General features: G+C 41.3%; 48 protein-coding genes and 2 tRNA genes. 30 read left to right on the top strand and 20 right to left on the bottom strand.

Annotation, left to right across the window (positions count from 1 at the left end):
• The first annotated feature begins 45 nt into the window (after positions 1–45).
• The 6 genes from rplI (at position 46) to alr (ending at position 5,246) form a co-directional block, all read left to right on the top strand.
• Positions 46–498: a 50S ribosomal protein L9 gene (gene rplI, locus B4F91_RS10965; RefSeq protein ID WP_004588457.1), complete on the top strand. Its 453-nt coding sequence runs from the start codon at positions 46–48 to the stop codon at positions 496–498.
• A 210-nt stretch (positions 499–708) separates the two neighbouring features.
• The gene (locus B4F91_RS10960; protein ID WP_004588458.1) at positions 709–1,257 is read left to right on the top strand and encodes an RNA polymerase sigma factor; all 549 of its coding nucleotides are present in this window, start codon (positions 709–711) and stop codon (positions 1,255–1,257) included.
• Positions 1,250–1,726, top strand: coding sequence for a hypothetical protein (locus B4F91_RS10955; RefSeq protein WP_286937052.1), 477 nt, complete (start codon positions 1,250–1,252; stop codon positions 1,724–1,726). The genes B4F91_RS10960 and B4F91_RS10955 overlap by 8 nt, the downstream gene beginning before the upstream one ends.
• Positions 1,727–1,735: 9 nt before the next feature.
• The gene (locus B4F91_RS10950) at positions 1,736–2,674 is read left to right on the top strand and encodes a DUF4097 family beta strand repeat-containing protein (RefSeq protein WP_288635745.1); all 939 of its coding nucleotides are present in this window, start codon (positions 1,736–1,738) and stop codon (positions 2,672–2,674) included.
• 113 nt (positions 2,675–2,787) lie between these two features.
• Positions 2,788–4,167, top strand: coding sequence for a replicative DNA helicase (gene dnaB / locus B4F91_RS10945; protein ID WP_004588461.1), 1,380 nt, complete (start codon positions 2,788–2,790; stop codon positions 4,165–4,167).
• Positions 4,167–5,246 (top strand): alanine racemase, encoded by a 1,080-nt coding sequence (alr, locus tag B4F91_RS10940; RefSeq protein WP_024031627.1) that lies wholly within the window; start codon positions 4,167–4,169, stop codon positions 5,244–5,246. Before dnaB ends, alr begins: the two co-directional genes overlap by 1 nt.
• Before the next feature lie 14 nt (positions 5,247–5,260).
• Here alr and B4F91_RS10935 read toward each other — a convergent pair whose 3' ends face one another.
• A complete protein-coding gene (locus B4F91_RS10935; RefSeq protein ID WP_004588463.1) occupies positions 5,261–5,500 on the bottom strand; it encodes a DUF2960 domain-containing protein in 240 nt (79 codons plus the stop codon).
• Positions 5,501–5,598: 98 nt separating this feature from the next.
• Between B4F91_RS10935 and B4F91_RS10930 the strand changes: the two genes are divergently transcribed.
• The 3 genes from B4F91_RS10930 to B4F91_RS10920 are packed head-to-tail and all read left to right on the top strand — an operon-like array spanning position 5,599 to position 7,319.
• The gene (locus B4F91_RS10930; protein ID WP_286937048.1) at positions 5,599–5,850 is read left to right on the top strand and encodes a hypothetical protein; all 252 of its coding nucleotides are present in this window, start codon (positions 5,599–5,601) and stop codon (positions 5,848–5,850) included.
• Positions 5,851–5,891: 41 nt separating this feature from the next.
• Complete coding sequence (gene pnuC, locus B4F91_RS10925; protein ID WP_004588465.1) at positions 5,892–6,509, top strand: nicotinamide riboside transporter PnuC; 618 nt, start codon at positions 5,892–5,894, stop codon at positions 6,507–6,509.
• A gap of 3 nt (positions 6,510–6,512) precedes the next feature.
• A complete protein-coding gene (locus tag B4F91_RS10920; protein WP_029772470.1) occupies positions 6,513–7,319 on the top strand; it encodes a phosphotransferase in 807 nt (268 codons plus the stop codon).
• On the opposite strand, the gene B4F91_RS10915 is transcribed toward B4F91_RS10920, so the two are convergent.
• Positions 7,316–7,498 carry a hypothetical protein gene (locus B4F91_RS10915; protein WP_024031630.1) on the bottom strand — a complete coding sequence of 61 codons (183 nt, stop codon included), beginning with the start codon at positions 7,496–7,498 and terminating at the stop codon, positions 7,316–7,318. The genes B4F91_RS10920 and B4F91_RS10915 overlap by 4 nt on opposite strands.
• A gap of 234 nt (positions 7,499–7,732) precedes the next feature.
• On the opposite strand from B4F91_RS10915, the gene B4F91_RS10910 reads away from it, so the two are divergent.
• Both B4F91_RS10910 and B4F91_RS10905 read left to right on the top strand, forming a co-directional pair.
• A tRNA-Arg gene (locus tag B4F91_RS10910) sits at positions 7,733–7,807 on the top strand.
• A 150-nt stretch (positions 7,808–7,957) separates the two neighbouring features.
• Positions 7,958–9,184 carry an HD-GYP domain-containing protein gene (locus B4F91_RS10905; RefSeq protein ID WP_286937045.1) on the top strand — a complete coding sequence of 409 codons (1,227 nt, stop codon included), beginning with the start codon at positions 7,958–7,960 and terminating at the stop codon, positions 9,182–9,184.
• Here the strand turns inward: B4F91_RS10905 and B4F91_RS10900 are convergent.
• Complete coding sequence (locus tag B4F91_RS10900) at positions 9,144–9,467, bottom strand: hypothetical protein (RefSeq protein ID WP_029772472.1); 324 nt, start codon at positions 9,465–9,467, stop codon at positions 9,144–9,146. The genes B4F91_RS10905 and B4F91_RS10900 overlap by 41 nt on opposite strands.
• Before the next feature lie 281 nt (positions 9,468–9,748).
• On the opposite strand from B4F91_RS10900, the gene B4F91_RS10895 reads away from it, so the two are divergent.
• The gene (locus tag B4F91_RS10895; RefSeq protein ID WP_273611735.1) at positions 9,749–11,050 is read left to right on the top strand and encodes an outer membrane protein transport protein; all 1,302 of its coding nucleotides are present in this window, start codon (positions 9,749–9,751) and stop codon (positions 11,048–11,050) included.
• Between the two features lie 105 nt (positions 11,051–11,155).
• On the opposite strand, the gene B4F91_RS10890 is transcribed toward B4F91_RS10895, so the two are convergent.
• The 3 genes from B4F91_RS10890 to pepA form a co-directional block, all read right to left on the bottom strand.
• Positions 11,156–14,008, bottom strand: coding sequence for a valine--tRNA ligase (locus tag B4F91_RS10890; RefSeq protein ID WP_286937042.1), 2,853 nt, complete (start codon positions 14,006–14,008; stop codon positions 11,156–11,158).
• Between the two features lie 55 nt (positions 14,009–14,063).
• A complete protein-coding gene (locus B4F91_RS10885) occupies positions 14,064–14,510 on the bottom strand; it encodes a DNA polymerase III subunit chi (protein ID WP_004588472.1) in 447 nt (148 codons plus the stop codon).
• A gap of 268 nt (positions 14,511–14,778) precedes the next feature.
• On the bottom strand, positions 14,779–16,290 hold the full coding sequence (gene pepA, locus B4F91_RS10880; protein WP_029772475.1) for a leucyl aminopeptidase: 1,512 nt from the start codon (positions 16,288–16,290) through the stop codon (positions 14,779–14,781).
• Between the two features lie 308 nt (positions 16,291–16,598).
• Here pepA and lptF point away from each other — a divergent pair, with 308 nt between their 5' ends.
• Both lptF and lptG read left to right on the top strand, forming a co-directional pair.
• The gene (gene lptF, locus B4F91_RS10875) at positions 16,599–17,711 is read left to right on the top strand and encodes an LPS export ABC transporter permease LptF (protein ID WP_024031637.1); all 1,113 of its coding nucleotides are present in this window, start codon (positions 16,599–16,601) and stop codon (positions 17,709–17,711) included.
• Positions 17,708–18,775 carry an LPS export ABC transporter permease LptG gene (lptG, locus tag B4F91_RS10870; protein ID WP_031289389.1) on the top strand — a complete coding sequence of 356 codons (1,068 nt, stop codon included), beginning with the start codon at positions 17,708–17,710 and terminating at the stop codon, positions 18,773–18,775. The genes lptF and lptG overlap by 4 nt, the downstream gene beginning before the upstream one ends.
• 297 nt (positions 18,776–19,072) lie before the next feature.
• Here the strand turns inward: lptG and B4F91_RS10865 are convergent, their stop codons facing one another.
• Positions 19,073–19,573, bottom strand: a complete 501-nt coding sequence (locus B4F91_RS10865; protein WP_029771767.1) for an RDD family protein — start codon at positions 19,571–19,573, stop codon at positions 19,073–19,075.
• A 306-nt stretch (positions 19,574–19,879) separates the two neighbouring features.
• On the opposite strand from B4F91_RS10865, the gene B4F91_RS10860 reads away from it, so the two are divergent.
• Positions 19,880–19,964, top strand: a tRNA-Leu gene (locus B4F91_RS10860).
• Positions 19,965–20,460: 496 nt separating this feature from the next.
• On the opposite strand, the gene B4F91_RS10855 is transcribed toward B4F91_RS10860, so the two are convergent.
• From B4F91_RS10855 to B4F91_RS10820, 8 genes are all read right to left on the bottom strand, one after another.
• Positions 20,461–21,234 carry a polysaccharide deacetylase family protein gene (locus B4F91_RS10855; RefSeq protein ID WP_096042218.1) on the bottom strand — a complete coding sequence of 258 codons (774 nt, stop codon included), beginning with the start codon at positions 21,232–21,234 and terminating at the stop codon, positions 20,461–20,463.
• A complete protein-coding gene (locus B4F91_RS10850; protein ID WP_096042217.1) occupies positions 21,234–21,950 on the bottom strand; it encodes a GDSL-type esterase/lipase family protein in 717 nt (238 codons plus the stop codon). Before B4F91_RS10850 ends, B4F91_RS10855 begins: the two co-directional genes overlap by 1 nt.
• Before the next feature lie 78 nt (positions 21,951–22,028).
• Positions 22,029–22,322, bottom strand: a complete 294-nt coding sequence (locus tag B4F91_RS10845; protein ID WP_096042216.1) for a hypothetical protein — start codon at positions 22,320–22,322, stop codon at positions 22,029–22,031.
• The gene (locus tag B4F91_RS10840; protein ID WP_096042215.1) at positions 22,322–22,789 is read right to left on the bottom strand and encodes a DUF4405 domain-containing protein; all 468 of its coding nucleotides are present in this window, start codon (positions 22,787–22,789) and stop codon (positions 22,322–22,324) included. The genes B4F91_RS10845 and B4F91_RS10840 overlap by 1 nt, the downstream gene beginning before the upstream one ends.
• Positions 22,790–22,978: 189 nt before the next feature.
• Positions 22,979–24,934 carry a TonB-dependent receptor domain-containing protein gene (locus tag B4F91_RS10835; protein WP_286937037.1) on the bottom strand — a complete coding sequence of 652 codons (1,956 nt, stop codon included), beginning with the start codon at positions 24,932–24,934 and terminating at the stop codon, positions 22,979–22,981.
• Positions 24,935–25,042: 108 nt separating this feature from the next.
• Positions 25,043–25,957: a LysR family transcriptional regulator gene (locus tag B4F91_RS10830; protein WP_096042213.1), complete on the bottom strand. Its 915-nt coding sequence runs from the start codon at positions 25,955–25,957 to the stop codon at positions 25,043–25,045.
• 162 nt (positions 25,958–26,119) lie between these two features.
• Positions 26,120–26,275, bottom strand: coding sequence for a hypothetical protein (locus tag B4F91_RS10825; protein WP_286937035.1), 156 nt, complete (start codon positions 26,273–26,275; stop codon positions 26,120–26,122).
• Positions 26,272–28,191: a bifunctional 2',3'-cyclic-nucleotide 2'-phosphodiesterase/3'-nucleotidase gene (locus B4F91_RS10820; RefSeq protein WP_286937034.1), complete on the bottom strand. Its 1,920-nt coding sequence runs from the start codon at positions 28,189–28,191 to the stop codon at positions 26,272–26,274. Before B4F91_RS10820 ends, B4F91_RS10825 begins: the two co-directional genes overlap by 4 nt.
• A 135-nt stretch (positions 28,192–28,326) precedes the next feature.
• On the opposite strand from B4F91_RS10820, the gene B4F91_RS10815 reads away from it, so the two are divergent.
• The 11 genes from B4F91_RS10815 to B4F91_RS10765 all read left to right on the top strand — a co-directional run bounded on the left by B4F91_RS10815 (position 28,327) and on the right by B4F91_RS10765 (position 37,688).
• Positions 28,327–29,760, top strand: coding sequence for an amidohydrolase family protein (locus B4F91_RS10815; protein WP_286937033.1), 1,434 nt, complete (start codon positions 28,327–28,329; stop codon positions 29,758–29,760).
• 19 nt (positions 29,761–29,779) lie between these two features.
• On the top strand, positions 29,780–31,069 hold the full coding sequence (locus tag B4F91_RS10810) for a M20 family metallopeptidase (protein ID WP_286937032.1): 1,290 nt from the start codon (positions 29,780–29,782) through the stop codon (positions 31,067–31,069).
• Between the two features lie 102 nt (positions 31,070–31,171).
• Positions 31,172–31,783, top strand: a complete 612-nt coding sequence (locus tag B4F91_RS10805; RefSeq protein WP_029771731.1) for a TetR/AcrR family transcriptional regulator — start codon at positions 31,172–31,174, stop codon at positions 31,781–31,783.
• Positions 31,784–31,813: 30 nt separating this feature from the next.
• A complete protein-coding gene (locus B4F91_RS10800) occupies positions 31,814–32,227 on the top strand; it encodes a GFA family protein (RefSeq protein ID WP_004588484.1) in 414 nt (137 codons plus the stop codon).
• 371 nt (positions 32,228–32,598) lie between these two features.
• Complete coding sequence (locus B4F91_RS10795; RefSeq protein WP_024031649.1) at positions 32,599–32,751, top strand: hypothetical protein; 153 nt, start codon at positions 32,599–32,601, stop codon at positions 32,749–32,751.
• 85 nt (positions 32,752–32,836) lie between these two features.
• Positions 32,837–33,421, top strand: a complete 585-nt coding sequence (locus tag B4F91_RS10790) for a glycosyltransferase (protein ID WP_096042209.1) — start codon at positions 32,837–32,839, stop codon at positions 33,419–33,421.
• Positions 33,418–34,437 carry a glycosyltransferase gene (locus tag B4F91_RS10785; protein ID WP_096042208.1) on the top strand — a complete coding sequence of 340 codons (1,020 nt, stop codon included), beginning with the start codon at positions 33,418–33,420 and terminating at the stop codon, positions 34,435–34,437. Before B4F91_RS10790 ends, B4F91_RS10785 begins: the two co-directional genes overlap by 4 nt.
• The gene (locus tag B4F91_RS10780; protein ID WP_096042207.1) at positions 34,434–35,468 is read left to right on the top strand and encodes a glycosyltransferase; all 1,035 of its coding nucleotides are present in this window, start codon (positions 34,434–34,436) and stop codon (positions 35,466–35,468) included. Before B4F91_RS10785 ends, B4F91_RS10780 begins: the two co-directional genes overlap by 4 nt.
• The gene (locus tag B4F91_RS10775; protein ID WP_157743006.1) at positions 35,452–36,522 is read left to right on the top strand and encodes a glycosyltransferase; all 1,071 of its coding nucleotides are present in this window, start codon (positions 35,452–35,454) and stop codon (positions 36,520–36,522) included. The genes B4F91_RS10780 and B4F91_RS10775 overlap by 17 nt, the downstream gene beginning before the upstream one ends.
• Positions 36,512–37,354, top strand: coding sequence for a glycosyltransferase family 2 protein (locus B4F91_RS10770; RefSeq protein WP_157743005.1), 843 nt, complete (start codon positions 36,512–36,514; stop codon positions 37,352–37,354). Before B4F91_RS10775 ends, B4F91_RS10770 begins: the two co-directional genes overlap by 11 nt.
• A 109-nt stretch (positions 37,355–37,463) precedes the next feature.
• Positions 37,464–37,688, top strand: a complete 225-nt coding sequence (locus tag B4F91_RS10765; RefSeq protein WP_004588490.1) for a hypothetical protein — start codon at positions 37,464–37,466, stop codon at positions 37,686–37,688.
• On the opposite strand, the gene B4F91_RS10760 is transcribed toward B4F91_RS10765, so the two are convergent.
• Positions 37,685–38,887, bottom strand: coding sequence for an MFS transporter (locus tag B4F91_RS10760; protein WP_257125118.1), 1,203 nt, complete (start codon positions 38,885–38,887; stop codon positions 37,685–37,687). The genes B4F91_RS10765 and B4F91_RS10760 overlap by 4 nt on opposite strands.
• A 101-nt stretch (positions 38,888–38,988) precedes the next feature.
• Between B4F91_RS10760 and B4F91_RS10755 the strand changes: the two genes are divergently transcribed.
• Positions 38,989–39,771 (top strand): AraC family transcriptional regulator, encoded by a 783-nt coding sequence (locus tag B4F91_RS10755; RefSeq protein ID WP_096042204.1) that lies wholly within the window; start codon positions 38,989–38,991, stop codon positions 39,769–39,771.
• 15 nt (positions 39,772–39,786) lie between these two features.
• Here B4F91_RS10755 and B4F91_RS10750 read toward each other — a convergent pair whose 3' ends face one another.
• The 3 genes from B4F91_RS10750 to B4F91_RS10740 form a co-directional block, all read right to left on the bottom strand.
• Entirely contained in the window at positions 39,787–41,847 is a 2,061-nt protein-coding gene (locus tag B4F91_RS10750; protein WP_286937095.1) for a TonB-dependent receptor, read from the bottom strand.
• Positions 41,848–41,921: 74 nt separating this feature from the next.
• A complete protein-coding gene (locus tag B4F91_RS10745; RefSeq protein WP_096042202.1) occupies positions 41,922–42,578 on the bottom strand; it encodes a YoaK family protein in 657 nt (218 codons plus the stop codon).
• Positions 42,579–42,589: 11 nt separating this feature from the next.
• Positions 42,590–43,282 carry a substrate-binding periplasmic protein gene (locus B4F91_RS10740; RefSeq protein ID WP_096042201.1) on the bottom strand — a complete coding sequence of 231 codons (693 nt, stop codon included), beginning with the start codon at positions 43,280–43,282 and terminating at the stop codon, positions 42,590–42,592.
• A 117-nt stretch (positions 43,283–43,399) separates the two neighbouring features.
• Between B4F91_RS10740 and B4F91_RS10735 the strand changes: the two genes are divergently transcribed.
• From B4F91_RS10735 to B4F91_RS10725, 3 genes are all read left to right on the top strand, one after another.
• The gene (locus B4F91_RS10735; RefSeq protein ID WP_004588496.1) at positions 43,400–43,648 is read left to right on the top strand and encodes a TIGR03643 family protein; all 249 of its coding nucleotides are present in this window, start codon (positions 43,400–43,402) and stop codon (positions 43,646–43,648) included.
• Between the two features lie 76 nt (positions 43,649–43,724).
• Positions 43,725–44,087 carry a hypothetical protein gene (locus tag B4F91_RS10730; RefSeq protein WP_096042200.1) on the top strand — a complete coding sequence of 121 codons (363 nt, stop codon included), beginning with the start codon at positions 43,725–43,727 and terminating at the stop codon, positions 44,085–44,087.
• A gap of 23 nt (positions 44,088–44,110) precedes the next feature.
• Positions 44,111–45,190, top strand: coding sequence for an endonuclease/exonuclease/phosphatase family protein (locus tag B4F91_RS10725; protein ID WP_096042199.1), 1,080 nt, complete (start codon positions 44,111–44,113; stop codon positions 45,188–45,190).
• 92 nt (positions 45,191–45,282) lie between these two features.
• Here B4F91_RS10725 and B4F91_RS10720 read toward each other — a convergent pair.
• Positions 45,283–45,481 (bottom strand): hypothetical protein (locus tag B4F91_RS10720; protein ID WP_288635736.1); only part of this gene is annotated, 199 nt, incomplete at its 5' end.

Below are 45,481 nucleotides of genomic sequence, written 5' to 3'. Positions count from 1 at the left end.
ACATAAGTAAGCAGCGGATTAACAGTTTTTAAAAGGTGTAGAAACATGCAAGTTATTCTACTAGATAAGATCGCTAACCTAGGTGGCCTAGGTGACCAGGTTGTTGTTAAATCTGGCTTCGCACGTAACTTCCTTTTCCCGCAAGGTAAGGCAGTTCCTGCAACTAAAGCAAACATTGAAACGTTTGATGCTCGTCGCGCAGACTTAGAAGCGAAAATCGCTGAACAGTTAACTGCAGCACAAGCACGCGCTGATAAACTAGAAGCATTAGCAGAAGTTACTTTAGTATCTAAAGCTGGTGACGAAGGTAAGCTATTCGGTTCAATCGGTACTCGTGACATCGCTGACGCTATCTCAGCTGTTGGTGTTGAAGTTGCTAAATCAGAAGTTCGTTTACCTCACGGTACTATCCGTGAAACTGGCGAATTCGACGTTGCAATCGCAGTACACTCAGACGTAACAGCTACTATTAAAGTAATCGTTATTGCTGAAGCTTAATTTTTAATTAAGCCCAAAAAGCCGTGCTTTTAGCACGGCTTTTTTGTATCTAAAATTCCTCTTTAATACCCATCTAATACCTCTTTATAAAATTATTTAACTATTTTTATTATTAGTTTAAACCTTTCTTGTCTGTCTTTGCGTCTTAGTAATCAATACACTCATTAATACACGTTTTTAAATAAAAATAATTAAAAGGCGACATCACGGATGTTACACACAAAACCCGAGCACACGCCCCTATGCGACCTTGCACTCATTGAGCGTGTTAAAGCGGGGGATCAAAATGCTTATAAAGCATTATATGAGCTGCATATAAAGCGTGTTTACGGTTTATGTTTGCGCTTACTGGCCGATGAAGCGCACGCTGAAGATGCCGCCCAAGAGGTATTTGTGCAAGTTTGGCATAAAATAGCGCAGTTTGACGGGCGCTCACAATTTTCTACTTGGCTATATAGCGTAGCAAGCAACATTGCGATTAGTTATGTACGCAAGCACAAAAGCTGGTTAAACAAAGTTGTGAGCATAGAGCAAAGCGGTATGGATGAGCAAAGCGCGCAAAGTTGTAAGGGATTAAACGGGTTAGATAAATTAATTGTTCGCCTACCAGAGCGCGCCCGCATGGTGTTTGTTTTATATGCTATTGAAGGCTACCGCCACGAAGAAATAGCCCAGCAATTGGGAATGGCAGTGGGGTCGAGTAAGTCGCAATATCATCGTGCAAGGCAGTTATTACAAGAGTGGTACGAGTATGAGTAAACAAAATTTTGATGACTACTTAAACGAGTCTTTAAACAATTTAAATAAAGACATAGCGCCCAATAAAGTACTTTGGCAGGGCATTGAGCACGCCATAGTTACAGCTAAGCCGCCTGCTGTTAAAGCGCCATTATGGCCTAAATTGAGCGCTATTGCTGCGTGCAGTGCAGCGGCGTTATTAGCAATAAATATATTTATGAGCAATAACGAGCCAAGCCAAGTGGCTGCTATGAGCGATTATTTTAAAGCGCAAAAGCAAAGTTTATTAGTGCAGTACAAAAACCAGGATGCACTTACCAATAACTGGCAAGCACAGTTACAAGAACTAGAAGAAGCAGAGCAAGCAATTAAACAGGCACTTGAAAACGAGCCACAAAATCAGGCATTACTGACTATGTTGGCGCAAGTTTACCAGCAACAACTCGACTTAATTAACAAGGTGCATGCACCGCGTTGGCAGCAAATATAGGGGAATAACATGAAAGCAATTTTACTTGGGCTAAGCCTACTACCACTGAGCGTTTTAGCGGGCGAAAAAATAGATAAGCAAATAGAGGTGCCAAGCGGCGGCACTATTTTTATTGAAAACCAACGCGGCGATGTAAACATAACCGGCTGGGATAAAAACGAATTTAAAGTCTCCGGCGAGCTTGATGACAAGGCCGAAGGATTTGAGCTTAAAACGAGAGGTGATAAAACCGAATTTATAGTAAAAATGCCACGCAATTTGGGATGGGGTAACAATGGAGATGGCTCTAACTTAACAGTATTTATGCCAAAAAGCAGTCGCTTAGAATTTGCTGGCGTAAATGTGTCAGTGACTGCAAAAACACTCAAAAAAGGCGCTGAGGTTGATGTTGTTAATGGTGAAATTACGGTAGATGACATTAGCGGCACTGTTAAATTAAGCACCGTTAATGGCGATGTAAACGCACAGAACTTAAGCGGCAATATTCAATTTGAAACCGTAAACGGCGAAATAAACGATAAGCAATCAAGTGGCGAGCTGCGCTTTAGCGCCGTAAATGGCGATATCAAATCAAGCACAACCGCAAACGACGTACGATTAGAAAACGTAAATGGCGATATCGATTTTACATTATCGAGCATAAAAAGCTTACGTATTAATACTGTAAACGGCGAAGCTGAAATACACATCAGTGAGTTGCTAAAAGGGGCTGATGTTCGCTATGAGTCGGTAAGTGGCGATGCTGATTTTTACTTCCCGCAAAGTGTATCGGCTCAGTTTGAGATTAAAGCTCATGCTAATGGTAAAATTATTAATAAAGTTACCAGCGATAAAGTTACTAAAGCTAAATATGGCCCTTCTAGTGATTTAGAGTTTAGTGCCAATGGTGGCAGCGCAAGTGTTGAAATGGATACTATAAGCGGGCGCATTGAGCTTCGAACTAAATAACGCTAATTAGCGTTAATGATTACAAAAAGCAGGAAAAGATTTCCTGCTTTGCTATTTGCACAGCCCCGCCAAGTCGATAGAATAGAGCCATTCAATTTTAGTACTGTGAAGTTATGGCCAAACCAGATAAGCAAGTCGATACCCTTAAAGTTCCTCCCCATTCAATAGAAGCTGAACAATCTGTTTTAGGTGGCTTAATGCTTGATAACCAAGCTTTTGACCGCGTAGCAGAGCTGGTTGTTGCGCAGGACTTTTATACCCGCACCCATAAGCTTATTTTTGAAGCCATGACCGCGCTTGCTGAAGTGGGCGATCCGATAGATTTAATCACAATTTCAGAAAGTCTTGAAAAAAATAACCAACTAGCAGGCATTGGTGGTTTTGCTTACTTAGCTGAAATAGCTAAAAACACCCCAAGTGCTGCGAATATCGATGCATACGCCAATATTGTGCGTGAGCGCGCGGTAGTACGCGAAATGATTGGCGTAGCTAATGAAATAGCCGAAGCTGGTTTTAACCCAGAAGGGCGTACCAGCCACGACTTATTAGACTTTGCCGAGAGTAAAGTATTTAAAATTGCTGAGCAACGTACAAAAAGTACCGAAGGCCCGCAAAGCATTCATAACATTCTTGAAAAAACCGTCGATAAAATCGAAGAGCTATACCAGTCGCCGCAAGACGGTGTAACCGGTGTAAGCACTGGGTATGCTGATTTAGATAAAATGACAGCAGGTATGCAGCCTTCTGATTTAATTATTGTTGCAGCACGTCCTTCAATGGGTAAAACCACCTTTGCGATGAACCTTGCTGAGCACGCCGCAATGACGCAAGACAAGCCTGTGCTTATTTACTCATTAGAGATGCCCTCTGAACAAATTATGATGAGGATGTTGGCATCACTTGGTCGTATTAACCAAACTAAGGTACGTACTGGCCAGCTAGATGATGACGATTGGGCACGCCTTTCATCAACTATGGGGCTGTTGATGGAAAAAGGCAAAATGTATGTTGATGATGCATCGGGGCTTACACCTACCGATGTGCGTTCACGTGCAAGACGTATAGCGCGCGACCACGGTGGTATTAGTATGATCATGGTCGATTACCTTCAGTTAATGCGCGTACCTAGTTTATCAGATAATCGTACTTTAGAGATTGCCGAAATATCGCGTTCATTAAAAGCGCTCGCTAAAGAGTTACAGTGCCCGGTTATTGCGCTTTCGCAGCTAAACCGTACGCTAGAGCAACGTGCCGATAAACGCCCAATTAACTCAGATTTACGTGAGTCGGGTTCGATAGAGCAAGATGCCGATTTAATCATGTTTATATACCGTGATGAGGTATACAACGAAGACAGTACAGAAAAAGGCATCGCCGAAATTATCATAGGTAAACAGCGTAACGGCCCAATTGGTAAAGTGCGCTTAACCTTCCAAGGGCAATTTTCTCGCTTTGATAATTACGCGGGGCCAGCAGTTGATGATGAATACTAATGCGCCTAGCCACTGCCGAAATTAACCTAACCGCCCTTGCGCATAACTTATCGCAGGTAAAACGTTTTGCGCCAAATAGCAAAATAATGGCGGTATTAAAAGCCAATGCGTATGGGCATGGTTTAGTAAAAATTGCCCAGCACTTAAATAGTGCTGATGCTTTTGCTGTTGCCCGAATTGATGAAGCCCTCGCACTGCGCGCCGGTGGTTTAACAAAGCCAATAGTACTGCTTGAGGGATTTTTTAATAAAGCCGACTTACCTATTTTATTGGCTAATAATTTTCAAACTATTGTGCACGACGAAAACCAGCTTGCAGCAATAGAAAATGCCACCTTAGATGCGCCAATTACTTGCTGGCTAAAAATAAACACCGGCATGCACCGATTAGGCATAGCACCGGAGCAGTTTGACGCATTTTATAGTCGCTTGCAGCGCACACCCAATGCTAAAAGCACCATTAATTTGATGACCCATTTTTCGTGTGCCGATGATACGCACAATACTAAAACGGCGCAGCAAATTAGCTTATTTGATACGCTTGTAAAGGGCATAGACCAAGCGCATTGTTTATCAAACTCGGCCGGTATTATAGCTTGGCCAGCAGGACATGGTGATTGGATACGCCCAGGACTTATGCTTTATGGGGTGTCGCCAATGGCAAACTGCACAGGGCAAGAACACAATTTAAAACCGGTCATGCGTTTAACCACAAAGGTGATTGCAGTGCGTGATGTTGCCGCACACGAGCGTGTAGGGTACGGAGGCCGTTGGCAAAGTGATAAACCAACCCAATTAGCCGTAGTGGCTATGGGTTATGGCGATGGCTATCCGCGTCATGCCAAAGAAGGCACACCGGTTATGATTGCAGGGCAGCGTTACGGTATTGTAGGCAGTGTGTCTATGGATATGATAAGCATTGATATAGGCGAAAACGAGCACAATGTTAAAGTAGGCGACAGCGTTACAATGTGGGGGCCGGAGCTTCCGGTTGAAGAAATAGCCCACTGCGCCGATACTATCCCTTACGAATTACTGTGTAATATTACACCGCGCGTAAGTTACGAGTACCAGCGATAGTTAATAAGTGATATTTATTCTTTAATAAAGTAAATATCACTAAAGCCCATACGGGCAAATTCTTGGTCACGAAAGTTACGTACAGCCGAAGAGCCTTTTGAGGTCATTTCTATTTGGCGTACCATGTTTAAGTAGTTAGTTAAATCAATACCTTCGGCAGCGGCAATAGCTTGATACATGTCGTGGTATTTGTCTTTTGCGAAGTTAATTTCGCGCGGTTGGTTTTTAAATGTATAGGTTATTCTGCGTGCCATAATAAGCTCAGCTAATTGAGTGTGAGTGTAATTTTACACTGTATTGAACTGGCATTGAACGATTTGTTGAAATCAAATAATTAAAAGTAGAGTTTAAAATGAAATTATCAGTAGAGATCAGTAAATACCCACTTCATCAAGATTACATCCCGTTTATTAAGGGCTTTATTGACCGTTTGAACGAATACGACAACTTAAAAGTGATCACCAATACGCTTTCTACACAAGTTTTTGGCGATTACGATTTAGTAATGCAAGTGCTAAACACTGAAATTAAACGCTCGTACGAAGAGTTTGGTAAGGCTATTTTTGTTTGTAAGTTTTTATCTGGCGATTTATCTCCAGAGTAATCGCCTTTATTTAACGTGTATTAAAAACGGTAACCGCACACATGGATTTTTTAACACAAACCTTAAGTGGTTTTACAGCAATGTCGCATTGGGAATATATTGCGGTAGGGTTGTCTATTGCTTATTTATTACTGGCAATAAAAGAAAGCCTATGGTGCTGGCCTGCCGCTTTTTTTAGCACGCTTATTTACACCATAATGTACTGGAATGGCGCGCTGCTTATGGAGTCGCTACTCAATTTTTATTACATGTACATGGCTGTATTTGGCTGGATGGTATGGCGCAAAGGCAAAGCAGATAATATTAGTATTACCTCATGGTCTACACAACGCCACGCCATTCTTATAGGCGCTACGAGCTTAGCGGCCATTATTATTGGCTATGTAATGCAAAACTACACCCACGCCGATTTTGCCTACCTAGACAGCTTTACAACCTGTTTTGCGGTGGTAACCACGTATTTAGTTGCTAAAAAAGTACTCGAAAACTGGCTGTATTGGATTGTTATTGATGCGGCCTCTATGTATTTGTATTACGAAAAAGGCTATTACCCAACGCTCGCGCTATTTATTTTTTACACTATTATGGCCGCGTGGGGATTTAAAACCTGGTACGAAGAGTACGAGCAAAGCCAAGCTAAGCCATTAGCGCAATTATAACGCATGCACCGTAATCCAAATATTGCCGCGTTATGTAGTGAGTTTGTGGCACCTGAGCACGTGCTACAAACCACTAAATTAGTGAATGGTTTAAGTAACGACAATTACCTAATAAAAACTGCACAGCAAAACTACTTATTAAAATGCTACAAATCGCATTGGCCTAAAATAGGGCTACAAGCCCAAACTGCACTTAGCCAACATAACGTTTGCCCTAAACCCATTTGGCTCGATAAGGCTAACAGGCGAGCTGCATTTCGCTATATTTGTGGTGATATCGCTACTAATAATTACAGTATTGACCTAGTTGAAAAGTTGGCACGCGTTCATAGTTACCCTCTAGCTACACAGCCAATGGACATTGCAAAAGAGCTTGTGTATTACGCTAATAGCAACATATATCAACAGCACAGCCGCTTAATTGAAGATACGCTAAGCGCCATTAGTGATATGCCCTACAGCAGTGGCTTTTGTCATAACGATTTAGTTAAAGATAACCTAATAGTAAATTCAAGAGGCATGTATTTAATTGACTTTGAATATGCGCAAACAAACGACGTGTATTTTGATTTAGCGGCACTTGCGGTTAGCTTAGAGCTAAATGGGCACGCAGAGCACACTTTGCTTGAGCAATATAGCGCCCAGCAAGCAATACCCAGTGAGTTTTATTGCGCTTATGACAAGCTACGTTACTTTAAAGTGGTGTTTTTGGTGTTGTGTATAGGGTGGTATGAGCAGCGCGACATAAATAATAAGGCAAGCACATTACGCGCGCAGCTAAATAAGTTATTAAACGAGATAAAAGATTAAAGCCCGCCAAAACGCGCGGCAAGCTCTTTGTACTTTGCTACTTCGTCAGCATCAAATTGGGGCTCACCGTTTTCATCTTCAGACTTGGCAATAAGCAAGCTCTCACGAGCAAGGCGTTTTACCCGCTCGGCTTTTACACCTAAAAACTCAGCCACTTGCTCAGTCGACATTAAACTCATAATTACATCCTCTATATAATCCGTAAGCATTCAGAACATGTTGCCAAACGGTTACTATTTTTTTATCGAATACCAATAAATAGCTTGTTTTTGGCAAGTTGTGAAGTGTTTTATCAAAAACAGTTTGATTTATAGGCATATAACTCAATGATGCTGGTATTTATTTAAAGATCTCTTTATTATTGCCAATGCTAAAGCATTGATATCGCGAGTTAGTGTTTTAGCAACAAATGTGCTCTTGTGGTGAAATGGATATCACGTGGCCCTCCGGAGGCTAAGTTCTAGGTTCGATTCCTAGCAAGAGCGCCATTTGCTTTTTATTGTTTTCCTGTTTACGTCTACCTTCATTTTAGTAGTCCTTTATAGTTATATGGTATTGCCCTCAACTCAAAAAGTAGACTTTTAGGGTTAAACAATGCTATTTAGTAGGCATATTTAATTGTAGAAAACGCTTCTGCCATGCTCATCGCGTTACCCATTTCAGAGCTCACCCCAGGTATGTTTGTTGACAGTGTTACCAAACAGCATGAAGGGCTCAACAGTATAAAAATAAAAACCAGTGGCTTAGTGCGAAACCAGGCAATTATAAAACGCTTAGTAACCGAAGGCGTTTTAGAGCTGCTTATCGACTTTACCAAAGGCGATGCCGCCATACCCGATAAGTACAAACCTAAGAGTGCGCCCTCACAAAAGAGCACCACTTCAAGCAGTAAAACAAAACCACCCGTTGTAAAACCTGCGATTACCCTTGAGCAAGAATTTGCCAAAGCCAGCATCAACTTTGAGCAGCATAATCGCAAGCTGCAAGCTTTGTATGGCGATGTAACCACAGGGTTGTCGGTTAATTTAAAGGTGATTGATGAAATGGCTAACGATATAGTCAGCTCGGTATTTAGAAATACCAGCGCAATGACCATTTTAACCCGCATAAAAGACAAACATAGCTACAATTGGCGCCACATGATTAACTGCGCTATTTTTACCGCCGTATTTGCTAAATATTTAGGATATAAAGAAGAAGCCGTGCAGCAGCTTGCTATGGGCGCGTTACTTCACGATTTAGGCCAAGCTAAACTCCCCCAGGGGATTATTTCTAGGCCAAGTAAACTCACTAGCAGCGAAATGGATATTATTAAACGCCATGTGGCTCAAGGTTTAGGTCTGGTTAAAGGTGAAAAAGGCATTACCCCCCTTATACTCGACATGATAGTTAACCACCATGAGCGATTAGATGGCTCAGGCTATCCGCGTGGTATAACAGCTGAAAAGCTTAGTCGCCCAGCGCGCATAATGGCGATTGTTGATGTGTACGATGCGTTAACAGCCGATAGACCCCATCAAGAAGGGGATGAACCCATTAATGCGCTGCGTTATTTGTTGGCTAACAAAGAGCTATTTGATGCAGAGCTAGTACAGCACTTTATTAAATGTTTAGGTGTGCACCCAGTAGGCACTATTGTTAAATTAACCAATGAGCGATTAGCTCTCGTGCTCGAGGGCAATAAATCAAATCCCATCAAGCCTAAAGTTAAGCTATTTTATAATGCTAAACACGGGCACCACGTCACCCCTAAAGACTTAGACTTAAATGAGCCTGATCAAAGTATTAAAATAGTGTCGAGTATCAAGCCACTCGACTATCAAATTAATTTGGCTCGTTTGTTAAAAGAGCACTTGTTGAATTAGCTTTTTTACAGCGCTTAAGTTTTTCGCGTTTAGCAGAAATATAAGCGCCTAAAAAACAACTCGCCATTAACGTTAGCCATAATAATGTTCCTTGCTGTACATGCAGTGCAATACAGCAAAAAGCTAACGACACTAATGCATTTAGCATGGCCCCTAACCAGTAATGGTTTACGGGGTTATCGCATTGGCCGGCTTGTGTGCAGGCACAATAGTTTGCTTTATAAAAACAAAACACACTGGCGCCACAAAAAATGAGCCCTGCAATAATAAGTAAAATGATCACCTATTTGCTTCCTTTGTGATTTTGTAATGAGTTTAAAATGCAGGGAATTACAAGTCAATCTAAATGATAATTAATTACAATTAGAGTATAAGCTCTAATAACACATTTCTGCTCCGATGAGTTTTAAATAGTTGTTAAAATGTAGTTAAAAAACGTGTTTTTTGGTGTTTTTTGTCGCTTTGTTACAGTTTTTTATAAAAAATTAAGGTAGTGTAGCCAAGTTTAAAATCCTAATAACAACACATAGATACCCAAACGCTTGTTTGGTTAAGGACACAACAATGAAATTTTCTAAAACTCTTATTGCAGCTTCGCTTGCATTTGTTTCGGCTGATAGTTTTGCAGCCGCGTTTCAATTAGCAGAGCAAAACGCGTCAGGTTTAGGCCGTGCATACGCAGGTGAAGCATCTATCGCAGATGATGCGTCTGTTGTTGCTCGCAACCCTGCATTAATGACTTTATTTAAAGATAAGCAACTTAGTGTTGCTGCTATTGGTGTAATTCCAGATGTGAGCTTAGAAGGAACCGGTAACGGATATGGTTTCGATAATAGCGTATTAAATGATGACAGTATCGCTCCTAGTGCGATTATTCCGGCTGCTTATTTCACTATGCCTGTAAACGATAAAGTATCGGTTGGTTTTGGCGCGTTTTCTAACTTTGGCCTTGCGACCGAATTTGATGATGACTATGCTGCTGGTCAAATTGCTGGTGAAACAGAAATTGTCACAGTGAACATGAATGCAAGTGTTGCTTATAAAGTATCAGAGCAGTTTAGTTTTGGTATTGGTCTAAATGCAGTGTATGCAGAGGCTAAAATTATTCGTAAGTTCGGTGAAGTACCACCAGTAAACCCTGCGATTGCGTCTATTCCTGCAAGTGCCGATGCTGTTAACCTTGAAGGCGATGATATGGGTTATGGCTTAAACATTGGCTTAATGTATCAGTTAGATGAAAACAGCCGTTTTGGTTTTAACTACCGTAGCGAAACAGACATCACGTTTGAAGGTGAATACTCTAATGAGCTACCTACATTCATTGATGGTGGGTTGGACGGACAAATTGAGCTACCAGGCTCAGTTGAGATTACATTACCTGCAATTGCTGAATTTTCTGGTTCTCACCAGCTAGATGAAAAACTAGGCTTACACTACAGTGTACTATGGACCGGTTGGAGCAGCTTTGATTCGTTAGAGGCGCAAGTAACGAGTCCAACGGGTGATAAGTTTAGCGCATTTGAAAAAACGGAAGATTTTTCTGACGCACTTCGCTACTCGATAGGTGCTGATTACCAATATAGCGAAAACCTGTTATTGCGTGCTGGTTTTGCCTTTGATGAGTCGCCTGTATCACAGAAGCATCTATCAATTTCTATCCCTGATACAGACCGTTTTTGGTTCTCTTTTGGTGGTAATTACGCGATTGATAAAAACTCGAATGTTGATTTAGGTGTGAGCGTATTACGTGGTAAAACACAAACTTTCACTGAAACAGTAGAAAGTGACACTTTACCTCAGCAATGGTCTTTTGAATCTAAAGGCCACGCTGTACTTGTTGGCGCTCAGTACAACTACAAGTTCTAATGTAGCTGTGCCTTGTGGTTAATCGCAGGGCACAAAAAAGCCGCTCACTTTAACAGTGAGCGGCTTTTTTAATGCCTGCTAAATTGCTTTAGCAGGCAACTAAAATTATAAGCTTTCTATTTTAGTTTTTTGCTCAAGTAGCTTGGTTTTAGCATCAGTGAATTCAGCAAGCTTCGCGTTCTCTTTTGCAAGTACGGCTTCTGGTGCGTTATTTACAAACTTTTCGTTAGCCAGCTTGTTTTGCACTTGGGCTAGGCCTTTTTCTGCTTTTTCGAGTTGCTTGTTAATACGTGCAAGCTCTGCTTCAACGTCAATTAAGCCCGCCATAGGGATCATAATTTCAAGGTTGCCAACATAGGATGTTGCACACGCTGGTGCATCGTCTTTGTTTTCAAGCAGGGTGAACGATTCAAGTTTAGCAAGCGAGGCAATAAATGACTCGTTCTCGTTAATACGGCGCACATCATCGCTCGATGCGTTAGCTAGCAACACGTTAAGTGGCTTACTTGGGCTGATGTCCATCTCACCACGAATAACACGAATTGCTAAAATAAACTGTTTAACCCACTCTAAGTCGTCCATAGCTTGGGCATCAACGTTTGCTTCATTATAAACAGGGAAGCCCTGTATCATGATGCTGGTGCCTTTAGTTTCAAGCCCTGCCAGTGGTGCAACGCGCTGCCAAATAGTTTCGGTAATGTATGGCATCATTGGGTGCATTAAGCGCAGTAGGCTTTCTAGTACCGTAATGAGTGTATTACGTGTACCACGTTGCTGTGCTTCATTGCCTTTAAATAATACCGGCTTAGTCAGCTCTAAGTACCAATCACAGAACTGGTTCCAAGTGAATTCGTAAAGTGTATTAGCCGCTAAATCAAATCGGTAGTTATCAAGGTGCTCAGTGTAGGTTTTAACCGTTGCTTCAAATTGACCTAATATCCAACGATCTGCTAATGAGAACTCTTTTTGTGCATCGTTGAAGCCACAATCTTGCTCTTCTGTGTTCATTAATACGTAACGGCTTGCGTTCCATAGTTTATTACAGAAGTTACGGTAACCTTCTAGGCGGTTCATATCCCAGTTGATATCACGACCAGTTGATGCCATTGCTGCAAGGGTAAAGCGAAGCGCATCGGTACCGTGTGCTTCAATACCATTTGCAAATACTTTGCGCGTGTCTTTTTCAATTTTAGCGGCAAGTTTAGGCTGCATCATGTTGCCAGTACGCTTTTGTACTAAATCTTCAAGCTCGATGCCGTTAATCATATCTAGTGGGTCAAGTACGTTACCTTTTGACTTAGACATTTTATCGCCGTTGTCATCACGTATTAGGCCAGTAACATACACTGTTTTAAACGGCACTTGTGGCTTACCATTTTCATCTTTTATAAAGTGCAGCGTCATCATGATCATACGCGCAACCCAGAAGAAAATAATATCAAAACCCGTTACTAACACGTCAGACGGGTGGAAGGTTTTTAAATCATCCGTGTTCTCTGGCCAACCTTGCGTTGAGAACGTCCACAGCGCAGATGAGAACCAGGTATCAAGTACGTCTTCGTCTTGGCTTAGCGCAACATCATCGGCAATGTTGTTGTCGCGGCGTACTTCAGCTTCATCGCGGCCAACGTAAACGTTGCCTTCGCTGTCGTACCAAGCTGGAATACGGTGACCCCACCAAAGCTGGCGTGAAATACACCAATCTTGTACGTCGTTCATCCACGAGAAGTACATGTTCTCGTACTGTTTAGGCACAAACTGAATGTCGCCATTTTTAACGGCATCTTTTGCAGGTTCTGCAAGTGGCGCAACACGTACATACCATTGGTCGGTAAGGAGTGGCTCAATGACCACACCAGAGCGGTCGCCGTAAGGTACAGTTAACGCATGGTCTTCGATTTTTTCAAGTAAACCAAGTTCTTCAAATTCTGCGATAATCGCTTTACGTGCAGCAAAACGGTCTAGGCCGTGTAAGCGCTCAGGAATTGGCGCATCAAACTCAAGTTCTTTACCGTCAAAGGTGTATGTTTCACCTTGGCTTAGAATAGCAGCGTTTTTATCGAAAATATTGATCATTGGCATTTTATGACGCTTGCCAACTTCGTTATCGTTAAAGTCGTGTGCTGGGGTGATTTTTACACAACCCGTGCCTTTGTCTTTATCAGCGTGTTCATCTGCAACAATTGTGATACGACGATTTACGATAGGCAGTAAAATCTCTTTACCAATTAAATCTGTGTAGCGTTCGTCATCTGGGTTTACTGCAACACCTGAGTCACCTAGCATGGTTTCTGGACGTGTTGTTGCTACGACAATGTAGTCTTTGCCGTCTTGTGTTTTAACGCCATCAGCAAGTGGGTAGCGCAAATTCCACATGTGGCCTTGTTTGTCTTTGTTTTCAACTTCAAGGTCTGAAATAGCTGTGTGTAATTTTGGATCCCAGTTTACTAGGCGCTTACCGCGGTAAATTAGGTTTTCTTTGTGAAGACGTACAAAGACTTCTTTAACCGCTTCAGATAAGCCATCGTCCATCGTAAAGCGTTCACGGTCCCAATCAACCGATGCGCCAAGACGGCGAAGCTGTTTAGTGATAGTACCGCCAGATTCGTTTTTCCATTCCCAAATTTTATTAATAAAATCTTCGCGGCCTAAATCGTGACGTGTTTTACCTTCTTCAGCGTGTAGTTTACGTTCAACCAACATTTGCGTTGCAATACCCGCGTGGTCAGTACCTACTTGCCATAATGTGTTGTTACCTTGCATACGCTTAAAACGCGTAAGGGTATCCATTATTGTATCTTGGAAGGCGTGGCCCATGTGCAAGCTACCGGTGACATTTGGCGGCGGGATCATGATCGAATACGGTACGCCTTGGCCAGATGGCTTAAAGTAGCCTTTTTGTTCCCAGTCTTGGTATAGCGACTGTTCAATATCTTGCGGATTGTAGGTTTTATCCATTACACAGAACCTTAAATAAGTACTTAAATTAGTTGGTTAGCTTTATCCTAAACGGCTAGCTATTAATCTCTTGCGTGCTGATATTGGCACCAAGTTGGCGCAGCTTTTTAAAGCGCTCACGAGCGGCTTGTTTAGCTACAGACTCTACTGGTACAAAATCAAAAACTTGGCTAAAACGCCTAATAAAATCAGGTAGGTTAGTAGCTAAGTTAATTAAAACGTTACGTTTGCCAACAGGAGGCGTGGTGCCTATTTCTACTGGTGCGCCGGCTTTAGGGCCTTCGCCTTGCAGGTTATGCGGCACAAAACTGTCGGGATCAAATGCCCAAATGGTTTCGTCAATGGCATAGGCGGTATGTTCGTTATCTACAAAAATAAATACACGATGCCCTAATCGATACTGCTCTGCGGCAATTTGAGCTGCTAAAGCAAAATGATCATCAGCCTGCGCTTTAGATTCATCTTGTTGCTTTAGAACGAAAAATTGAGCATTCATGTTCATTGTATCGGGGTTTCCCATGACATTGAATGTGCACATAGTTGATACACATAAATTAAGAGGCAGATTTTGCCATATAACGGGGTTTGCTTCAATTAATACACAGATAATTACAGCAATAAAAAAGGCGCCAAATGGCGCCTTAATACAAGTTAAATAACCTAAACTCTGGTTAAATTTATTTGCCCTATGGCAAATAAATTTAACGCTGTTAGCGCTAAAAATACCTGCTGAGTGGCTTTTCTAAATAAGGCTCAGGTTAATTAGGTTATTAATCGTGCGTAGCTTCGCTTACACCCGCTCGGTTTAATAAATACTGAGTAAGCATAGGAACAGGGCGACCCGTTGCGCCTTTTTTAGCGCCACTGCGCCACGCGGTACCGGCTACGTCTAAGTGAGCCCAGTTATACTTTTTAGTAAACTTAGATAAGAAACACGCTGCGGTAATAGTACCAGCAGAGCGCCCACCTAAGTTTGTAAAATCGGCAAATGGGCTATCGAGTTGATCTTGATAGTCATCCCACAGTGGTAACTGCCATGCACGGTCGCCACTTTGCTCAGACGCTTTTAATAAATCATGCGCAAGTGGGTTGTGGTTTGACAGTAAACCTGTTGCGTGTGCACCAAGGGCAACAATACATGCGCCTGTTAGTGTTGCTACGTCAATTACTGTATCTGGGTCAAAACGCTCAACGTAAGTTAACGCATCACATAATACTAATCGGCCTTCGGCATCAGTATTAAGCACTTCAACGGTTTGCCCCGACATTGTTGTTAAAATATCGCCAGGGCGATACGCATTAGAGCTTGGCATGTTTTCACAGCCGGCTAAAACGCCAATTACATTAATAGGTAGCTGCATTTGTGCCAGTGCGCGCATAGCGCCAATTACACCGGCTGCGCCGCCCATGTCGTATTTCATTTCATCCATGGCTTCGCCTGGCTTAATTGAAATACCGCCTGAGTCAAACGTTAAGCCTTTACCTACTAGCACAATAGGCGCTTGCTCATCGCTTGCACCTTTGTAGTTAATAACCGACATAACCGATTCGTTATCACTGCCGCGACCAACTGCTAAGTACGAGTTCATACCTAGTTCGGCCATCTTTTCTTCGCCAATAATATCAACGGTGATGTTGTCAAAATTGCTAGCCAGCTCTTGCGCTTGTTCGCCTAAATAAGCAGGGTTACAAATATTAGGTGGCATGTTGGCTACGTCTTTACATAGCTTACTACCTGCGGCAATGGCTAAACCATGCTCAATAGCGCTTTCACCAATGGTCAGCTCGCGACGCGTTGGTACGTTAAACACAATTTTACGAAGTGGACGACGAGGGTCTACTTTTTTGCTTTTTAGCTGGTTAAATGTGTATAGGCAATCTTGTGTTGTTTCTACCGCTTGGCGAACTTTCCAGTAGGTATCACGGCCTTTAACGTGTTGCTCTGTTAAAAAGCACACCGCTTCCATTGAGCCGGTTTCGTTTAAGGTATTAATTGTTTTAGAAATTATTTGCTTATATTGCTTATCATCAAGCTCGCGCTCTTTACCACAGCCAACAAGCAATACGCGCTCGCTTAAAACGTTAGGTACATGATGCAATAATAAAACTTGCCCCGGCTTACCTTCTAGGTCGCCACGGCGTAGTAAATTTGAGATATAACCATCGCTGATTTTATCGAGTTGTTCACCAATGGGGGATAACCTACGTGGTTCGTAAACGCCAACGACAATACACGCGCTGCGTTGTTTTTCTGGGCTACCACTTTTTACGTTAAATTCCATTGTTACTCCTGGTTGTGAGTCATATACGTTATTAATTGGGGCTAAAAAAATAAAATCTAGTCTTCGCTACGTAACTTATGTAGGGATAATCTTAATTTTAGCTGATTTTTTCTGACTCTTACTGTGTAATTGAACTTTATATGTTTAAGGGCTACTAATGCAACAATATATCGTGCACTTAGGTAGGATAATTAATTTTGTTAGCTTATAATAACGACTTATTTACCAGATAAAACTGGGTAAAATAGCTACTTTATTATCAAATTATCACTATTGTAGTGAAATTCTATGTTTAACAGGGGCGAGCATTGCTTATTTTTCGTTATTTGACCGCTGAGGTTTTAAAATCGCAGGTCGCCGTATTTTTAACTTTAATGACCATTTTTGTGTCACAAAAGTTTGTGGTTATTTTAGGAGATGCCTCTGAAGGGAGCATTCCTGCCAAATTAGTATTATCGATGATTGCGCTTAAACTGCCGCAATTAGCTTCGCTGATCCTGCCATTGAGTATATTTTTGGGCATTATTTTAGCCTACAGCCGTATTTACGCCGACAGCGAAATGACCGTTCTTAAAGCTTGTGGGGTGAGCGAATGGTATGTGGTACGCGTTACTTTAATTTCGAGTGTGGGTTTGGCTATATTAGCAGCCTCTCTTACCATGTACCTTGCGCCGTGGGCGAGTGAGCAAGAGTACCAATTAAAAGAGCAAGCCAAAGCCGATGCGGGTTTATCTGCGTTAAGGGCTGGGCGGTTTCAACAAACCGGTAATGAAAAAGCCGTGGTGTTTATTCATAACATTGAAAACGGCGGTAAAGAGCTTAACAAAGTATTTGTAGCGCAACTGCCGGATACCGAAAAAGATGACCTTGCACGTTTAGTGTATGCCGAACAAGGTGTGGTGGTAGAGGCAATAAACGGTGAGCAACAATTAGTGCTAACTGATGGCAAACGCTACGAAACCGATGGCAAAACACCGGCCCTTAATTTAACGCAGTTTGATGGCTACAGCGTACAAATACGCGAGCAAGAAATAGAGCATCAGCGCCGTAAATTAGAAGCAATACCTACTAATCAACTATTGCCACTCAATACCTCTGAATCTATAGCCCAGTGGCAGTGGCGTATTGCAATACCGCTTTCTATTCCGTTACTAACATTAATAGCAGTACCGCTAAGTGTGGTTAATCCGCGCCAAGGTAAGTTTGCTAAATTAGTGCCAGCCATTAGCTTGTACTTAGGTTATTTTATCTTACTCAATGCTGCAAAATTTGCCGTAGAAGATGGCAAAATACCGCCTTCAATTGGTTTGTGGTGGATTCACTTAAGCGCTTTATTTATAGGTAGTTTATTAATTATAAAAGGTCGCCCATTGGGCGCCTGGCTTAAAGCCGTTGTAACAAAACGGGAGTTAAGCGCATGATGAAAACACTCGATTGGTACTTAGGCCGCAGCATTTTACAAACCACCGGATTTGCTTTGTTGGTGCTAGTAGGAATTAGTACATTAATTAAGTTTATTGATCAGCTAAAGTCGGTTGGTCGTGGCAGTTACGATTTAATGACCGCAACGCTTTACACCTTTTACAGTATGCCGGGCGATTTAGTTATATTCTTCCCGATGGCCGCGCTTATTGGTGGCTTAACAGGCTTAGGTGCACTGGCTTCAAACAGTGAGCTGGTGGTAATGCAAGCTGCGGGTATGTCGCGCTTGCAAATTATAGGCTCGGTAATGAAAACCGCCGTGTTTATGGCTGTGTGTATGATGGCTCTTGGTGAGTGGGGCGCACCAGAGGCGCAACAACACGCCAAAGAAATGCGTAATCAGGCAATTTATGGCGGCGATGTATTCAATGCACAAAAAGGCGTATGGGCTAAAGATGGCAACAACTTTATTAATATTGAAGATGTAGATCAAAACGGCCGTTTAAACGGTGTGCACATGTATCAATTTGATAAGTCACTCGATTTAACTCAAATAACCAAAGCTAAAGTGGCCATTGGTCGTGATGAAGGTTGGCTATTACGCGATGTAAACAAGGTTCATATTAGTGATGAGCAAATAAGTAGTGAACACATTGATGAAGAGTTTTACCCTTCGCAATTAACGGGCGAAAAGCTTGGTGTTGTATCGGTAAAGCCTGAGTCGCTTTCCTTTACAGGGCTTTGGTCGTACTTAGGGTATTTACAGCAAAATGAGCAAGATACCAGCACCTATGAGCTGGCCTTGTGGCGTAAGCTAATGCAGCCTGTGTCTGTTGCCGTAATGCTACTGGTTGCACTGTCGTTTATATTTGGCCCGTTACGTACCGTTACTATGGGTGCACGTATCATTATGGGTGTAGTAACGGGAATTGTATTTCACTTAATAAATGAGATATTTGGTCCTGTGGTAATGGTTTATCAAATACCCGCTATTATAGGCGCGGTACTGCCAAGTATACTATTTATAGGCTTTGCTACGTACATGATGAATAAGCGGGTATAGCCGTTATAAGCGCTTATTTAATACTAAAAAGGTGACCTATGGTCACCTTTTTTGTTTTTATAACGCGTTATTCAAAAACTAATAGCAATCAGCTTAATTAAGTGATCAATTTTGAGGCTGGAAAAACGTGTTGATAGCTAGGCAAAAAATCGCTATTTAGTTGCTCTCGGCAGTTGCTCCTGCATTGCTCTACCTTCTGCATCCATGCAGTCGTAAATGAGAATTTTTTAACGCAGGTAGCGACAAGTTAGCCCCGCAAAATAATTAAGTATTATTGCGCATTGGTATAAATGGGTATTAATCTAGCTCGCGGTAAATACGTTTGTTTTCTTCTTTTGTAAGAGTAATTACCTCAGTTTTTGAGACATAGTCTTGCAGCGCTTTTTTGTTTTTAAAATCAATTAATACCACAAGATTACCTAAACCAAGCAGGGCACTTAGGCTGCGAACAATAGACTGCGGCCAACTAATTAAGCTTCCTTCACTAGTTTGTACTTTTAAACGCCATGCGCGCATGCCAATAGTTTGCCCGCTTTTAGTCCAAAAATAGCCAAAAAATACTAAAGTAACAATAACAAGTAAGGCACTTCGAATACTCGACAGCAGCAGTGACTCTTGAATAAGTGCCGATACATCTTCAGCACCATTTAAACTAATAACATCAAGTGAAATAAGCCCTTGTACGGCAAACAAATAGAGCACAACCGTTAACATAGCAAACGCAATAATAGCTAACGTATCATAAACTAACGACGCAAAACGACGCCAAAAACCAGCTCGTGGAAACTCACCCGACATAAATACACTCTCACTGTTAATATGCGCGCTAGTTTAGCAAAAAAGCTCACAAATACTAAGCGCTATAGTTCAGTGATATACCTTAGCGTTATTATTAGCTGTATTTAATACTTCAACCAGTAAACGACATTTTGCACAGGCTGTCTAAATGTTAAGCGGTTGATCAGGCTAATGTCATAAAACGCTTGCTGCCACCCCTATTGTTTGTATAATGCTTGGCATAGAGACGAAGGTACATAAATAATCCTGAGCTCTAAAGTGGTTTTTCTTTATCTTCTCGTGTTTAGAAGGTTAAAGAAAAATGATGCCAGCGTGATGAAATTGGTATACATGGGGGATTCAAAATCCCCTGCCGAAAGGCGTGCCGGTTCGAGCCCGGCCGCTGGTACCACTTTTTATGACCCTAACCAAATTGGTTAGGGTTTTTTTATGTCTGAAATTTGTGTTGGGACGGACTCGAGCGCCACTCAGAGTGGCGCTAATATCAGTGACAGTCCGCCTGCGGGTACCACTTTTTACAGCCTCTGCTAGTTTTAGCAGAGGTTTTTTTATGCCTGAAATTTGTATTGGGAGGGACTCGAGCGCCACTCAGAGTGGCGTTAATATCAGTTACAGTCCGGCCGCTGGTACCACTTTTTATGACCCTAACCAAATTGGTTAGGGTTTTTTTATGCCTGAAATTTGTGTCGGGGCGGACTCGAGGCCACTCAGAGTGGCGCTAATATCAGTTACAGTCCGCCCGCCGGGTGAGAGTGAACCGAAACGAAGTTTCGCAGTTACTCGAAGTGAGTTAATAGATTAACGATGGATATTGCATCAAGGATGAGCTAATTACGCTTACTACATTTAAATGGGCTTATATGAGCTTTACTTAGCACTGCGCACGCTTATTTATTCTCTAAAAACGCGATGAACTCTCCAGCCGATACATACCAAATATCATCTTTATTTGAGATTGTTTGAACGAGCTGCTCGGCGTAATCCCAGTTATTATTTTTAGTGTTTTTGTCAAATTCCCACGAATGGCCCCAAATCATCATTACAGTGAGCTTATTGCTTTTAAACGCAATATATTGCTCTATTAATGGCATTGCTTTTGAGTGGTGAACGGTTGGGTTCCATGCCATGTAGTTGGTAGGGAGCTCAAAATTAAGGGTGTCGTTTACTGTTCGGGCATTAGTAAAGCCCGCTTGTTTTACTAATTTCATAGCGGCTTTATCGTAAGAACCTAAAGGGTATGCAAAAGAGTGTAAGGGGCTGCCTTTTATGGGCGATAAAATGTGCTTATTGCGAGCTAATTGTAATTTTAATTCTGCTGTATCTAAGCCCGCAAAGCCCGGATGTGAGTAACTGTGGCTTGCTATTTCATGGCCTTTATAAAGTGTTTTTACTTCACTTTGTTTTATATATTCGCCTTCTTTACCGGTAAAGGCTTTCATCCACGGTAGCTTTTTAGCAAATAAACCTGAGTTTAAGTTAAACGTACCAACAACCTGGTACTTATTAAATAGTTCCACAAGCTTTCTGTCTTGTATAACGCCATCGTCGTAGCTAAAAATAACAGCTTTAGTCGCGCCGTTAGGGTAGCTTTTTACAGGCGCTTTACTGGCTGCACACGTAAAGCTTAGCGCTATTAACACACCTACTAATAAGCACTTCATTATAAAGTCTTCATTATGGGAGTTAATTGCTCAGCCCAAAGGGCGTAGCCTGCTTGGTTCAAATGGGTGCCATCGGTCGTGAGCGATTTTTTAAGCGTACCTTGTGGGCCTAAAAATACGGGGTGTAAGTCTATATAGGTAAAATTTGCGTGCTCAATTGCTTTAATTTGTTGGTTAACCCTTTGCGCCATTTGCGTAATAAAATCGCGATGATCGGGCAAAATACTTTGTACATAAATTTGTGTATTTGGTAGTGAGCCATTGAGCTGAGTCACTATTTTTTCGATATTTTCACTCACCGACGCTAAGTCTTTAACTTGCTTTATATAATGGTAATTAAAAATATCGTTTACACCAATTTTTAAAAATATAGCTTTAGGCGGGGCTGCTTTTAATTCGTTTAAACGCGCTAAAACACCGTAGGTCATATCGCCACTAATACCGCGGTTTCTTACGCGTAGGTCGTTAAACCGTATGCTCCAATTTAGCCCTTGCTCTGTAATGCTATCGCCAATAAATACAATATCGCCTTTGCGTAAAGGTTGTAGCTTAAAATGGGCTATACGCTCAGCATAGTGGTTTTTTAGCCATTGCGATTGAAAAGGAATTGCCTTTTCGGCATTAGCTTTAAAGCTTATTAATACAGCACCTATAATTAATGTGCCAAGTAGAAAAGTGATGTGTTGGAGTGTGTAATTACTTGGTTTATAACTCATAAAAACCTGCGCTTATAGACATACTAACTTAGCAATGTATCTATAAACGCCGGTTTTTGATACGTGTTGCATTCGTATTCAGACTTTGTTTTTAACCATCCTTTTTATTAAGCCTAATAGTTTAGCAATCCCTAAAGTAAGTAACATAGGTACGCCTATTAAAATAAGCTCTTTTACAAAGGGTAAAATGTACATCAAAATAGGGGCTATTTTCGGCTTTTCAACCTCAGCTGCACCGTGGGAGTATCCCTGTTGATTTATTTGTGCGGCCCAGTCGGTGAGCTCTAAACTAACCAGTAAAAGGCTCACTAAAACAGATACAACTAACACAATGCTGGTGCGGGTTTTCCACTGTTGTTTTAGGTGATTCATTACTTAGCCTCCTTGGCAAACATGCGTTTAGTCAATTTTACTATCCAAGAAAAATTAAGCGCTAAATGCACACCTAGCATGGGCATAATAAAGGTGGCTGAATCGTGATGTATTTTCGACCAAAAGTCTTGAATGTTTAAACTAATATTAAGTGCGGGTAGTAGAGCCACCGACACTAAAAAGCCGCTTACAAACACTAATAACATCATTAAATAAAGTAGGTAATCCCACACTATATTAAAGCGCTCACGTGCTGTTATATTGGCAAATAAACGGCCAAAACTGCGTGTTACCCAACCCCAATGTAGCAATAAATGTATAACAAAAGGAATAATAAAAAATAGGCTAAACCATTCGTGTAAAGGGATGCCAGTGGCTTGAGGTGCACTTACTAGCATAAAGCTAATAAGCAGTAAGGTGTCCATTACATAACGGAACTTTTGTAAGTTTTGTTTCCAATCAGACATTATTGACCCTGAAATAATTTATTGTTCTAAATGAGAGTTTTTTAACGCAGATAGCGACACGTTTAGCCCCTAAAAATGATTAAGTATTATTGTGGATTGGTATGGTTGACGCTATTTAAGGTACGCCCCCCTTAAACAGCAAAAGGCTCAATAAAATATTGAGCCTTAAATCATGCGCAAATTATTAAATTAAAAAACGTAAGACGCGCTTAATTTAACATTACGACCCGCTTCGTAATCTTGCACTGTGTCGCTTGAGTATGAAGCGTGAGAGTAATACGTTTTATCAAAAATATTCTCAAAACCTAAGGTCATGCTTAGTGCTTCAAGCTGGCTTGGTAGCCACTGCATGCTGATGTTATGAACCTGATAACCCACTTTATGAATATCAGCACCGCTTGATACTGAGTCATCAGTTCTGTTAACTAGGCTGGTCCAGTTAAATTTTAAGTCGTATTTTGGTACTTCGTAGCCAAGGCTTAGTGAAATGCTATCACCTACTTCATAACGCAGTTGCTCGCCTGTCTCTAGTTGTTCAGAGTCTGACTTAGAGTAACTTAAACGCGCACTAAATAGCGCTTTACGCAGTGAAAGCGTTGATTCAAAACCATCTATATCGTAATCACCCGAGTTTTCATAGGTACCAATTGGGCGACCTTTACCAATTGCCCAGTTGTCTATGTAATCTTCAATACGGGTTTTAAACAGGTTTAATGAAAAACCAAATGAGTCTAAGCCCATAATGTTTTGATCTTTAAAGGCAAAACCAATGGCGTTATTTACACCGGTTTCTGCTTTTAGGTCTTTATCAAAGTTAGTACTGTAATCAACATAGCTTTCACGCAGGCCAGGACCTTGAAAAAGCTCTGTTGAGCTTGCGTTAACACTCCAGTTATCGTTAATTAGGTATTTAGCCGCTAAACCAAACGTTAACTCGTTCCACGATTTATCTAACGAATCGTTAGTACCGGCTGAGTACATATCTACTTTAAAGTAGTTGTAACGCACGCCAGGGGTTACAAATAACTGATCGGTTACAGCGATTTCGTCTTCAATATAAATAGCGTGCGAGTCGGCAGTGTCTTTATTGGTTTGTACGTGGTTTTCGATACGTTTTGAAACTTGCTCATATCCTTCGCCGCCATAGCGTAATGTATGGTTAAATCCAGCAAGTGCAATTTTAGATGTTGCAAGGGCAGTGTAGCCCGTATGCTCAGAGTTACCCTCAGTTCCTAGTGCAATATAGCTTAGTTCGTTGCGATAAACGCTAGCGCGTAGGGTAATGGCATCGCCTTTATCTAGCTCGTAGGCAAGTGAAGTGCTGGTACGTGTGTAGTCAATATCTTCTGTTTGCGCGTCTGAATCTTCAGCAAAGCCTGCACCAAAGTTGGTTTTTACGTAGTAATCGCCTTCATCGTTATATCTGTCGTATGAGAACACTAAACGGTTACTCTCGTTTACATCCCAGCCGAGCTTGAAGATGCCATCTACCGTGCGGCCTTCGTTACCTGTAACTTCTTTACCATTGCCGTTTTCAAAGTTATTTCTGTCGGTGTAGGTGTAGTAGGCAAGGGCGTCTATGTTGTCGGTTAGCTGACCATATACCGCAGCAGAGCCACCTGCGTAATCATTGGTACCTAAGTTTGTGTATAAGCGTGCGCCAAAATCTTCACCTGGCTCAAGTAAGTCTTTAGCATCTTTGGTTTCAAAGGCTACACCACCAGAAAGGCCGCCAGTTAGCACCGAGTTAGTCCCTACTTTTATATCTACTGCTTTTAAAATATCAGCATTAATAAGTAAGTTTCCTGAGTGGTGGAACATATTATTGTTTTGGCTAATACCATCAACAGTAATGTTGAGGTCTAAATCGTCAACACCACGAATATTAATACCTTGTACAATAGAGTGCGAGCCACCTACGTCAATACCAGCTTGGTCACGCAGTAAATCACTTAAATGGTTGGCTTGTTTTCTTTCAATATCGTCTTGTAGTAGCGAGTCATTAGTAATTGTTGTGCCCCATACTTCAATGGTTTCAGAGGTATCGGGAGCTTGTTCCGCTAAGCTTATGAATGACATACCAGTACACAAAGTACCAATAACAACGTTAAGCGCGTGCTTATTAAATGGGAGCGTGTTTTTCATGGTGAGTATGTTTATCTAATTTTAATATTATTAAGAATGATTCGTATTAAACCGTTCGCCGCCTTAAATGGCAATTTAAAATACATACCCTACATGAATAACAGTTATTTAAACTTCAAATACTTTGTTTTTTACAAGCTCTCTAAACCATTGACATACAGGGTCATTATGGTGGCGTTGATGCCAGTATAAAGCCACTTGTGCATACTCTGAGCTAAGCTCTGGGGGCGGGGTTCTGGCAACTACGTCATGCTGTTGGCACACATCTGCAGCAAAATGATTGGGCACATAAAATATTAAATCAGTGTTTTCAGCAATGCTGCCAATACTGTAAAAGTTTTTTAAGCGTATTGGCGTCGCTATATTATCAATGCCTAGCGCGGCAAAGTTTTGTGCAACAGTTAATGCTTTTTCACCCTGAATTGATATTTGCCCAAAATTACAATCACGCAATAAATCAACGCTTAATTCTTGTTTAGCCAGCCTGTGGGAGCGAGCCATTACTAATTTAAACTCGCGCTCAAACAACGGTTGTTGATATAACTTACCCTCTGAATTAGCGGGCTTGTGGCCAGTAATCACAAAGTGCGTATCGCCTTTAAGCAAATCAGAAAACTGCGGCTTAGGCAGGGTGTCTATTTCAAGGGTGATATTAGGCGCTTGCTCGCGAACGTCTTTAATTATTGTTTTTATAAATAAATGCATTTGCGGCGGTAGGCCAAACAGTTTAATGGTGGCTGTGCTGGTTTTAGGGTCGAAAGTTTGCTTGTTAACCAGTGTTTCTACCATATTTAAAATAGAATTTAGGTCTTGCTGAATTGATTGCGCTTTTGGTGTTAGCTCATACCCTCCAGCCATTCTTATTAATAATTGATCGTCAAACAAGGAGCGTAATTTACTTAACGAGCGGCTTATAGAAGGTTGGCTCATGCCTAAAGTTAAGGCGGTATTGCTAATATGTTTTTCGTTTAAAAGCTGCTTTAAAATAATAAGAAGGTTTAGATCGAGCTGATTTAAATTCATAGTTAGGTTTGCAAGTTATCAGTATTTCAAGCCATTATCCTAGCACTTAAACCAAGATTGGCGTAAATGTGTTTTTAATAAAAATAAGCCAGCACATCAAAATACACCGCTGTTAAAAAACAAAAACCAGCAATTAAGCTGGTTTTTGTAGGTTATGTGCGATTAGTTTTTTAAATCTATGGTGTATAGCGCAAAACCATTTTCGTCTGTTTTAAGTGGTGAGGTAGGCGCAACAGCAGGGAGTGTTTGTGCAATAGTAGCTACTTCATCAAGCGGTGATGTTCTAAACACAACGTTTAGCTCTGTGCTGGTGGTCACGGTGCTAAAGCGCCAGTTATTATCTCGGCCGAAGGGTCAATACTGCCCGTGCTACTTTTAGCGGCTTCGCTAATAATGTAACTACGCAGCACACCGCGGTTTTCATCTGGGCCTTCAAATGTTTCACGGCTAGTACCGTCAATCGCCGGGAAATTACCGCCGCCCGATGCACGATAGTTATTAGTTACAATTAAAAACTCTGCCTCTAAATCTATCGCTTCTCCTTGGTATTGCAAGTTAGTAATGCGCGAATTGTTTTCACTTATTAATACCCCATCGTTGTCGTATCGTTTTGGCTGAGTGACGTCAATTTCAAAGGTAACACCGTCAATAATATCAAAGTTAAAAGTAGGAAAAGTGGTATCGAGTAGGTTTTGCTCAGCGCTGCTGTTTACATCAATTTGATTAAATTGACCCGCAGAGCGTTCAAGCCACTCTTTAACATCGCTACCTGTTACTTTTACCATACGAATAGTGTTTGGAAATACATACAAACTAACGGTATCTAGTAAGGTAATATCGCCTGCTTTTACATTGGTGTAATCTTCAATACCATTGCGCCCAGCTCTAAAAGGGGCTGCTGCCGAAAGCACGGGTAAGCCATCAAGCTCAGTGCCTTGAATAAATGCTTTACCCCACGCTATTTGTGCATCTGATACTATTTGAATTGACGGGTCGTCTTGTACCAAAGCAAAAAAGCTATAAATTGGGTTTGAAATTTCAGCAAATGGTTCGCTCACCCAATCAATCGTTGCTTGGTGTTCAAGCTCAATTGCGGCAGCTACATCGGTATCTACAGCAGCTAAATCAACAAAGTCGCCGTTTTCATCTGTACCACTAATGGCGCGGGTTTCTACTTTTGAGCTGGTTACTTCCCAGCCGCCTTCATCGTTTGGCTCAACAATTAAATCAATAACCCCTAAGTTATTGCCAAAAAAGCCAGGCATAACAGCCGGTACGCCATTAAGTTTACCGTTTACGTTATCAATACCCGCCGATTCATAGCCATCGTACGACGAATCACCCGGAAACAAACGGTGGTTATGACCAAACAATATGGCGTCTACGTCATCTACTTTAGACAGGTAAAGGGCCGTATTTTCAGCAAGGTCTTCTTGGGCGCTGGCTGTTAACCCAGAGTGCGGAATGGCAATGATAATATCGGCGCCTTGCGCTTTCATTTGTGGAATGAACTTTTCAGCAGTAGCAACAATATCTTTAGCAATGACCTTACCTTGTAAGTGCGCGCTATCCCATTGCATAATTTGCGGTGGGGTAAGGCCTAAGTAACCAATTTTAATTGTTTGTTCGTTGCCGTTTATATCAAATACGGTTTTATCTTGAAGGTAGTACGGGGTGTAACGGTTTTCATCATTGCTGTCGTCATCATCTCCATCATCAACGTATACATTGGCATTAATATACGGGAAGTCGGCACCACTTAATGTGGCATCTAAAAACTCTAAGCCAAAATTAAACTCATGGTTTCCTAAGTTAGCAACATCGTAATCAAGCAAGTTCATTGCTTTAAAGGCCACATGGGTTGCGCCATTTAAAATATCGTCTTTACGTACAATCGCTTCGTAATCGCCAAGCGGGCTGTTTTGAATTAAATCACCATTATCAACAAGTACACTGTTTTGCACTTCATTGCGGGCTTCTTTTATAAGGGTAGCGGTATTAACAAACCCTAAGGTTTCTGAGGGGGCTTGTGCAAAGTAATCGTAGTTAGATAAATACATGTGTATGTCGGTTGTTTCCATCACGCGCAAAGTAACCGGTGCAGGCTCTGGTGTTTCTACAACGACAGGGTCGTTATTATCGTCATCATCAATGTCGCAGCCACTCAATGCGAGTGCAATAGTCAGTGCCAATGTTGATTTTAAAACGTGCTTTTTAGCGATTCGATTTTTCATAGTCATTCCGTGTAATTTAAAAAGAGTACAGTAAAAAAGATTTATTAAAGTATGATGAATTAAAATGTGAATCCAGATTTACATTTTTGGGTGGTGCATTTATAGTAATGTCTTCTACCAAGATGAGCACACACTATGAGTATATCTATGTACGCATTTAAAAAAATTAAAAAATCTTTATTATTAATTACTTGCGCTTTAACTAGCTTTACAAGTTATGCAGTTGATGAGCAATTTGTACGTTATCAAGCGGGGCGTTATGCAATTAAAAATATCACGTTAATTGATGGCACCGGCAAACCGGCACAAACTAATCAAACGGTTGTAATAAATAAAAATAAAATTGTGAATATAGGCGCCACAGCAGAAGTAGGCGTCGCTAAAGGTGTGAATATTATTGACGGTAGTGGAAAAACATTAATTCCGGGATTGGTGATGATGCATGAGCACATGTTTTATCCAACTGGCAAGGCTCATTACACCGAAATGCTTTACAGCTTTCCTCGCCTTTATTTAGCAGGCGGTGCAACCACAATTCGTACTGCAGGCACCACTGCACCATATGCTGATTTAAAATTAAGAGATGATATAAACGCAGGTAAAAGTTTAGGCCCAGATATAGATGTAACGGCGCCGTATTTAAATGGCCCCGGTTTACCTATTTTAAAAATAAAGTCGCTACGCGATGCAGACGATGCTAAAAAAATGATGGACTACTGGGGCTTAGAGGGGGTTACCTCATATAAAGCGTATATGCATATTAATCAAAATGAGCTTGATGTTGTTATTAAAAAAGCGCACGAGCAAAATAACAAAGTAACGGCACATTTATGTTCAGTTACATACCGCGAAGCAGCCGCTTTAGGTATTGATAACCTAGAACATGGCTTTTTTGCCGCCACCGACTTTGTTAAAAACAAACAAAAAGATGTATGCCCAAGTAATAAAGACGTACAGCAATCGTTTGTTGAGTTAGATATAAACTCGCCAGAAGTAACGAGTCTAATAAATTACTTAGTGGCTAAAAATGTATTACTTACCTCTACACTTACTGTATTTGAAACCTTTACTAAAGGTCGCCCTAAAGCCTACCCAAAAGCACTTGATGCATTAATACCGCAAGTACGTGATCAGTACGAGTCGCGCTTTGAAAAAATAGCAAAGCAGAGCGAATCTAGTTGGCCTTTAGTATTTAAAAAAATGATGCAGCTAGAAAAAATGTTTGTAGCCGCTGGTGGTAAATTAATGGTGGGCACCGACCCAACAGGTTATGGCGGCGTTATTGCTGGCTTTTCCAACCAGCGTGCAATTGAATTACTCGTAGAGGCTGGGTTTATGCAGCCACAAGCAATAAAAATAGCTACGTTAAATGCAGCGCAGTATTTAAATAAGCAAAATACAATAGGTAGTATTGAAGTAGGTAAACATGCCGACTTGGTTATTGTTAATGGCGACTTTGCTAAAGATGCGTCGGCTATCCGTAATATGGAAACTGTATTTAAAAATGGTGTAGGCTATAACTCAACAGCACTTTTCGATAACACTAAATCGGTTGTTGGGCTTCATTAAAATAATAAAGGAAATCAGGATGAAAAAATCACTACTTTCGGTGGCATTAGGTTTTGCTGCACTTGGTGCGTTTAACGCGCAGGCAAACCTTGATCAACACGTTAAAAATGTAGAGCAGCAGGTAATTGAATGGCGACGCGACTTTCACCAAAACCCTGAGCTTGGTAATCGCGAAACGCGTACCGCAGGCATTGTGGCTAAACATTTAAAGTCGTTAGGTATGCAAGTACAAACCGATATTGCTTACACCGGTGTTGTTGGTATTTTAAAAGGCGCAAAGCCTGGCCCTACAGTAATGCTACGCGCCGATATGGATGCACTACCGGTAACAGAAAAAACAGATGTGCCATTTAAATCAACCAAAACCACAAATTTCCGTGGCGTTGATGTAGGCATAATGCACGCTTGTGGCCACGACACGCACGTAGCTATGCTAATGGGCACAGCCGAAGTATTAGCAAATATGAAAGATGAATTGCATGGCAACATCATGTTTGTGTTTCAGCCTGCTGAAGAGGGCGCACCTTTAGGCGAAGAGGGCGGTGCAGAGCTAATGCTTAAAGAAGGTATATTTAAAAAATATAAACCTGACGTAGCATTTGGCCTGCATATTACATCGAGCCTACATACGGGGAAAATTGGCTATCGAAGTGGGCCGTTTATGGCCAGTGCCGATCGCTTTGAAATAACTGTACATGGTCGCCAAGCGCATGGCTCAGCACCGTGGACAGGCGTTGACCCTATTGCTGCCGCTGCGCAAATTGTAACGGGCGTTAACCATATTGTGAGCCGCCAAGTAAATATAACCAAAGAGCCTGCTATTGTGTCGTTTGGTAAAATAGCGGGTGGTGTGCGTAATAATATTATTCCTGAAGAAGTTGAAATGGTTGGCACTATTCGTAATTTTGATATGGATAACCGCGCGCAAATCTTTGAAAATATTAAAACAACCGCTACACATATTGCTAAATCATCGGGGGCAACGGCCGATGTGCATATTCACGAAGGTTACCCGGTAACGGTTAATAACCCTGAGCTTACTGCGCAAATGTTACCTAGCCTTGAAAAAGCAGCCGGTAAACAAAACGTGCAAGAAATGGGTAAAATAACCGGCGCAGAAGACTTTTCGTTTTATGCCCTAGAAATACCCAGTGTATTTGTGTTTTTAGGTGGTACGCCTGACGATCAAGACTTAAAAACGGTAGCAAGTAACCACTCACCTTATTTTTACGCCGATGAGTCATCGTTTAAAGTGGGTACCAAAGCGCTTAGCCAATTAGCGGTAGATTACTTAAATAGCCACAAATAATGCCGTAGTTACCCAGCGAGTAAAGTAATTGCTAGCTGGGTATTGTTGTTTATATTAACAAGCTGCACTATGTGTGCACTTTAACCTAACACGTTTAAATTTATGTCTGATCAACCCTTTTTGGCACCTAAGCAACAACGCAGTCAACAAACCCAAGAAAAACTATTAAAAGCGCTGCATCACAGTTTAAAAAGTAAGTTTTTTGAGCACATAAGTATAAAAGAGCTGGCCGATTACGCCGAGGTGTCGGTAGGTACGTTTTACCGTCGCTTTAAAAATAAAGAGTCGCTGCTGCCCATGTTGTATCAAGACTTTGGTATTGCATTAGATAACTGGGTAACAGAGCTTGAGGCGCAGCACTATAAAAACTTAGACGATGTAGTTAACACTTTATGCCATAAAACCTATGTGTTTTTATCATCACAGCAGGGGGTATTTAGAACGCTACATTTAAATTCGCGTTTGCACAGCGAGTTATTAGGCAGTGATAAACACATAAACAGACGAGTAATTTATCAGCGTTTAGCGCAATTAATTAGCCAAACAGATACCAAAGTGAGCGAGGCGGCGGCAGGTACGGCAGTATTTTTAATTGTCAGCTCATTGCTTGATAAAGTGCTGTATCACGATTTAACCCCTGCGATAGCCTGTGATTTATCGGCGCAGCAATACGCGCAAGAACTACCTAAAATTATTTTAGCTTATTTAGGTTAAACACCTTTAAACATACTCAAGGAGAGTAAAATGAAAATTACTGGAAGCTGCTATTGTGGTGAAATTAAATACCAAGCTCAGTCGCAAAATAATAACGTACTTGTATGTCATTGTAGCGATTGCCAACGCATGTCGAGTGGGCCATTTAGAGCCGTAATTATGGCTGAGCCAAACTCGGTGGTATTTACTAAAGGCGAGCCAAAAGAGTATGTTAAAACAGCACAAAGCGGTAATAAACGCGCACAAGGTTTTTGTGGTACGTGCGGCACTACACTTTACGCAACCAACGAAGCAAAAGCCGATAGAGTGTACGGCCTGCGCATAGGGGCAGTTGATCAGCGTGATGAGTTTACCCCAGCTGCGCAAATTTGGTCGCAATCAACGCTTACATGGCTAAACGATTTACACCAAGTGCCGGCTTTTGAAACTACGCCTCAATCATAAGCGCAATGGGCGCTGAGTAAATAAAACGCCTTATTAGCCATGCCTTGCTAGTGGGAGAGTCCCACTAGCAGCTATTTAAATTACCCTTCCTTTTGTATTCTTTTTTATATTTAAATCTGTTTATTGTTGCTTTAGAGCGTTTTTTTAACGCGAGTGATTAAGTATTTATAAGCTAAAGCGCTTTGTGAATTATTTTCATATTTTATTGAAATATATGCCTATGCGCCCCTTTATAAAAACACCTTTCCACTTTTTAAAAATATAAGCTTTTGATATTTGTTAATAAATATTTGATTTTTAGCTGTACCTATTTGGCTTGTTATTTGCTGATAAATTCTTATGGACTGCATATTTATTATGAGGTGAAACAAATGAGAATTTTATCTACAAGCGAAGTGGGGGCTGAATTAGAAGCGGCCAAATCACGTTTAAAAAAACTACCACACTGGAAACTCTCTGAAAAATTAGCCTTAGAGCTGCGCTTAAAGCAATTAAGTGCTTATTTTAACGATTACAAAAGTTAGCGCTTAATTTATTAGCGTAATAGATACGGAAATTAATGCCCTTGTTTAAAGCGGTTTTAAATAAAAATGTGGCTAAGGAAGAATAATGAAAAGCAAAAGATACTGTAAAACTGCCATTGTGTTAGTAACTTACCACTGCAATGAAGGTGTTATAGATCGGGTTAAAGAAATACAAAAATACGCCAGTAACTGCATCATAACCATTGTTGATAATTCAACGCAAAAGTACAAGCAAAGGTATAACTTACGCCTAAGGTTAAAGGCGATTGACCCAAGCATTATTTATATTGATCACCAGCTAAACTGTCGGTTTGCGGCTTATAATGTGGGGCTGCAAGCTACGTTGAGTGACTTTGTGGTTTTTCGTACAGATGATGACGTATTTGATGAAAAGCACACTTTTAAACTAATAAACGAAGGCTTTGAAGAGGACTTTGTTTTTACTCCTTACTACTTTGATAACACAAAGAAAGTAGAGCACACCTATCAAAGGCCGCTGGAAAGCATAATATTTAAAAAAGATTCTTTATTAGAGTTTTTACCCTTTGAAACAGCGCCAAGCAGTGATTGGCAGTTAATGAAAAAAATGTTTACTGCAAAAAGCAAAAAGGAAGCGCCATGGGTTCTTTTGTATAAAAAGCCGCACGGACGCGAGGAGCTTGCAGTATGAAACTTGCGATTATAGCTCACCCTCGATTTCCTATTAAATCGCCCTATGCTGGTGGGCTAGAAGCCTTTACTGGTGCACTGGTTGAATACTACCAATCAGTGTATGAGGTTACTTTGTATGCTCACCCAGACAGCGAGGTTAACTGTAATTTAAAATCGTTTCAGATAGATAACAGCCAATATCAACAATATCCCGATATAGTTGAAAACGATTTTATGCTCAAGGTAATGGCCGATATAACTAAAGAGCAGTTTGACGTAGTACATAATAACTCTCTTAATCCCATCCCCATATTGTGGGCCAGTAAACATAACATTCCCATGTTAACCACATTGCATACGCCGCCTTATTCAAAACTTAAAGCGGTTGTGGGGCTGGCTTCTTACTCGCCGTTTATACACTTCACCGCAGTGTCGCATTCTTTAGCTGAGGCGTGGAAGCCCTTTATAAACGATAAAGTAGAAGTTACTTACAATGGTATAGACCTTAAACGTTGGCAGGTAACAAAGAACCCTCAAGATTATGTGTTTACTTATGGCCGAATATTACCGAGTAAGGGCATTGATATAGCAATATCTACAGCGCAACAAATGGGTATTGCTATTAAATTTGCCGGCCCCATCGCAGATAAACACTATATGGATGATGTAGTACGGCCTTTGCTAAGACCCTGCGATAGCTATTTAGGGCATCTTGATCACCACAGTATTAAACTCCAATTAGCAAATGCCAAAGCTGCTGTATTTGGCACCCGCTGGGATGAGCCATTTGGGCTTTCTACTTTAGAAGCTATGGCAACAGGTACGCCAGTGGTGTCGTTTAATCGTGGTGCGTTTGCTGAAATAGTCAGTGAAGGGGCAGGCGTACTGGCTAAAGGTAATAACGTAAACAGTTTAGCTGCCGCGCTTGAAGCTTCTTTTTCGTTAAATAAAAATGATGTAATTAAAAGCGCGCGTAATTTCCCTATAGCTAAAATGTGCAGCGAATACAGCAATATATTAGGGAGAATTGCATGAGAATACTAATGGTCGCAAGCCCTATAGTTTCTTTGCGACAACCTTTTAAGGGGGGTACAGAGGCCTTTGTTGCTAATTTAGCTAACGCACTTTGTAAAAAAGGGCACACTGTTGATGTGTTGTGTAAAGACGCTGATGAAGAAAACGAGTTTAACATTTTACAGTTAGATGAATCCCCCCTGCGCATGAAAGACAACATAACCACAGAAGAAGAAGGCCAAAAACTGTATCAGGCCGCCCAGTTTGCGCTAATAGACAACTCGTATTACGACGTGGTGCATTATCAGAGTTATTATCATGCGATATATGATGTTGCATTACTGCACAATATAAAAAGCGTGATTACTTTACATGCCCCTGTATCACCAAAGCTTGGCTTAATACATAAGCTGCATAAAGCGCGTAGCGATCATCGTTATATAGCCGTGTCTAACCGGTTGTGTAAAGAGTGGGAGTCTCAGCTTGGTAGCGCAATTAAAGTGATTTCAAATGGTGTTACTATGCCCAAAAGTGAATGTGTACTAGAGGAAAATAAAACCCATGATTTGTTTTGGATGGGGCGTATTAACGCCGAAAAAGACCTAGTATCGGCGATTCAAATAGCGCAAAAGTTACAGCGCAATTTATCTATAGCTGGCCCCATTGAAGATGAAGAATATTTTAAAGCTAAAGTCGAACCCTTACTTACAGACTCCATTTGTTATTTAGGGCATTTAAAACATGATGAGTTATTTGCAGAGCTTGCTAAATCTCGCTTATTTTTAGCCACCTCAAAGTGGCACGAACCTTTTGGCCTAACAACCATTGAAGCGCTTGCTCATGGCATACCGGTTGTAGGCTTTAAAACAGCCATACCCGAAGAATTGCGATTTTCTAATGTGTGCACCGCACTAAACAATGTGGATGAAGCTGTATCAGCCATTAAAAAGCTGGGCAAAATAACGCCGCAAGCGTGCCAATCATTTGCTAAAAACTTCGACTTTAACGTTACTGTTTCAAATTATGAGGCCGAATATGCAGCACTTATATGAGCCAAATTATGAGCCAAATTTACCGACTGTATTTTTTTATGTTCATCATCATGGCGCGGGCCACATTACACGTGCTGAGTTACTTATAAATAAGCTTCAAAATAGCTATAACGTAGTAGTGCTCTATGGCGATTTAAAAGTCAAAATGGCTTTAAATAAAGTGTGTAAGCGGGGCGTTTTTGAAAAGCTGCCTTCAAAATGGGTAGGGCAAAGCTCAGTGCAAAGGAGCTATAACGCAGCGTTTGAAGGAATAGAATATAGCGAAGCGCCACTTGAGCGCTCTATAACTTTTAACTTATTAGCGCAGCAATACAAACCGGTATTATTTATAAGTGATGTATCGGCCGAACTCACTATTATGGCCAGAAGTATTGGTATACCTGTTTTAATGCAGCGCCATTCGGGTGATATTAGTGGCGACCCTACTCAAGTGTTTGCCTATGAATGCGCGACTAAATTATACGCCCCGTACCCAAAGCAGTTAGAAACACCTCACTACGGCTATTTTAATAAAACCCATTATTTGGGGTTTATATCAAAATACACAGGTGGTGAAAGCGCCTCAAAAACAGATTTTGGCAATCATATTACTTTGCTAATAACAGATGCCCGAAGAGCGGCATTAATTGCACGTGTACTTACTAATTACACAGATCACGTTGAGGTTATTGGCTGCCACGGCGAGCCTATAAAAGGAGTAACCTATAAAGGGATGGTGGCTAATATAAACCAAGCGATTACTGCAAGCGTTGTAGTTACAAGTGGTGGCAATAATGCAGTATCACAGTTGTTAGCACTGGGGAAAAAGCTGATTGTTATACCCGAAAACCGACCCTACCAAGAGCAAGATGAAAAAGCGCGTATGTTAGCTAAAAATAATCTTGCCGTGCATTTACCTTTTTCAGCGTTTTTACAGCAAAACAATGCCCTAATAGAGGCCGCATTAATTGATGCAAGAAAAACCCAAATGAGTAAAACACAAATAATAAGTGATACAGAACAGTTTATTAGCGAATTTATTGCGTTAGTTGAGGAGGTTGCAATTGAGCCATAAATTTTCAGTCGTTACTATTGTAAAAGGGCGTCACCAGCAACTTGCTAACCTTATTCATAGTATAGAAAATAGTACGCTGCGCCCAACCGATATGGTGGTGGTGTGGATGGATGAAAAAAACAGCCACAATGTTACCCCAAGCACTTCTTTTTTAAACAAAAATGTATATATGCAAAGCATAGGTTTACCCCTCGCTAAAGCGCGTAATACTGGGGTTAAAAATGCTCAGCAAAATAACGTTATATTTATAGACGTAGACTGTATTTGCTCTCCCACACTTTTTGAAAACTTACTGACTAAATTAACCCATAAATTAGTGGTAAGTGCCAAGGCAAAGTATTTACCGTATGTGCCTTGTAATGGTAACTACGAGCTATTAGTGGAGGAGGCTGTTGATCACCCTAAACGCAAAAACCTGCCTATAAACGAAAATGTAGATTTTTTAACTTTTTGGTCTTTAATTTTTGCGATTAATAAACGTGACTTTAATAAAGTGAATGGCTTCGATGAGCAATTTATTGGTTACGGCGCTGAAGACACCGACTTTGCTATGCAGTGTAAAGTTAACAACATAAAGCTTAATTACATTGATGATTGGGTACTGCACCAATACCACGACAAGTTTACGCCTCCTATAAACTACGCCGAAGATATTTGTAATAACGCCAACACCTTTGCAAAAAAATGGCAGTTTTTACCTATGTTTGGTTGGCTAAAAAAAATGGCCGTTATGGATATAGTTAAAATTGACGAAAAGAGCCACAGCGTTAAATTTTTAAAAAAACCGACCCGCGATGAGATAGAAGCATGTCGCTCTACCTCGCCGTATTAAATGAGGTGTGCTAAATGCTAAACAGCACAAAATGATAAGCAAAGATTATTAATTGAAATTTTTTAACCAAATGACTGTCTATTTATAAGCCAGTCATTTGGAGAAAAATATGTGTAGTTCACCGAAAAGTAGCCGAGCAGTTAAAAAGTCAGCTATTAACTTTAATGACGAACTAACTCAAGAGCAGCGTTTGCGTTTTGCTGCAAAAGCTAATTTAGCACAGCTGCGCCGCGAGCAACGTCAAGCCGCTAATAAGCGTTTTGAGCAAAAGCATCGCCCCGCTAAAAAGCCAGCAACGGGCTTGTTTTCATGGTTACAGCAGCTAGTAAGTTAACTATTATTAAGCGTGGTGTTTTTGCCGCTAAACCATCCACATGTAGCACATAACACACCTGCACCTGCACATAACCAAAGCGGCGCACTCCAGCTGCCGGTACTTGTATGTAGCGCCCCAGCTACCATAGGGCCAATAGCCGCCAACAAATAGCCAATACTTTGTGACATACCCGAAAGCGAAGCCGCTTGCGTGGAGTTATCGGTACGTAAGCTAATAAACGACAGCCCTAAAATAAAACACGCCCCCGAGCTAAAGCCAAGTAGTAGCGTCCACACTAATGCAAAGCTTGGCATATAAAGTAGTCCTAGCGCACAGCACGCACTCAGTGATGCAAGTATAAAGCTAAGCGCACTTTGATCTTTTAATTTTCCTAGTAAAGGTATAAGCACAAGCCCAGGTATGGCGGTCGCAATTTGAAAAGCACCATGATACGCGCCTGCTTGCGTTGCGCTTTGGCCCGCTTCGGTGAGTATGCTAGGCAGCCAAGTAATAATGATGTAATTTAAAAATGAATTTAGCCCCAGTAACAAGGTAATTTGCCAAGCAAGTAGGTAGCGCCATACGCTTTTATTAAGTGTTGAGGCCTGTGCTGTTTGTGCCGGTTTTGTGTGTTTATTTAATTGCGCCATCCACACAATTAAAGTGGTAATTGTAATCAGTGCACTTGCCCCTAATGCAAACTGCCAGCCTAACCCTTCATATTGGCTAAGCGGATAAACTAATGCTGAAAAGCCACCCGAGGCAATGCCCATAGTGAGTACATAAGCAGAGGTCATTACCGCAACTTTTTCCGCAAAGTCGCGTTTTATTATACTTGGTAGCAATACGTTAGCTATGGCAATACCTGCGCCTATTATGGCTGTGCCTACAAAGAGCATAATGGATGAGTTAACCACCCGTGCGGCAATACCCAGTAATATTAAAAATACAGCAAAAAACAATGTGCGCTCAAGCCCTTGGCGTTTAGCCAGGCTTGCAGCCATAGGCGATATAATGGCAAAGGCAATTAGCGGTAAGGTGGTAATAAAGCCTGCTTGCGAAGCGGTTAAATTAAAATGCGCAATTATTTGTTCAAGCACAGGGGCAACCCCTGTAAAAGGCGCACGTAAATTGGCAGCAATAAGTAAAATACCTATAACAAGTAATACGCTTGAAAAGCGCGACATACCAGCATTACTGTGAGGTGTTTGAGTCATTATTACAAAATAAGTTAGCTAATTATTGGCGCTAGTATAAACAAATCAGCAGTATTATAATTTAGCTATACTGACATTAAATAACTAAAAACTGACAAAATATGTTTGAGCCTAAAGGGTGGGGATACCTACAAAACTACGAGCACATGGCACAGCCTATAATTGCCAAAGTAGATACCGCGCAAGGCAGCAAAGAATACCCGTTACACACTCACCCTAAGGGGCAGCTAATTTTAGCGCTTGATGGTTATGTTACCTGCGAAGCGGCTAACAAAATGTGGATGGTGCCAACGCACAGTGCTATTTGGGTACCTGCAAATACCTTACACAGCAATCGCGCATCTGATAACGCTAAATTATGTTTTGTATTTATTGATGCCAATAAGCACGGCATGCCACAGCATACCTGTACATTAGCAATAACGGGGCTGGTAAAAAGTTTAATGCTAAAACTAGCAAGCGAACACCAAGCCTATAATGAAGGCTCTAAAACAGCACGTTTAGCTCAGGTACTGTTTGATTTATTAATTGAAATGCCCGCCCAGGCGCTCGACTTTGTGTTATCTAAGCATTCGGTTATTCAAGCAATGGGGCAGCAGTTACTCGCACAGCCAAATAATCGTAAAACCCTTGCACAATGGGCACAAAATTTTGCATCAACCGAACGTACGTTGGCACGGCTTATAAAAAAGCAAACCGGTATGACCTTTGGTAAGTGGCGAATGCAATTACATATAATTACAGCGCTGCAGGCACTATCAGATGGACAAAGTGTACAGCAAGTGTCGGCATTATTGGGGTACGAATCGGTGAGTGCGTTTATAACTATGTTTAAAAAGGTAATGGGAAAATCGCCCACTAAATATATGGGCGATTTAAATTAACCTTTATACATGGTTTTACCACGTGTACGTAGCCGAAAGCATGGCGTTACGCGGTTTACCCGGGAAGTACCTATCGCCAGTAAAGCTGGTGTAATCAGCACGCTCAGCATAAGATTCATCGGTAAGGTTAATTATACGTGCAAGCACTTCTAAATTATTGGTAACTTGCCACTTTGCACGTAAGCTTAAAATATCATGCCCCTCGTAGCTATGTAGGTTTTCTGGGTCGGTATAGTAACTACTTACGCTATGCCATTGCAGTGCAAGCGCTAGGTTATTAAAGGCTTGCCAGGTTAAATCAAGGTTAGCCACATTGCGTGGCGCGGTGTCTACGTTGTTACCGTTTATATTTAGCCCATTAATTAACTGATTATTGGTATACGTGTGCTTTGCATGTGTACCTGCAAATTGTAAGTTAAGCGTTTTGCTTAATGCATAATCTACTTCAAGCTCAATACCTCTGTGACGTGAACTGCCATCGTTAACGTTAAAAAAGTCGCTATCGCGATAAATAGTATTGTGTTTGCTCATAGCATACACAGCCAATGCGTAACTTACATTGCTGTAATATCCTTTTAAGCCAAGCTCGACATTATTGGCTATTTCGGGGTTTAAATCGGCGGTGGTTTGCTCGCGTTGTAATTGGTAAAGCTCTGCCGCTTGGGGCGCTCGGTAGCCACGCGAAAAGTTAGCGTATAGCGTATTGTTATTGTTGACCTTGTAGCTCACGCCAAATTTAGGTGAGGTATTGCTAAAGCTATTTTTACCACTGGCTGGGCGGCTATAACGGCAACCGCCAAAACCACATTCTGTGCCGTCTTCTGTTGTGCGCCCTGTGAGCATATTATTAGTGTAATCGTACTGCATATGCTCATACCTGAGGCCGGCGCTAATAAACCATTTATTTAATTGCCACTCAACTGATGCAAACGGCGCATACAGGGTTGCGTTTACATCGTAATCGTAGTGTTTGCCTTGCGGTACTGTGGCTACTAAAAATGCAGAGCCTTGAGTTGGCTCGTTTTGGCTTTGAGTAAAGTCGCTGCGAGTGTATTCGCCATCAAGCCCTAGGTTTATTTTTATATTACTTTGCAAGTTATGTTGATAAAGCGATTGCACACCTATGCCTGTTTGACTGTTGGTTTCAAGCGGGGTGCCAGGTAAAAAGTGCTTAAAAAAGTCCATGCTTTGGTCGCGCACATACGGCGTAATAGAAAGCACATTGCCGTTCTTTAGTTGCCACTGGGCGTTGCTCCACGCTCTAAATGAGCGGGCTTTTCTAAATGCATCGGGGTCAAAGTTTTGCTGTGCTATGTCTTCGTTTTTATAGCTTTCAAAACCCGTAATAAAGCCCGCAGTGTGCTGATCTAAATTTGTGTATGTAAGGCCAGAGGTAAGCAATAGGTTTGAGTGCTCAAAGCGGTGGCGAATATTTATTTTTTGCTGTTTAACGCTTTCATCATCACGGTAACCAGTATCGTCGGTAACACTGGCGTTTATGCCAATACCACTGTTGCCGTAGTCTTGCCCAGCGCGAAGCTTATAACGGGCATATCCGTATGAGCCATAATCAAGCCCGACTAATCCACCGCCTTGCGTGGTATCGGGCGTTATTACATTAATAACACCATGCACAGCATTTGAGCCATAAAGTGCAGAGCCCGGCCCTTTTAATACTTCAATCCGCTGCGCCATTTCACTATGCGCTTCAAAAAGCTCGTTAATATTACAAAAGCCTGCAGCACGCAGTGGAATGCCATCTTCAAGGGTTAGTATGCCGCCACAGGCTGCCGCGCCCGAAAGCACCGGCGAGCGAAGGGCCGGTAGGTATTCTTGCCCATTTCCGCGCTGTACGTTAGCACCTGCAATACGTTGTAACGACTCTTCAACATGAGTAGGCGCAATGCTATTTAACTGCGCTTCAGATAAGGTACTAATAGTAAGCGGATAGGGGGTAGCCAGTGCTTCTGTACGTGATGCGGTGGTTGTTATGGTTTCTATTGCATCATCGTTTTTATTATCAGCAATTGCAACGTGGCTGAGAGGCAATAACAGCGGCAAAATATAAGGTTTCATACATTCCTTTAAGGTGAGTAACGCTTTATTAACGCCATGGTAAGGTGTTTTAAACAGTTTTTAAACCGGTTGCGTTAAAGTGCGCGTATTCTATATACCCGATAAGTTAGCGATAATATAAAGCAAGCCCCAGCGGGCACGGTTAAAGCAAGTAGGGCTAAGTGCTCATAAAGCATAAACCCGCACACTCCACCTAATAAAAAGCCGGCAATAATAAGTATAAATATTACGCCTTTGCGGGTATCAAAGGGTTCACCTTTTAGCGCTTTGCCTATCATTAAACCTAGGTCGGTAAAAATACCGGTTAAATGAGTGGTGCGCACTACTGCGCCGCTGTAGTTAGTGGCAAGGGCGTTTTGTAAACCACAGGCAGCAGAGGCAAGCGTAATGCCATAAACATGGGCGCGGCTGAGTAAATAGGCGCTTAAAAGCAGCAATAGGCCTTCAATAAATAATAGGGTGTCGTAATGGCGCCCCAGCTTTAACGAGCCGCCGGTAAGTAAAAAACCAGAAAGGGCAGAGCCAAGCATAAAGCTTAAAATTATACTCATTAGTAGTAACGCAGCAGAGGTACTGCTCATTAGTTTTATACCAAGTAAAGTAACACTACCGGAAAGGTGAGAAATAGCCTGATGCTCAAACCCTAATAACCCTACAGCATTCACAATGCCAGCAATAAAAGCGAGCGCAAACGCGCCGTACTCAACCCAATTTGGTAATTTAGTTAACATTGCCTACCTTATTAATGCACACCGAATTGCGCTTTATAGCGTTTTATTTGCTCATCAACGATTGCGGTGTTGACCACGCCATGCTTAAAAGCAATATAAACAGGTAGGGCATAGCCTTCAAGCTGCTTAGCATGTATGTTTTTATAGCCTTTTGAGTACCATAAGCCGGCTTGATAATTAGTAATTGCGTAGTCAACACGCTGTTTATTAAGCAAATCAAATGTGGCTTTAGTGGAGAGTGAATGCATAAAGTTGCTTTGTTTAATATTGTATTCTTTTGCCAGTACATTGGGTAATTTAACGCCTCTTAGCATAGCAATGCGTGAATTTGATAAGTCATTATTAAGGTTTGCTTTTTCTGTGCTAAATAAACCAAATTGGGTGGTGTGTAGTGGCTCAGTGGTAAATTCTAAATATTGCGCACGCTCGGTATTATTTGCCAGCGCAAAATAACAATCGTAGTAACCTAACTTCATTTCTTTTTTAATACGAGCCCACGGTAAATGCACCAGCTCAATGGTCACTTTTAAATTACGCTCTATAAAAGTTAAATAGTCTATGTCTATCCCTGTAAAGGTATGTGTTTCATCGTCATAAATTGTAAAAGGCGGGTAATGGGTAGTTGCACAGCGCAGCGTTTTATTAGGCGCTGCTAATAATAGCGAAGAAAAACTAAAAGCTAAAAGCAGCAGTAATGTGCGCATAAATGTAAATCCGATTTTTTCTTATGGTAGTGTGTTTATTATACAGCGATATTCGGTTTTGAGTGATGATCTATGTATTTTTTCTTCTCGTATAAGTTTAAATTTTAAGAGATAACCATGTTTAACGCAGAGCAGCAATCGCGAATTATAGAAATGGCGTGGGAAGACAGAACCCCCTTTGAGGCTATAGAGCAGTTATACGGGCTTAATTATTCACAGCTGGTATTGTTTATGCGAGAGCATATTTCAAAGGGTAGTTTTAAAGTGTGGCGCAAACGCCACGCAGGGCGTAAAACCAAGCATTTAAAACTGCGAGACCCAGCCATAATGCGCAGCCATTGCAAAACACAGTACAAGCCGAGATAAATAGCTGCTTGCAGTTTCATATGATGTTCAGGCGTGTTTGATAATCTTTAGCTATTAACATTATTAGAGATTATTTATGAAAGCGTTTTTATATACGGTTTTTTTAGCGGGTGCCTTGGTTAGCGTTAATGCACAGGCAAAGCCCGACAAAGGCAATCACGGCCATAAAAATGGCCACCATAAACATCAGCAGCACAACTATAAAAGCAGTAAGAAACTATCTAAAAAGCAGCAAAAAAAGTTAGTGCGTGCTGGGTGGACGCCACCAGGGTTAAGTAAGCGTTACCATAGAGGCGATTACCTAGACCGCAATGTATATAAACAAGGCCGCGTTATTGAACGTTCTAGAGATAATGGTACAGTAAGTATAAAAATAGACAGTACAGTTATACACATGGTGCACGATACCCGAGAAATACTTTCAATTTTAACTCGTTAAGTACAATTTATAAGGATATTTAAATGCTCATTGCACTGGCTATAATCATTGGCTTTTTTTTATTAGTGACCTTGTTACCTATGTCATACAGTCAGCACTACTTAGTGCGCAGCTGCGACTTTGTTCGACTACAGGTATTTTATATAGCCAGCGCTGTTGCAATTATATCGTTTTATTTACTGTGGCAAAGCGGCAATAGCGGGTATTTGTATACTGCTTTAACCGCATTACTAACCATGGCATTACAAGGTAAGTGGATATTTCCATACACTTGGCTTGCTAAAAAAGAAGTTAAAACGGCCTCAGTGAGCGAAGATCACAGTGTTAGAATCATGTCGGCTAATGTGCTTATGTCAAACCATAATAGTGAGCAACTAATCTCACTGGTTGATAAACACCAGCCCGATTTATTAATTACCCTTGAAAGCGACAGCTGGTGGGAAAATAAATTAGCTGTTCTTAAAAAAAACTACCCCTATTATATTGAATGCCCTAAAGACAACCGCTACGGCATGCATTTATACAGTAAATTTAAAATTCTTGATGCGCAAATATGTGAGCTCATTGAAGATGATATTCCTTCAATTCATATCCTGTTCGAAAACAATGAAGGCCTTGAAATGCAAGGGCACTTTATACACCCCGCGCCACCAAGCCCCACTGAAGAAGACTCATCGCGCCCACGCGACTCAGAGCTAATAATGGTCGCTAAAGCACTTAAAAAACCAACACGCCCGACCATTGTAGCCGGTGATTTAAACGACGTGGCATGGTCGCGCAGCACCCGTTTATTTATGCAAATAAGTGGTTTTTTAGACCCACGTAAAGGCCGTGGTTTTTATAACACCTTTCACGCAAGTTACTTTTTTATGCGTTGGCCGCTCGATCATTTATTTCACAGCCAAGGCTTTAAAGTAAAACGCATTAAGCGCCTTGCTAAATATGGCTCTGATCATTTTGCACTACTTACCGAACTGGTGTATGAAAACGCCAAGCAGCATTCATTAGAAGATAAATCAGACGAGCTTAAGCAAGAAGAGATACAAGAGCTTGCTATGAGCAAAGCCGATAAGCGAAAGGTGCCAAGGTTTGAGAAGAGCTAGCTGTTAGCTTGTGTAGGTCGGATAAGCGAAGCGCCATCCGACACAGTAAAATACCTTGCCAGTTATAATCAATATTTATGTTGTTGAGTGCCTCATGGCGTGAAGCTACCTTCCAGATTTAACTCATTTCTGCCCCAAGACGAGTTAGGAAAGAAACTCACTCTTCTGCTGAAGGTGGTAGTGGGTTGTTTTTTGCTTACGGCGATAGTAAGTTCGTTTAGAGTTTTTTCAAGTAATAGTTGACAATACGTTGCCTTCCTATCAAAATGATGGGTGTCAGATTGATGGGTG

The sequence above is a fragment of the Pseudoalteromonas sp. UBA6610 genome, from assembly GCF_002433295.1.
GTDB lineage: Bacteria > Pseudomonadota > Gammaproteobacteria > Enterobacterales > Alteromonadaceae > Pseudoalteromonas > Pseudoalteromonas atlantica.
Note: the sequence above shows the minus strand (reverse complement) of the source record. Positions and strands in the feature narration are given on the sequence as shown.

Excerpts from the sequence above, each read along its gene's own strand:
- rplI (WP_004588457.1), top strand. The coding sequence starts at position 46 with ATGCAAGTTATTCTACTAGATAAGATCGCTAACCTAGGTGGCCTAGGT.
- B4F91_RS10960 (WP_004588458.1), top strand. The coding sequence starts at position 709 with ATGTTACACACAAAACCCGAGCACACGCCCCTATGCGACCTTGCACTC.
- B4F91_RS10955 (WP_286937052.1), top strand. The coding sequence starts at position 1,250 with ATGAGTAAACAAAATTTTGATGACTACTTAAACGAGTCTTTAAACAAT.
- B4F91_RS10950 (WP_288635745.1), top strand. The coding sequence starts at position 1,736 with ATGAAAGCAATTTTACTTGGGCTAAGCCTACTACCACTGAGCGTTTTA.
- dnaB (WP_004588461.1), top strand. The coding sequence starts at position 2,788 with ATGGCCAAACCAGATAAGCAAGTCGATACCCTTAAAGTTCCTCCCCAT.
- alr (WP_024031627.1), top strand. The coding sequence starts at position 4,167 with ATGCGCCTAGCCACTGCCGAAATTAACCTAACCGCCCTTGCGCATAAC.
- B4F91_RS10935 (WP_004588463.1), bottom strand. The coding sequence starts at position 5,500 with ATGGCACGCAGAATAACCTATACATTTAAAAACCAACCGCGCGAAATT.
- B4F91_RS10930 (WP_286937048.1), top strand. The coding sequence starts at position 5,599 with ATGAAATTATCAGTAGAGATCAGTAAATACCCACTTCATCAAGATTAC.
- pnuC (WP_004588465.1), top strand. The coding sequence starts at position 5,892 with ATGGATTTTTTAACACAAACCTTAAGTGGTTTTACAGCAATGTCGCAT.
- B4F91_RS10920 (WP_029772470.1), top strand. The coding sequence starts at position 6,513 with ATGCACCGTAATCCAAATATTGCCGCGTTATGTAGTGAGTTTGTGGCA.
- B4F91_RS10915 (WP_024031630.1), bottom strand. The coding sequence starts at position 7,498 with ATGAGTTTAATGTCGACTGAGCAAGTGGCTGAGTTTTTAGGTGTAAAA.
- B4F91_RS10905 (WP_286937045.1), top strand. The coding sequence starts at position 7,958 with ATGCTCATCGCGTTACCCATTTCAGAGCTCACCCCAGGTATGTTTGTT.
- B4F91_RS10895 (WP_273611735.1), top strand. The coding sequence starts at position 9,749 with ATGAAATTTTCTAAAACTCTTATTGCAGCTTCGCTTGCATTTGTTTCG.
- B4F91_RS10890 (WP_286937042.1), bottom strand. The coding sequence starts at position 14,008 with ATGGATAAAACCTACAATCCGCAAGATATTGAACAGTCGCTATACCAA.
- B4F91_RS10885 (WP_004588472.1), bottom strand. The coding sequence starts at position 14,510 with ATGAACATGAATGCTCAATTTTTCGTTCTAAAGCAACAAGATGAATCT.
- pepA (WP_029772475.1), bottom strand. The coding sequence starts at position 16,290 with ATGGAATTTAACGTAAAAAGTGGTAGCCCAGAAAAACAACGCAGCGCG.
- lptG (WP_031289389.1), top strand. The coding sequence starts at position 17,708 with ATGATGAAAACACTCGATTGGTACTTAGGCCGCAGCATTTTACAAACC.
- B4F91_RS10865 (WP_029771767.1), bottom strand. The coding sequence starts at position 19,573 with ATGTCGGGTGAGTTTCCACGAGCTGGTTTTTGGCGTCGTTTTGCGTCG.
- B4F91_RS10855 (WP_096042218.1), bottom strand. The coding sequence starts at position 21,234 with ATGAAGTGCTTATTAGTAGGTGTGTTAATAGCGCTAAGCTTTACGTGT.
- B4F91_RS10850 (WP_096042217.1), bottom strand. The coding sequence starts at position 21,950 with ATGAGTTATAAACCAAGTAATTACACACTCCAACACATCACTTTTCTA.
- B4F91_RS10845 (WP_096042216.1), bottom strand. The coding sequence starts at position 22,322 with ATGAATCACCTAAAACAACAGTGGAAAACCCGCACCAGCATTGTGTTA.
- B4F91_RS10840 (WP_096042215.1), bottom strand. The coding sequence starts at position 22,789 with ATGTCTGATTGGAAACAAAACTTACAAAAGTTCCGTTATGTAATGGAC.
- B4F91_RS10835 (WP_286937037.1), bottom strand. The coding sequence starts at position 24,934 with ATGAAAAACACGCTCCCATTTAATAAGCACGCGCTTAACGTTGTTATT.
- B4F91_RS10830 (WP_096042213.1), bottom strand. The coding sequence starts at position 25,957 with ATGAATTTAAATCAGCTCGATCTAAACCTTCTTATTATTTTAAAGCAG.
- B4F91_RS10820 (WP_286937034.1), bottom strand. The coding sequence starts at position 28,191 with ATGAAAAATCGAATCGCTAAAAAGCACGTTTTAAAATCAACATTGGCA.
- B4F91_RS10815 (WP_286937033.1), top strand. The coding sequence starts at position 28,327 with ATGAGTATATCTATGTACGCATTTAAAAAAATTAAAAAATCTTTATTA.
- B4F91_RS10810 (WP_286937032.1), top strand. The coding sequence starts at position 29,780 with ATGAAAAAATCACTACTTTCGGTGGCATTAGGTTTTGCTGCACTTGGT.
- B4F91_RS10805 (WP_029771731.1), top strand. The coding sequence starts at position 31,172 with ATGTCTGATCAACCCTTTTTGGCACCTAAGCAACAACGCAGTCAACAA.
- B4F91_RS10800 (WP_004588484.1), top strand. The coding sequence starts at position 31,814 with ATGAAAATTACTGGAAGCTGCTATTGTGGTGAAATTAAATACCAAGCT.
- B4F91_RS10795 (WP_024031649.1), top strand. The coding sequence starts at position 32,599 with ATGAGAATTTTATCTACAAGCGAAGTGGGGGCTGAATTAGAAGCGGCC.
- B4F91_RS10790 (WP_096042209.1), top strand. The coding sequence starts at position 32,837 with ATGAAAAGCAAAAGATACTGTAAAACTGCCATTGTGTTAGTAACTTAC.
- B4F91_RS10785 (WP_096042208.1), top strand. The coding sequence starts at position 33,418 with ATGAAACTTGCGATTATAGCTCACCCTCGATTTCCTATTAAATCGCCC.
- B4F91_RS10780 (WP_096042207.1), top strand. The coding sequence starts at position 34,434 with ATGAGAATACTAATGGTCGCAAGCCCTATAGTTTCTTTGCGACAACCT.
- B4F91_RS10775 (WP_157743006.1), top strand. The coding sequence starts at position 35,452 with ATGCAGCACTTATATGAGCCAAATTATGAGCCAAATTTACCGACTGTA.
- B4F91_RS10765 (WP_004588490.1), top strand. The coding sequence starts at position 37,464 with ATGTGTAGTTCACCGAAAAGTAGCCGAGCAGTTAAAAAGTCAGCTATT.
- B4F91_RS10760 (WP_257125118.1), bottom strand. The coding sequence starts at position 38,887 with ATGACTCAAACACCTCACAGTAATGCTGGTATGTCGCGCTTTTCAAGC.
- B4F91_RS10755 (WP_096042204.1), top strand. The coding sequence starts at position 38,989 with ATGTTTGAGCCTAAAGGGTGGGGATACCTACAAAACTACGAGCACATG.
- B4F91_RS10750 (WP_286937095.1), bottom strand. The coding sequence starts at position 41,847 with ATGAAACCTTATATTTTGCCGCTGTTATTGCCTCTCAGCCACGTTGCA.
- B4F91_RS10745 (WP_096042202.1), bottom strand. The coding sequence starts at position 42,578 with ATGTTAACTAAATTACCAAATTGGGTTGAGTACGGCGCGTTTGCGCTC.
- B4F91_RS10740 (WP_096042201.1), bottom strand. The coding sequence starts at position 43,282 with ATGCGCACATTACTGCTGCTTTTAGCTTTTAGTTTTTCTTCGCTATTA.
- B4F91_RS10735 (WP_004588496.1), top strand. The coding sequence starts at position 43,400 with ATGTTTAACGCAGAGCAGCAATCGCGAATTATAGAAATGGCGTGGGAA.
- B4F91_RS10730 (WP_096042200.1), top strand. The coding sequence starts at position 43,725 with ATGAAAGCGTTTTTATATACGGTTTTTTTAGCGGGTGCCTTGGTTAGC.
- B4F91_RS10725 (WP_096042199.1), top strand. The coding sequence starts at position 44,111 with ATGCTCATTGCACTGGCTATAATCATTGGCTTTTTTTTATTAGTGACC.